Consider the following 57,671-nt stretch of genomic DNA (forward strand, 5'->3'; position numbering starts at 1 on the left):
TCACTGGCTTATCAGGGCGCTATGAACTTTGTCATTTACATCAGGAATAACGAGCAGAATCCTAAGAAAGTTCTTTACACCAAACGTCACTCAGATTATCCTCAGGGCATGTTCCTGATGGCAAAGGATATGCCATGTGTGGAAGAGGCGGATATGCTAAAGAACCTTGATGTGGCTACCAACTTTAAGAATCTGTTTGCCCGTGATGAGAGAAATATTGGCAAAAACCTTAGTGTAATTGACGAGGATAAGTGTAAGAGAGTTATGGATCGCCTTACTAAGATGGGCCTTGTTGGAACCGGTAAGATTGGTGAAGATACTGCAAGGAAAAAACCTATCATAGATGATTCATATATCGATGAGAACTTCAGCCGTGAGTTCTTTGAGGATATGATCAACGCCCAGAATTTCTGTATGATGTTTGAGCGCAATGATGATTTCCTGAATCTTGTTGGCTACGAAGAACAGGTCAAGAAGGCAAAAGTTGACCAGAAGAATGTCAATGAGATCTATAAGAAGACCCGTAAGGGTGAGAAGAAGGCCGATATTCAGATAGGAATCTACCAGCAGGAAATTAGTGAAATAAACGATGCCGTAGAAAGGCTGAAATTAGTCAGAGCAGACGCAGAAAAGAAAGGTGACCAGGCAACAGTTGAGAAGATAAATGCCCAGATCGTTAAAATGTCAGACAAAACTTCTGACTCTTTTGGACAGTTCCTTAAATGGGATGATGAGAAGGAAAGTAAAAAGGCGCAGGCAGGTACTCTCAAGAACCATTACTCCATTAAGTACGCCGATCTTTTGACAGACAGCAAGGTTAAAACTTTGAAGAAGCTCAGCGAGATATTCTCTAACAAGAACAACAGATATGTCATCTCAACCTATGTTGATTACTTCCAGTCATATCTTCTTAAGAATGGTATAAAGGTTGACGGATCCTTTGCTAATTGTGAGATATATGATGACATTCTGACTAACCGCGCAATTTACAATGAAGAGGACGTTAAGACTGATCGTTCCATCAGCGTAAAAGAGGCTTTGGAGGTCGGAGAGGATGCTACTCAATTCCTGGATGAGAACCTGAAAAAGACATATGAATTAAGACTTGAGAATATCAAAAAGGGAACTTATCAGAAGGATTACAAGAGCCGCGTAGAAAAGGAAAAGCAACTGGCAAAAGAAGAAAAGAAAGCAAAAGAAGCTGAGGCTAAGGCGATGGAAGCCGAGAAAAAAGCAGCAAAGAAAAAGGGTAAAAAATAAGTAATAAAAACTTCCGGTGGAACCTGTTGGGAACCACCGGAAGTTATTTTTTGTTGGGAAATGATATTATCAACGTCTCTTTTCCGGATACTTTTCGTAGAAGGAGTTCTTATCTTTATACATGGCTTCGTCGGCATATCTCATGGCAAGACGGAGATTTCCACTGCTTTCGTCGTGATAGTAGCCTATGGCGAAATACATCCATTCCGGATCGCTGGCTCTTTTCCTGGTCTCCTCGATCTTTTCTTCGAAGCGCTTCTTGCTGTCGAAGGAGATGATAACGAACTCGTCGCCACCGGCTCGGTAGATCTTGTCGCCTGCAAAGATCTCTTTTAACAGGGCAGCAGAGTAAACAAGGAGCTTATCACCCTGATCGTGTCCGCCGTTATCGTTGATGGTCTTAAGCCCGTTCAGATCGAAGAAACCAACGTTGAAGGGTTTTGGATTAAACTCAAGCTTAAGGGAAAGTTCATCTACATTTACGTTCATGCAGTTACGGTTATAGACGCCGGTGAGCATGTCCACGTTGCTGAGGTACTCAAGCCTTTGGAGGAAGAGATGGTTTGCAACTTCTGAGGATAGGAAGTAGGCAACAAGCTCAATGGTTTCCTTCACGCGGATAAGGTGATCTGTGTCAAAGTTCGTGATATACAGATATCCGATTATCTCGCCCTGATGAATGAAGGGTACCAGAACCAGGGCAGTTACGTTGTTTTCACGAAGTGTAGCAACCCATTCGGGAGCTTTGGATTCGATGAACTGCATATCAGCTTCGTCTTTTATGATTATGCTGTTGGTCTCTTTTACAAGCTTTTCCCAGCTTTCAACAATCTCATATGGGAAATGAGAAAAGATCTCTTTGATGTCAAGAACGTCGTTTTCTACGGAGCCGCTGATCACTTCAAAACTTCTGAAGTCTTTGTCTATAGTGACTATGCTGGCAGCAAAGCTTTGGGTGTATTCCCGAAGGTCTGCAGTAACGGCTTCCATGCTTTCTTCAAATGCGTTTTCATTTCTAAGTTCAAGGCAGGACTTAATGACAAAGCTTGCAATGTCAGGGGAGACAGAAGCAAACTTTCCTGAGTCCATTTCCTTGTTCAGGGTGTACATAAACTGACAGTAGGCTATGTTTGGATCATCAGTTTCTCCAGCTACGGGAAGGAGAATATCCTGGGTCCAGAAGCCGTACATCCTGGTGGTATCAACGTAGGTGTTTATATATTCCTTTTTCCATGCCGCTCTGAAGCACACATCCTCAAAGTTTGGTTCCTTTGGGAGATGAGCTGTGTAGAGCTGTCCTTCAATGGCCTCTTGAAACCTGTCGTAATCAGGCTTCTCGCCTTCTGCGCTAGCTGCAAACAGATTGTAATAATTACTTTTGAAAATCTCATTTATGGCGTAGAAACGAATCTCGCCGCAGTTTCCGTCAGGCTTTTTTTCAACCGACAGGACACTGCAGGCAATTGGAGACAGTTCAGCGCTTTGTTTTAATAATTCGTAGGTCAGTTTAGCCATATTTTTTCCACCTGTTATTATATATGCCCCAAAAAGAACGACATCACGATAATATTTGTACTATTATATATTATCACATCAGAGCCGTTAAATCTTGAATTGATGCCCATTTTAATTATGAAAATCTTATTAAAACTCTGCTTTCGATAACCTGCCTGGTGCGTTATAATAAACATCATAAGGAGGAGCGTGTATGGATATCTCAATTTCTATTATCTGGCTGGTTGTCACAGTTATCCTGTCTGTAATTGAAATTTTCACCATGGGCCTTGTTACCATCTGGTTCGCTGCCGGTGCTGCAGTAGCTTTTTTGCTGTCACTGTTTGATGCACCGATCGTGGTTCAGGTTGTGGCTTTTCTTGTGGTTTCCATAGTTGTACTGGTCCTTGTAAGGCCCATTGCAGCTAAACATTTCAATAACAGACTAAAGAAGACCAATATTGACGCATATATTGGCAGGAAACTGATAGCTAAGACTGAAATAGACAATCTTCATGGAACCGGAAAGGTAGATATGGACGGATCCACATGGCTGGCAGTTTCCAGCATGGACAACGTAGTTATCCCTGCAGGAAGTGAAGTCAAAGTTGTTGAAGTTAGAGGCGCAAAGCTTATTGTTGAAAGGGAGGACATTTAAATGGCAGGCATCATAGTAGCAGTATTCATCGTTTTACTTATCATTCTTTTGGCAACAAATATCAAGATCGTACCACAGGCACATTCCTATGTAGTTGAGGAACTTGGTGCATATAAGGAGACCTGGGATGTTGGTCTTCACTTTAAGATTCCTTTTATTGACAGAGTAGCAAGACAGGTGGACCTTAAGGAGCAGTACTGTGACTTCCCACCTCAGCCTGTTATCACACAGGATAACGTAACAATGCAGATTGACTCCATCGTATTCTTCAGAATTTCTGATCCAAAGGCTTATGCATACGGAGTAAGAAATCCTATCGGAGCTATTGAAAACCTTACAGCTACAACACTTCGTAACGTCATCGGTTCACTTACACTGGATGAGACCCTTACATCCAGAGATCAGATCAACGCACAGATGCAGGATGCACTGGATATTGCAACTGATCCATGGGGTATCAAGATCACCAGAGTAGAGCTTAAGAACATCAATCCTCCTGAGCAGATCCGTGATGCCATGGAGAAGCAGATGAAGGCTGAGCGTGAAAAGAGAGAGAAGATTCTTTTCGCAGAAGGTGAGAAGCAGAGCCAGATCACAGTTGCAGAAGGTGAGAAGCAGTCCAAGATCCTTCAGGCTGAGGCTGACAAGGCAGCAACGATCCTTAGAGCTGAAGCTGAGAGAGAGAAGAGGATCCGCGAGGCTGAAGGTCAGGCTGAAGCTATCAAGAGTATCCAGAAGGCTAATGCTGAGGGTATTACAATGCTTAAGGAAGCCGGAGCTGATGAGTCAGTTCTTACCCTTAAGAGCTTAGAGGCCTTTGAGAAGGCATCAAACGGACAGGCTACCAAGATTATCGTTCCTTCAAACATTCAGGGAATTGCAGGCCTGGCTGAATCTATCAAAGAGATCGTGAAATAATGAGTCTGGATTTTGCAGTTTTTTCTGATATACATGGAAACCATACGGCGCTTCAGGCGTGCATCGACTACGCTGTGGGAAAGGGCATTACGAACTTTGTTCTTTTGGGGGACTACGTTACGGACTGCCCTAACCCTCAAAAGACAATGGAGCTTATCTACGTTCTGAAGCAGTACTTTAATACCTATATTATCCGTGGTAACAGGGAAGAATATCTTTTGAATTATAGGAAGTCCGGGGCAGGGAACTGGAAAAAGGGCTCTGCCAGCGGAACTCTTCTCTATACCTATGAGAACCTGACGGAGAAGGATTTTGCTTTCTTTGAATCCCTTCCCAATTACGGGATCTACAAGGAAAAGGGATTTCCCGGGTTCGAGTATTGCCATGGATCGCCTACCGATACCAATGAGCTTCTTTTTAAGGAAAAGAGAAATACCAAGAGGGTACTTTCTCACCTGAAGACGGGGGTTCTTCTGCACGGCCACACCCATATACAGGGGACCTACGTTTACAGAGGTAAAAAGGCCGTTAATCCAGGATCTGTAGGGATCCCATGGTACAACGAGGGCAAGGCTCAGTTCTGTATCCTTCATGGGGATGGCAGGAACTGGGAAGAGGAGTACATTCAGCTGGACTACAACAGAAAAGAAATACTCCGTGAATTCAAGCACTCGGATGTATGTACCATGGCTCCTGCCTGGGCAGCTGTCACCATGCATACCATAAGGACCGGAGTGGATCTTAACCAGACGGTGCTTCTTAGAGCTATGAGACTTTGTGAGCAGGAGAGAGGCTATGTAAGATGGCCTGACATTCCTGAGAAATACTGGGCTATAGCCCTGAAGGAGAATAACATAGATCTTCACGGGAAAGAAATCCCTAAAGAAGAAAGTGAATAATGGACAACGCAAAGCCCTGCGGGAACTGATCCTTGGACCTTTTCCTGCAGGGCTTCGCTAATTATGAAGTTAGATTGTCGTATCTATCGTAGGAGTGCTTGCTGCGTCTGTTGCAGCTGTGTCATCCGTCTTTTTCTGTTCTTTTGCCTTGGCCAGGATCTCTGACTTGGTGTACACACCGGAATTCTTAATATTACTGATGTGGCTATCCAAAAAGTCTGTTTTCCTGGTTGTAGACTTCTTAGAAGTGCCGGTGACATTTCCGGTTGTAGTACTGCTTGAAGTATCTGCAGCAGTAGTAGTGGAACCTGTTTCCTGATAAGCCTTTAAAGCTGCGCTATTACCTACTTTTTTAACGTAGGACTTCATTAATGTACCGTAAGCACCGCTCTTGATCTGGTTGTAATCACCATAAAGGCTGCTCATGCTGCTGTTGAGATCGAATTTACCATTCAGGCTGCTGAATAAATCTACGCTCACCTTATCACCTCCTTGATAGGTTGTCTGCATAAAATGCAAACGCCGAAACGTCCATGTAACGGCTTTCGAAATTCATACTTTCCTAGGGTCATTATGATATATATGCTCAGGATATTCAATTTACTGAGTATTAAAAAATTATTAAATAATAATATACTTGAATGCGGCGGAAAAAGGTGATAATATATGTTCTTGGAGGTTAGCACTCAACTATCAAGAGTGCTAACAAGTCAAAAAAGTTTATTCAAGATATTACATAAAGGAGGCATTTGTAATGAAGTTAGTACCACTTGCAGACAGAGTTGTATTAAAGCAGCTTGAGGCAGAAGAGACTACCAAATCAGGAATCGTTCTTCCAGGAGCTGAGAAGGAGAAGCCACAGCAGGCTGAGGTTATCGCTGTAGGACCCGGCGGAGTAGTAGATGGCAAGGAAGTTAAGATGGAAGTTAAGAAGGGTGACAATGTCATCTATTCAAAGTATTCAGGAACAGAGGTTAAGCTTGATGATGTAACTTACATCATTGTTAAGCAGAGCGACATTCTTGCAATCATAAAATGAGTGATATAGCAGACAGAAGTCACACCATTACGTGCTTGCACAAGTAATGGTGTGACCTCGGGATGCGAACATACATGAGGAAGTAGGCATATGTGCCGGATTCCGAATGTATGTAGGATTGCGAGAGTGAAGCGGAGCAATCCGTATATCACTCTAAACACTATAAATGAATCGGAGGAAATTAAAATGGCAAAGACAATTAAGTACGGCGCTGACGCCCGCACAGCTATGGTAGAAGGCGTTAATAAGCTTGCTGATACAGTAAGAGTAACACTTGGACCTAAAGGAAGAAACGTAGTTCTTGATAAGAGCTATGGCGCTCCTACAATCACAAACGACGGTGTTACAATCGCAAAGGAGATCGAGCTTGAGGATTCTTACGAGAACATGGGAGCTCAGCTTGTTAAGGAAGTTGCTACAAAGACTAACGATGTAGCAGGTGATGGAACAACTACAGCTACAGTTCTTGCACAGGCTATGATCAATGAGGGTGTTAAGAACCTGGCTGCAGGCGCTAACCCAATCGTACTCAGAAAAGGTATGAAGAAGGCTACAGATAAGGCTGTTGAGTCAATCGGCAAGATGGCTACAAAGGTTAAGGGCAAGGAGCAGATCATGAGAGTTGCTGCCGTATCATCAGGTGATGATGAGGTTGGTCAGATGATCGCTGATGCTATGGAGAAGGTTTCTAACGATGGTGTTATCACAATCGAAGAGTCCAAGACAATGCAGACAGAGCTTGACCTTGTAGAAGGAATGCAGTTCGACAGAGGTTACATCTCAGCATACATGGCAACAGATATGGATAAGATGGAGGCTGCTTTAGAGGATCCATTCATCCTTATTACAGATAAGAAGATCTCTAACATCCAGGATATCCTTCCTCTTCTTGAGCAGATCGTTAAGACAGGTTCTAAGCTCCTTATCATCGCTGAGGATGTTGACGGTGAGGCTCTTACAACTCTTATCGTTAACAAGCTCCGTGGAACCTTCAACGTAGTAGCTGTTAAGGCTCCTGGTTACGGTGACAGAAGAAAGGCTATGCTTGAGGATATCGCTATCCTTACAGGTGGTAAGGTTATTTCTTCAGATCTTGGCCTTGAGCTTAAGGATACAACAATGGATGACCTTGGAAGAGCTAAGAGCGTAAAGGTTGAGAAGGAAAAGACAACTATTGTTGATGGCCTTGGAAACAAGAAAGAGATCCAGGCAAGAGTTGCTCAGATCAAGAAGCAGATTGAGGATACAACATCAGATTTCGATAGAGAGAAGCTTCAGGAGAGACTTGCTAAGCTTGCTGGCGGTGTTGCAGTTATCAGAGTTGGTGCTGCTACAGAGACAGAGATGAAGGAAGCTAAGTACAGAATGGAAGACGCTCTCAACGCTACAAGAGCAGCAGTTGAAGAGGGTATCATCTTCGGTGGTGGATCAGCTTACATCCACGCAGCTAAGGAAGTTGAGAAGCTTGCTGGAACACTTGAGGGAGATGAGAAGACAGGAGCTAACGTAGTTCTTAAGGCTCTTGAGGCACCTCTTTTCCACATCGCAGCTAACGCTGGTCTTGACGGATCTGTTATCGTTAACAAGGTTAAAGAGAGCAAGGCAGGCGTAGGCTTCAACGCATACACAGAGCAGTATGTAGACATGGTTAAGGACGGAATCATCGATCCTGCCAAGGTTACAAGATCAGCTCTTCAGAACGCTACATCAGTAGCTTCAAGCTTCCTTACAACTGAGGCAGCTGTAGCTACAATCAAGGAGCCAGTTCCTCCTATGCCAGCAGGCGGCGCAGGAATGGGCGGAATGATGTAAGCGATAACGAGCCAAGCGTCCGAGCAAAATAATAAGCAAAGCCACGTGAGTGGTTTCAAAAACAAAGAGACAGTCCTTTCAAGCTTGCTTGAAAAGGGCTGTTTCTTTGCTTTTTGAAATAGTCGCTGTATAAGCGAAAACGAATTTATAATTTGTTTATAAATTCAGTACGCCAACGTGATAAAATCTTCGTATAAACAGTATGAATAAAAAGAAAACCTTAATGGGGGGAAAAGTTATGAGAATACTTGGAAACATTTTATGGATCATCTTTGGAGGCTTTTTAAGTGCCCTTGGCTTTTGGATCGCCGGATTAATATGGTGCATCACCGTAATTGGAATTCCTGTCGGCTTACAGTGCTTTAAGCTTTCCTCTATTTCGCTCAATCCCTTCGGAAAAGAAATAGAAGACGAGGGTGGAGCCGGTTCCTTCCTGCTGAACCTTATCTGGATCATCTTCTTTGGATGGGAGCTTGCCCTTGGAAATGCAATTATGGGAATTATCCTTTGCATTACGATCATTGGAATACCTTTTGGAAAGCAGTTCTTTAAGATCGCTCAGGTAGCTCTTTTCCCATTCGGAAAGAAAGTTGTAAGAAAACACGTATTATAAAGCAGAACCTGTCAGTATAAAAAAGTGAAAAAACAGAATATCTGAGTGTAAAGACCCATAAGGGGCCTGAATAATATACTTCCTTTAGATCAATCGTTTACAGCAAACGAAACATTTAAAGGAGGTATTTTTTTATGAGAAAAAGTTTTCTGGCGATGACAATGGTGGCAACACTGAGCCTTGGCCTTTTTACAGGCTGTGGATCAGCACCACAGGAGGGGGCAAGTACAGAGGCGCAGGAACAGACTGCAGCTGTAGTTGTTGAAAAGGCAGAGGAGCCTGTAGCAACAGCAGCTAAGCCTGCTAACGAAAAACTCGTAGTTGGCTTTGCGCAGATCGGACAGGAATCAGGATGGCGTGACGGAGAGACCAATGATATTCAGTGGTACGCAGCACAGCATACAGACACCATCGACCTGGTATTTGCAGATGCTCAGCAGAAGCAGGAGAACCAGATCAAGGCAATCCGTAACTTCATCGACATGGGTGTTGATGTAATCGCATTCCCACCTGTAGTTGAGACCGGATGGGAAGCAGTTCTTACAGAGTGTAAGGAAGCAGGAATCCCTGTAATCCTGGTTGACAGAGGAGTTGATCAGTCATGTGCAGACCTTTATGCTACACAGATCTCTTCAGACATGGTTTGGGAAGGACAGCAGGCAGCTGATATCGTTGGGGATCTTCTTGGTGGAAAAGGTAAGGTTGTAGAGCTTGAGGGTACAGTTGGTGCATCTGCAGCAAATGGAAGAAAAGAAGGCTTTGACGGCGAGCTTAAATCAAAGTACCCCGATATTGAGATCGTTGCTTCTCAGACCGGTGACTTCACAAGAGCTCTTGGTAAGGAAGTAATGGAGTCCTTCCTTAAGTCCTATGATGACATTGATGCTGTTTTTGCACACAACGACGACATGGCTCTTGGCGCAATTGAGGCTATCAAAGAAGCAGGCAAGAAGCCTGGCGTTGATATCAAGGTTGTTGGCTGCGACGGCGTAAAGGGTGCTTTCGAAGCAATGGTTGCTGGTGAGATGAACGGAACAGTTGAGTGCAATCCTTGTCTTGCAGGACAGATCTTCGATGCAGCAGCGAAGCTTAAGGCTGGCGAGAGCGTTGATAAGTGGATCGTTTCAAATGATGGTGTATTCACTCAAAAGGACGCTGAAGCAGAGCTTCCAAACAGAACATACTGATAAATAAATCAAAACATCTCGGGCGGGGCTTTTGGTTATGGCCCTGCCCGTTTCAGGAGAAGCTATGGGGAAAAGAGATATTCTGTACATGACAGATATTTGCAAGACCTTTCCGGGTGTCAAAGCCCTGGATCATGTGAGGTTTGGGCTTAGGGAAGGCGAGATCCACTCTCTTTTAGGAGAAAACGGCGCCGGTAAATCTACACTTATAAAGGTTCTTACGGGGGTGGAACAGAAAGACTTTGGGACCATCATGATGGATGGAAAAGAGATATCGCCCCAAAGTCCCATTGATGCACAAAATTCCGGTATAAGTACTGTTTATCAGGAGGTTAACCTTTGTCCTGATCTTTCCGTTGCCGAGAATGTTTTTATTGGCCGTGAGCCAAAAAAAGGAAGACACATTGACTGGAAGAAAGTAAATGAGAGAACCAGAGAAATACTAAAGGACTTTGACCTTGATATAAACGTGGAGGAGAGGCTTGATAATTATCCGGTGGCAATCCAGCAGATGATAGCCATAGCAAGGGCAGTGGATGTAAATGCCAAGGTATTGATACTTGATGAACCAACCTCAAGTCTTTCTGCCCAGGAGGTTAAAAAGCTCTTTGACATAATGAGGATGCTTAGAGACAGAGGCCTGGGAATTGTTTTCGTAACCCACTTTCTGGATCAGGTCTATGAGGTTTCCGACAGGATAACTGTACTTAGGAACGGAACCTTTGTAGGTACCTATGATGCAGATAAGCTTCCTATGCTGGAACTGGTGGGAAAAATGATCGGTAAGGATTATGACTCTTTGGAGGCAATTCCCAAGCTTACCAATACCGGAAAAGAATATAAGGAACTCCTTCGGATAGAAGATGGTACAACTGGGGAGATCTCAGGAATAAATGTCAGTATAGGCGAGGGTGAGGTTACAGGCTTTTCCGGACTTTTAGGTTCCGGAAGAAGCGAGCTTGCAAGGCTCATCTTTGGCGCAGATAAGAAAACTAAAGGAAAGACCTTTATAAAGGGCAAGGAAAAGGATATAAGAAATCCTCTTGATGCCATCAAGAATGATATAGCCTTTTGCCCTGAGGACAGAAAGAAGGAAGGAATCGTAGGAGATCTGACCATCAGGGAGAATATAACCATCGCTCTTCAGTCCAAGAGAGGACTTCTTCATAAGATTTCAAGAAAAGAGGCTGATGAGATTACAGAAAAGCTCATCAAAGATTTGGCTATAAAGACTCCGTCAGCAGATCAGAAGATAAAAAATCTGTCTGGAGGAAATCAGCAAAAGGTGCTTTTGGCCAGGTGGCTTGCCACTGATCCTGACCTGCTTATTCTTGATGAGCCTACAAGAGGTATAGATATTGGTGCCAAGGCAGAGATCCAGAAGATAGTGGTAGATCTGGCCAGCAAGGGGATGAGCTGTATATTCATATCCTCTGAGCTTGAGGAAATGGAAAGATGCTGCAGTAAGATGTTTGTCCTTAATGACAAAAAGATAGTGGGACAGCTTTCCGGAGAGGAGATAAGTCAGAGCGCCATAATGAAGCAGATTGCGGGGGAAGAATGAGTATGAAAAAATTAACGCAAAAAATGGAGTTTAAGCCCTTTGTGGTCTTGTTAGTGATCATATTCCTCTGCGGTATTATATCCGGTGGAGATTTCTTTAAGATCACTATAGTGGACGGACATTTCTATGGGCGTCTTATTGATATTCTAAGGAACGGAAGTCGCTATGCTATTTTGGCAGTTGGTATGACCATGGCCCTTGGAACCGGAGGAACAGACATTTCTGTAGGTTCCATCATGGCTATTTCCGGAGCTATTGCCTGCTCTATAGTTGATGAAAGAATACTTCAGGCACTTGGAGGAAATGTATTCCTGGCAGTTCTTCTTGCGCTTCTTGCCGGAGCAGTATGCGGAGCCTGGAATGGCTTCATGGTGGCAAAGCTCAAGGTTCAGCCTATGGTTGCCACAATGATCCTTCTTACGGCAGGCAGAGGAATAGCTCAGCTCATAGCAGATGGAAAGATCGTTACCATCACAAATGATGCCTATTACAGCATAAGCGGAGGATATTTCCTGGGACTTCCCGTGCCTGCATTTATCGCTCTTATTGTGATAGTTCTTTTCCTGATCCTTACAAGAAGTACGGCCTTTGGAATGCAGGTTGAGGCCATCGGTGTAAATCAGGCTTCTGCAAGACTTGCAGGAATAAAGGTGGAAAGAAATCTCTGGATTATCTACATTCTGTGTGGAATAACAGCTGCTCTTGCAGGTATCATCGAAAGCGCAGGAATAAAGGGAGCGGATTGTAACAACTGCGGACTTATGATAGAGCTTGATGGAATCTTAGCTGTAGCGATCGGCGGAACAGCTCTTTCAGGTGGAAGATTTTCCATTATCTCCAGCGTCATCGGAGCACTTATTGTTCAGACTATATCAACAACAATCTATGCCTTCGGAGTTGCTCCTGAGCTTACAAGAGTAGCAAAGGCAGTGATAGTAATAATTGTTTGTCTTATTCAGTCCAAGCCTTTTATGGACAGGGTAAAGAGCCTTATGCCAAAGACAGCAAAGGTAGAAACACAGGAGGTACATGCATGATCACTAAAACAAAAAGTCTAAAGGTTGAGAATATATCAATGATAATTGCCTGTGCCCTGTTTGTACTTATGTTTGTGGCAGGCAGTGCAATGTATGATCACTTTGGAAGTGTATCAACTTTCCTTAACCTGTTTAATGACAACGCCTATCTGATAGTTGTAGCAGTGGGAATTACCTTCGTTCTGCTTACAGGTGGGATAGATATTTCGGTATCTTCAGTGGTAGCGTTTACCTGCGTATTTTCTGCATTTCTTTTACAGAGGGGGTGTCCGGCTTTTATAGTCATACCGGTAGTTCTTTTAGTGGGGCTTCTTAATGGTTTCCTTATCGGATATTGTGTTCAGGTTTTTCACATACAGCCCTTCATAATAACTCTGGCTTCACAGTTCCTTTTAAGGGGCATGTGTGCGGTGGTAAGTACAGTTTCCATACCTATCGAGAATGACTTTTATAAGGCTGCAGCTTTAAGTAAACTCAGCTTTAAAGTGGGAAGGGCAAATGCCAAGTTTTATTTATATGTTTTCCTTGCGCTGATAGTAGTTTTTATTGCGTACTATGTCTTGAAATACACAAGGTTTGGCAGAACAGTCTATGCAATTGGAAGTAATGAATTAAGCGCAGGTTACATGGGACTTGATGTCAAACGTGTGAAGATTGGGGTGTATATGATATCGGGCTTTTGCGCAGCCCTTGGTGGTGTCATATTTAGTTTTTACACGCTGGCAGGTTACTCACTTCAGAACATGGGAATGGAGCTGGATGCCATATCGTCAGCGGTTATTGGAGGAACTCTTCTTACGGGAGGAGTTGGTAATGTATGGGGATCTGTTATAGGAGTCCTGATTCAGGGCGTTATCCAGACCATCGTAACTTATCAGAATCTGAATGCTTGGTGGACCAGAGTTACCATAGCAGCACTTTTATGTCTGTTTATTGTTCTTCAAAGGATAATATCTATAAGAGCCGACAGACAAAAGGGCAAAGGCTGATAGAATTATAGGGAGAAAACAGGATTGCTGTGCCATTTTTTAAGATGGTATGGCAGTCCTATTGTTGTTTATATGAAGATTTCCGGCTTTTCCGGCATAATGCGCCGGATGAATTTAAAAAGCAAGCTGATCTGGACCTATTGTCTGATCACCACGATTCCTCTGCTTCTCCTTGCGTCCTTCATGGTCGGAAGGATGACGAAGGAGGCCCAGAGGGACACGGTTTCTTATGCCATTCAGTCATCAAGCCAGGTGGGAGATGCCATGGATGTTTACGTGGATATCTTCAGGGAGCTGATGGATTATCTTATTCTTTCCATGGAAAGTGAAGCCTCCCTTCCTAGTGCCAGAGAGTTGATGATAAGGCGCCATGAGAGCATTATCAGCACCTATCCAGAGATTGTAGGAATAGCGGTTGCAGATGAGGATGACACCTTTATCGGAACAGGAATGAACAGGATTTCCAGGGACTATCTGGGTGACGAGGAATGGTTTTTGAAAGCCCCTGAAAGGGGAAAAGGAATATCAATCCTTAACTCTTCTGAGGGAAAGATTGTCATCACAAATGAGGCCTACAGTGCGGATCAGCTCTTTTCCATAATGGGCACAGGCATGATAAACGGTAAAAAGACTGTAATCCTCATGGATATCAAGAAGGATGTTCTGAAATCCCTGATTGAGTCTGTATCTGTGTCCCCCGACAGCTTCGTGTTTATCCTTGATCAGAATGGCGACATAGTATACACTCCTGTAAACCCAGTAGTCTACTGGCTTGATGAAAAGAGCCTTTCCATAGGAGACGGGCAGCAGGACAATATCAGCATAGACGGAAATAACTATCTTATCAGTGTAAGTGAGGGAAAGCTGACCAACTGGAAATTCATAAGTGTCACCTCTCTTAAGGAGCAGGAGCAGAATGTTCTAAGGATGTATGTCATATCCTTTGTGAGTGCGATTCTGGCACTTATCCTGGTGGTACTTATTTCCATGGCACTGGCGGAATCCTTTAATAAGCCCATTAAGCAGCTAAAAGATAAGATGCAGCTGGTTGAGCAGGGAGATCTTTCCGTAAGGGCTAATCTGGAATATGAGAACGAGATCGGAACTCTTGGAAAGAATTTCGACCACATGCTGGATTACATGAACACTCTGGTGGAGGACATTCAGACTGAAAAGCAAAGAACCCTTCAGGCGAGACTTAAGAGCCTTCAGGAGCAGATAAAGCCACATTTTCTTTATAACACATTAGATACGATCAACTGGATGGCAAGAGAGCATGGGGCTACAGATGTAGTCAGGATGGTAGAGGCCCTCACCAATATGTTCAGGCTGGGACTGTCTCAGGGCAAGGACTTCATCACAGTTAAGGAAGAGATTGAGCATGTAAAGAACTACCTCTACATACAAAGTGTCAGGTATGAAGATAAGCTCACCTATGTGATAGATGCAAGTGAGGATTGTCTGAAGATTGTTATCCCCAAGCTGATACTTCAGCCCTTGGTTGAAAATGCTATCTATCACGGCATAAAGCTTAAAAAGGGCGGCGGAGAGATCCGGATAAGCGCCAAAAAGGAAAACGGACAGCTGATTCTTTCGGTATATGACACCGGAGCTGGCATGTCCAGGGAGGAACTAAATAGTCTTCGTCAAAGCATAGAGGATATCAAGAACGGCAAATCGGGAAGCTTTGGAATGACCTATGTTATTGAGAGATTAAAGCTCTATGCAAATGAAGGCTTTGACATTGAAGTCGAGAGCTATGAAGGTGCCTATACTCAGGTTATTGTTCGGCTTTTGATAAAGGAGGATTGAAATGTATAGCGTACTTATCGCTGATGATGAGGCAATTATACGAAAAGGTCTTAAGAGTTTTGTTGAGAAGGTGGAAGGCTTTCAGGTGGCAGGAATGGCTGAGGATGGGCAGGAAGCTCTTTCTCTTGCTGAGGATATTATCCCTGATATCTGCTTTGTTGATATAAATATGCCTTTTGTAAACGGGCTGGATTTCATTGAGAGGCTCAATCTCATCTGCCCCGGTTGCATCTGCATTGTGGTTACAGGCTATGATGACTTTGCTTACATACAAAGGGCTCTTCGCCTACACGTTAAGGATTATCTTTTAAAACCTGTAAACGAGGAGGAGTTCTACCTTCTTATGGAGAAGCTAAGGGACATCCTTGTTTCAAAGGAAAAGTCCAACATGATAAAGAACTGGATGGATAATTCCGGGGAGCTTTTGGATGATCTTGCAGGGGACGGACCATCATATTCTGAAAAGGTCAGATCCGCAAGAGAATATGTAAAAGAGAATTTTTCAGATCCGGAGCTTTCACTGGCTCAGACAGCAGATCATATCCATGTTTCCGTTCCTTACCTTAGCAAGATATTTAAGGAGGAGACAGGAGACTCTTTTCAGAGCTATCTTCAAAGGCTAAGACTAAGTAAAGCCATGGCAATGCTTAAGGATGAAGACAATCTTATTGTTGAGATAGCATCAAGCTGCGGATATTCATCACAGCACTATTTTAGCACTGCCTTTAAAAAAGAGCTGGGAATGTCACCGGCGGATTACAGAAAGAGCGTATTGGGGAAGGAAACAGTATGAGTTTTTTTAAGAAATGCATGACCCTGATGCTGGTCTTAGGTCTTTTGCTAACTTCCCTGTCAGGCTGCGGCTCTGCAAGGGATACTCAGATCACAAGGCTTATTGGAGTGTCTCTTGCCAATCTTACCGACGAGTGGAGAATAGTCCTTAAGAACGAGCTGGAGCAGGAGGAAAAGAAATATCCAGGTCTTAAGCTTGTATTCACCGATGCCGGTGGAAGTGTGGAAAAGCAAAAGAACGATATGAAGGAGCTTATTAGCTATGGCGCCCAGCTTCTTATCGTGTCCCCTGTGGATGTGGAGGAACTGATGCCTGAGGTGGAGGGGCTTTACTATGACGGTATGCCCATTCTTCTTTTGGACAGGGCTATTAAGGGCTTTGACTATACCTGCTTTTTCGGAACTGATGACAGGCTTCTCGTAAAGCAGGAACTGGAGGCAGTAGCTGCTCTTACAGGCGGGAGTCAGGATAAGAAGGTAACGGTCCTTAATGTTCTTATGAACAATTACACCGGAAGGCAAAGGTCAGGGCTTCTTAGAGAGGCAGCAGGTGATAACCTTCAGATAAGGCAGATCATGATCCAGAATGGTACCCGGGATGAGACAGAGGATATTCTTATGGAGAACCGGGAACTGCTGGAAAAGGCTGATCTTATACTTACCCAGAATTATTACATGGCCTATGGAGCCTCCCTGGCACTAAAAAGACTAGGTATTAGTGGAGTAAAAATCCTTGGAGTTGACGGCTTTCCCGGAGAAGGTGGAGGCCTTGAGATGGTTAAAAAGGGCCTCATTGATGCCACAATTATTTGCCCTACAGGAGGAGAGCAGGCTCTAAGCTATGCCATGAGATACTTAAATGGCAGCAGGGATGGAGCAAAACAGATCATCACCAGAAATACTCTTATTACAAGGGATAACGTGGATGATTATTATCCTGAGAAAAAGAAGGCGCTTAAAAGAAATATAAAGGCTGTAGGATATGTTCAGATTGATGAGAACACAGGCTTTAGGCGAGCAAACACAAATTCCTTTTCAGATGCCTGCAGGGAATATAAAATAGAACTGGAAATCAAGGAGTGCTCAACCATTCAGGAGCAGTTGGATGCATTTTGCGGTTTTGTTGAGGCCGGAAAGGATGCCATAATCGTCTCACCTATTTTGGAGGATGGATGGGATGAAGCTCTTGAAATGGCCAGGGCAGCAGATATACCTGTTATCCTCTCAGACAGAGAGGTCAGCTGCAGTGAAGATATGTATACCTCTTTTGTTGGCTCCGACTTTGTGGAGGAAGGTGCCAGATGCATGAGATGGGTAGAGGAGAACATGGACTATCTGGAGGAGGTAAGGATCCTTGAGGTGGAAGGCACCAAGGGAGCTTCCCCTGCCATAGACAGAGGAAACGGCTTCAGGAGCCTTATGGCTGGGAAAGATAAGTACAGGATAATCGATACCTTAAACGGAAACTTCACCAGCGTAGAGGGATACGAGGCTATGACCGATTATCTTTCCCGAAAGGATGCGGATTTTGATGTGGTGTTCTGCCATAACGATGATATGATGATCGGAGTGGTAGAGGCCCTTAAAGAAAAGGGCTATGCTCCGGGAGAGGATATAAAGATACTTTCCATAGACGGTACAAAGGATGCACTTGATAGGATAAAGAACGGAGAGGCTAATTTCGTAGCCGAGTGTACACCTCTTTTGGGACCAAATGTTATGAGGACCCTGTGGCAGCTTGGAGATGGCCAGGAGGTTCCCTTGAGAGTTATCTCTTCAGAGGAGACCTTTGATGAAAACACGCCGGATACGGCATTTAGAAACAGGCAATACTAATACTTACATAAAGGAGAAGACAACATGACATTACTTGAACAGTACCAGGAGATCAACAAGAAGCTGGGGTATCTGGCACACGCCACATCCCTTATGCATTGGGACATGGAGACTACAGCCCCTGACGGAGCTATGGAGAAGCTTTCAGAGGCAATTACATATTTTTCTACTGAGTCCTTCAAGCTCTCTACCAGCGATGAAGCTTACGAGCTGGTCAGCAAGCTCTCTGAACCTGAAGAGTTTGAGAAGCTTGACGATGTGATGAAGTTTGACATCAGCCGTACAAAGAGAGATCTGGATAAGCTCAGAAGGGTTCCGGCGGACTTTTTTGAGGAGTACGTAAAGACCACCACCAAGGCAAGTATTACATGGCCTAAGGCTAAGCAAAATAATGACTTTTCCATGTATGAAAAGGACCTTGAGGCAGTCATTGATGCAGTTAAGAAATACCAGGGTTATACCAATCCTGACAAGAAGGTTTATGACGCTCTTATCGACCAGTACGAGGAAGGCATGACTCAGGAGACTATAGACAGGGTATTTGGTGAGCTGAGAAAAGAGCTGGTTCCACTTGTTGAGAAGGTTACAGCACGTCCACAGCCTGATCACAGCAAGTTCACCTTCTTTGTACCTGCACATGTTCAGAAGAAGGTCTGTGAATTCCTCATTGAGTACATGGGAATGGATATGAACAGGATCGCCCTTGGTGAGACTGAGCATCCATTCACCACAAACATGAACCTCTACGACGTGAGAGTTACTAACCATTACAAAGAGAATGCCTTCATTGAGCCCATATTCAGTGCTATCCACGAGGGTGGTCATGCTATCTTCGAGCAGAACGTTGATCACAAGTACGATGGAACAGCCGGCTCCAGGATAGGCTACATGGGACTTCATGAGAGCCAGTCCAGATTCTACGAGAACATCCTTGGAAGAAATATCAACTTCTGGAAGCCCATCTGGCCTAAGATGATTGAGTTTATCCCTGAGCTTAAGGATGTTACTTTAGAGGAATTCGTAGCAGAGATCAACTCCGTTCAGAGAAGCTTTATCAGAACAGAAGCAGATGAGCTCACCTACTGCTTACATGTTATCTTAAGATATGAGATAGAGCGCGAGATCTTTGATGGAAAAGTTCAGGTAAAAGATCTTCCGGCAGTATGGAATAAGAAGATGGAAGAACTCCTTGGAATCACACCACCTGATGATGCCCATGGCGTCCTTCAGGATATGCACTGGTCAGACGGAAGCTTTGGCTACTTCCCATCATACCTTCTTGGAAGCATCTACGATGGAATGTTCCTCGAAGCTATCGAGAAGGACCTTGGCAGCATAGACGACATCCTTGCAGCAGGAGACATCAAGAAGATCACAAAGTGGCTTAAGGAAAACATCCACCAGTACGGTTCAACCCGTATCTCAAGCGAAGTGCTCGAGAAAGTCTGCGGAAAAGAACTCTCCGCACAGCCACTTATCAAGTACTTTAAAGCAAAGTACGATAAATAATTAGCTTCTTAAAAAGCGTTAGTGGAAATTGATCCATTAACGCTTTTTATGGGCGTATAATTTGCGCGAAACCCTTTTCTATTGCGCAGTTTTATAGTATGGTTATTTTGGTAGAGTTTACGGTTTGGAGGATTTTTAGTTGGATCTTGAAAAGCAGAGAAAAGCCCCGATTTATGAGGCTTTAGAGAGGTTCAGGAAGCAGAGGGTTGTACCCTTTGATGTTCCCGGACATAAAAGAGGAAGAGGAAATGCAGAACTGGTAAGGTTTCTGGGAGACAGGTGCGTTGGAATTGATGTTAATTCCATGAAGCCTCTGGATAACCTTTGCCATCCGGTTTCAGTTATAAAGGAAGCAGAGGAGCTGATGGCAGATGCCTTCGGAGCTGCTCATGCCTTTATGATGGTAAATGGAACCACCAGCGCAGTACAGGCTATGGTTCTTTCCCAGGTGAAGGCCGGAGAGAAGATCATCATGCCAAGGAATGTTCATAAGAGTGCTATCAACGCTCTTATCCTTTGCGGAGCAGTTCCTGTATATATTGACCCAAAGGTTGATGTGAATCTTGGAATCCCTTTGGGAATGGAGATAAAAGATGTTGAAAAGGCAGTAAGGGAAAACCCTGATGCCAAGGCAATACTTATTAACAATCCGTCTTATTACGGAATCTGTTCAGACTTAAAGAGTATAGTAGATCTGGCTCATAGAAGTGGCATGAAGGCTTTAGTTGATGAAGCACATGGTACCCATCTTTACTTTGGGCCAAACCTTCCCTTAAATGCCATGGCAGCCGGAGCTGATATGGCGGCTATCAGTATGCATAAATCAGGAGGAAGTCTTACCCAGAGTTCCATCCTCCTTTGCGGACCAGATGCGAACGTTGGTTATATAAGCAGAGTGGTGAACCTTACTCAGACAACCTCTGCCAGCTACCTTCTTCTTGGAAGCCTTGATATATCAAGAAGGAACCTGGCTCTTAACGGAAGGGACAGCTTTGAGAAGGTTACTCACATGGCCCAGTACGCCAGGGAAGAGATAAATGAGATAGGTGGATATTATGCCTACGGTAATGAGCTGAAAAACGGCGGAAGTATCTTTGACTTTGATGAGACCAAACTGGTTGTTAATACAAGGAAAATCGGCCTTACAGGAATTGAAGTATATGACCTTTTAAGGGATGAGTACGACATTCAGATGGAGTTTGGAGACTTAAGTAACGTTATGGCCTATATCTCCATTGGTGACAGGCTCCCTGACATTGAAAGACTTGCCGGAGCGTTAGCTGATATCAGAAGGCTGTATAGTAAGCCTGAGCAAAAGTTCTTTTCCGCGGAATACGTAACTCCAGTAGTTAAGGCAACTCCCCAGGAGGCCTTCTATGCGGAAAAAGAGCCTGTTCCGTTAAAAGAGGCAGTTGGAAGAATAAGCGCAGAGTCAGTTATGTGCTATCCTCCGGGAATACCTATCATTTCCCCTGGAGAGATGATCACAGAAGAGATTTTGGACTACATACAGACAGCAATGGAGAAGGGCTGCTCCATGCAGGGCCCGGAGAGTGAGGATATTTCCGAACTCTTAGTACTAAAGTAAAGGAGATGACATCTGATGGCAGAGATGGATTATTGGTTCAGCGATATGCATACCGGAAATGTAAAGATAAGCATCAGGCTGGCTAAACAGCTCTTTTCCGGAACCAGCGAATTTCAAAGGATAGATGTGTTTGATTCACCGGAGTTCGGCAAATTTCTTGCTTCCGATGGTAACATCATCTTCTCCGAGAAGGATGAGTTCACCTACGATGAGATGATCGTCCACGTACCCATGGCAGTTCATCCAAAGGTCCAGAGAGTACTGGTTCTTGGTGGCGGCGACGGAGGTGTTGCAAGAGAGCTGACCCACTATGATGAGATAAAGGTAATCGACGTGGTTGAGCCGGACTCAATGTTTGTGGATGTGTGCAAGCAGTATTTTCCTGATAACGCCATAGGACTTGAGGACGACAGGGTGCATATCTTTTACCAGGACGGACTTAAGTACCTGCGGAAGTGCGAGGATATGTACGACCTTATCATAAATGATGCTACAGAGCCTTTGGGGCATGAAGCAGGTCTTTTCACAAAAGAGTTCTATGGAAGCTGCTACAAGGCCCTTCACGACGACGGCATAATGGTTTACCAGCACGGAAGTCCCTTCTATGATGAGGACGAGGAGAGCTGCAGAGCCATGCACAGGAAGGCTTTCAGGGTATTTCCTGTAAACCGTGTCTACCAGGCACACATTCCTACCTGCCCGGCAGGTTACTGGCTCTTTGGATTTGCCAGCAAGAAGTATCACCCTCTTAAGGATTTCAATCCTGATAGATGGGATGAGAGAGGAATAAAGACCTGGTACTATACAACACATCTTCACAAGGGAGCTTTCATGCTACCCAAATACGTTGAAGATCTACTTCAGGAAGAGGAGGACATGTCTAGATAACACGGTCATAAGTAAGAAACCACTGCGAGAGTGCGAAGCACGGAGCAATCTGTGTTATCTGGTTAAAGAAAGGAGAATAGAAATGAGTAAACTTTTAGTTATAGGTTGTGGCGGAGTTGCCCAGGTTGCAATACAGAAGTGCGCCCAGAACAGCAAGGTATTTACAGAGATGTGCCTGGCCAGCAGAACAGTCAGCAAGTGCGATGCATTAAAAGAAAAACTGGAGAAGCAGGGAACACCTGTAAAGATCACCACAGCTACCGTTAATGCAGATGACGTTAATGATCTTGTTAAGCTTATAAAGGAGTATCAGCCTGATGCAGTGTTGAACGTTGCCCTGCCTTATCAGGATCTTACTATTATGGATGCCTGCCTTGAGTGCAAGGTGGACTACATTGATACAGCAAATTACGAGCCTGAGGACACAGATGAGCCTGTATGGCGCGCTGCTTATGAAAAGAGGTGTAAGGAGAAGGGCTTTACTGCTTACTTCGACTACAGCTATCAGTGGGCTTATATGGATAAGTTCAAGGATGCAGGAATCACAGGTCTTCTTGGAACAGGCTTTGACCCAGGCGTAACCAGCGTGTTTACAGCTTATGCCAAGAAGCACTATTTCGATGAGATCGAGACAGTAGATATTCTTGACTGCAACGGCGGCGATCACGGTTATGCATTTGCAACAAACTTTAACCCTGAGATAAACCTTCGCGAAGTTTCTGCAAACGGAAGTTACTGGGAGAACGGTCACTGGGTTGAGACAAAGCCCATGGAGATCAAGAGAGAATATAACTTCCCTGAAGTTGGACAGAAGGATATGTATCTTTTGCACCACGAGGAGATTGAGGCCCTTGGAAGAAACTTTCCTGAGATCAAGAGAATCCGTTTCTTCATGACCTTTGGCCAGTCATACCTGGATCACATGAGATGCCTTGAGGATGTGGGAATGCTCTCCACAACACCTATTAAGTTTGAGGGAAAAGATATTGTTCCTATCCAGTTCTTAAAGGCACTTCTTCCTGATCCTGCATCCCTTGGTCCAAGAACAGTTGGAAAGACCAATATAGGATGCATTATCCGTGGTAAGAAGGACGGAAAAGATAAGGTGATCTACATCTACAACGTCTGCGACCACCAGGAGTGCTACAAGGAGCTTGGAAGCCAGGCTATCAGCTATACAACAGGCGTTCCTGCCATGATCGGAACAGCACTTGTTCTTGAGGGCAAGTGGAAGAAGCCAGGTGTGTACACAACTGATGAGTTTGATCCCGATCCATACATGGATATGCTGGGTGAATACGGACTTCCATGGGTAGTTGATGAGAACCCAGTAGAGGTAGAATAATAAATCCTGGTGAGGTGATTATGAACATAAAAGAAATTCCTTCCCCTGCCTACGTCATTGTGGAGAAGAAACTCAGGGAGAATCTGCAGATACTTAAGGATATAGAGGAGAAGTCCGGGGCCAAGATACTTCTTGCCCAGAAGGCTTACTCCGCATATCAGACTTATCCAATAGTTGCGGAGTATCTGACCGGAGCTACAGCTTCAGGTCTTTATGAAGCTAGACTTGCCCATGAGGAGTTTAAGTTCAGGGAAAAAGAGTGCGAGAACCACGTCTACGAGCCTGCCTTTAAGGATGACGAGATGGAGGAGCTGTGCAATATCTGCGACCACATCGTCTTTAATTCCATGGCCCAGCTTGAGAAGCACAGGAGCGTCTGGGAGAAGGCAGTACAGGAAAAGAGACTTTCCGTGGGACTACGTATAAATCCCGAATACAGCTCTGAGGATACTGTGGAGATCTATGATCCCTGTTCTTCAGGATCCAGGCTTGGAATAAGAAATGCCCTTATGCCAGAGACGCTTCCTGAGGGAGTTGAGGGACTTCATTTCCATAACCTTTGTGAGCAGGGATTTGAACCTCTTGAGGAGACTTTCCTTAAGGTGGAGAGAGATTTCTTTAGATTCTTCCCACAGCCAAGGATAGCCGAGGACTATGACGGCTATGTATATAAGGCTCTGGGCTATGATGAGGAAGAGTTTGATGACACTTCTGAATCCATAGATGATCTGGAAGCCCTGGATGGAGGCAAAAGCTTCCAGGACATTCCATCTGGAGTTGATGAGGAATATACTTCAACCCAGGAGGGTAACAGGATCAAGTGGATCAACCTTGGAGGTGGACATCATATCACCAGAGAGGATTACGACAGAGAAGGACTTATAAGGCTTGTCAGCTACATAAGGGACAAGTACGGAATAGATGTTTATCTTGAGCCGGGAGAGGCTATAGCCTTAGAAGCAGGTTACCTTGTAACCACTGTTATGGATGTGGTAGATACTGATAGAATGCCTGTACTTATCCTTGATACCTCAGCTGCCTGTCACATGCCGGACGTACTGGAGATGCCCTACAGGCCACCTCTTATGAGTTCGGAGCAACCCGGAGAGATGAACTACACCTATCGTCTTTCCTCCCGCACCTGCCTTGCAGGAGATATCATCGGTGATTACAGTTTTGAAGAAGAAAAGAAGGTGGGAGACAGGCTGTACTTTGAGGATATGGCAATCTACAGCTTTGTAAAGAACAACACCTTTAATGGAATGCCACTTCCTGACCTTGCCCTTCTAAAGGAGGACGGTCAGGTAGAAGTGCTAAGGCACTTTGGATACGAGGATTTTAAGACAAGATTGTAATAGGACCTGTTGACCCATATACGTTTTGCGAATGTACATGAGGGAAAAGAACTATGAATAATATCACAGATAACACACCCAGACAGGACGGCTACTTCATGCCTGCCGAGTTTTCAAAGCATGACGGAACCATCATGATCTATCCCACAAGACCGGGAAGCTGGGGGAAAGACAGAACAGAGGCTCTTGAGGCCTTTGGAAAGATCTTTCTGGAGATCCTTCGAAGGGAGAATCTATATCTTTTAGCTGACAGGGAACACTGGGAAGAAGCCAGGAAGTTTGTGGATGGTATCATTGAAGACTACATCGATGCCAGAGGCTATTCAAAGGAACAGCACGTGGTGGCTAAGGACGGCGATGAGATCCAGGGACTTGAAGATCTTGATCAGGAGGGCTTTGAGGACCGTTGCCTTGTGCTGCCTATAGATTCTGATGACGCCTGGGCAAGAGATGTGGGACCTACGTTCCTTATACAGGATGGTCAGGACATCAGAGCCGTTAACTGGAGCTTTAATGCCTGGGGCGGAGAGGTGGACGGCCTATATGCTTCCTGGGATAAGGATGACAAAGTAGCCAAGGCTTTCTGTGACATGTGCGAGATTGACTATTATGATGCTGCTCCTTTTGTCCTTGAAGGCGGAAGTATCCACTGTGACGGTGAAGGAACTGTCATGGTTACTGAGAGCTGCCTTCTTAGCATGGGAAGAAATCCGGAGCTGACCAGGGAACAGATAGAAGAAAACCTCAAGGAATATCTTGGAGTAGAGAAGGTCTTATGGCTTCCCTATGGAATCTACAACGATGAGACCAATGAGCACGTAGACAATGTATGTGCTTTTATAAAGCCCGGCGAGGTTGTCCTTGCCTGGACTGATAATAAAGAGGACCCTCAGTACGAGATGTCCCTTAAGGATCTTGAGTATCTTGAGAGTGTTACAGATGCAAAGGGCAGGAAGCTCAAAGTGCACAGGCTCAATATTCCCAAGTACCCTGTTCTGGTAAATGAAGAGGACCTTAAGAACTTTGAGTTTGAAGAGGGTGAGGATGTCCGTGAAGTGGGAGAGCGCCTTGCTGCCAGCTACGTGAATTGTTACTTCATAAACGGGGCTGTACTGGTGCCACAGTTTGGCGGCAAAAACGAGGATAGTGACAAGGCGGCTTTGGATACACTTAAAGCTCTTTTGCCGGACAGAGAGATAATCGGTATTGATGCAAGAGCCATACTTCTTGGTGGTGGAAATATCCACTGCATCACCCAGCAGGTTCCGGAGAACTAATATATCGAGGATTTGAATATGTCTAACAAAGTGAAAGTTGCCTGCGTCCAGTTTGCATGCGGCGAAGTGGCCCCATCAGATGAGGAGCAGGTTAAAAGAAATATAGAAAAGGCGGGAGAACTTACCAGAGAGGCAGCAGCCAATGGGGCTAAGATAGTTCTTTTGTCTGAGCTCTTTGAGAGAAAGTACTTCTGCCAGGAGAGGCGCTATGAGTACTATGAGATGGCAACTCACATCTTAGAGAACCCGGCGGTAAAGTTTTTTCAGGAGCTTTGCGCGGAGCTACAGCTTGTTATGCCCGTCAGTATTTACGAGAAGGATGGGAATGAGCTTTATAACTCTGTGGTGATGATAGATGCTGACGGGAAGCTTTTAGGAGTGTATAGGAAGACTCATATCCCGGATGATCACTATTATCAGGAGAAGTTCTATTTTATTCCAGGAAATACAGGCTTTAAGGTCTTTGATACTGCTTACGGTAAAGTGGGAATTGGTATCTGCTGGGATCAGTGGTTCCCGGAAACAGCAAGATGTCTTACACTTGGAGGCGCAGATATTATTCTTTATCCTACAGCTATTGGCTCTGAGCCCATTCTTAATGTGGACAGCTCAGGCCACTGGATGAGGACTATGCAGGGACATTCTGCAGCCAACATTATTCCTGTGGCAGCAGCAAACCGTATTGGAACTGAAGTGGTTACTCCTTCCGAGGAGAACGGTGGTCAGTCCTCAAGCCTTTGCTTTTACGGCACAAGTTTTCTTACAGATGAGACCGGAGAGTGCATCGCGAAGGCCTCCAGAGACAAAGAGGAGATCATCTATGCAGAGTATGATTTCCACGAGAATCTCAAAAATCGCCTTTCCTGGGGACTTTTCAGGGACAGAAGGCCGGAGTGCTACGGCGCAATAGCCGGAAGATAAATAGTTAATAGAAAGTAGGAATTACAATTGGAATATAAGGATTACATGGTAAGAGCAACAGCAGGAAATGCACAGATAAGGGCCTTTGCTGCTACAACAAAAGACCTTTCGGAGTATGCAAGGAAGGCGCACGGTCTTTCACCTATCGCGGCAGCAGCCCTTGGAAGGCTTATGACAGGTGCTGTTATGATGGGCACAATGATGGATAATGAGGATGACCTTATTACTGTCAAGATGGACGGCGACGGACCACTTAAGGGAGTGCTGGCAACAGCGGATAACCAGGGACATGTAAAGGGCTATGTAAGTAACCCTTACGTCATCATGGAACCCAATGCTTCCGGACACCTTAACGTAGGCGGTGGAATCGGAGAGGGAACTCTTACTGTTATCAGAGACATGGGACTTAAAGAGCCTTACGTGGGTCAGGTTCCTCTTTATTCAGGAGAGGTGGCGGAGGATCTTACCTACTACTTCACCAAGTCAGAGCAGACACCATCTTCAGTAGGCCTGGGTGTTTTGGTTGAGAGGGAGAATCTTTCAGTAATAGCAGCTGGGGGCTTTATTATCCAGCTTATGCCTTTTGCAGATGAAGTTACCATCTCTCATCTTGAGGAGAACCTTCAGAAGTTCACCTCAGTTACTGATATTTTAAAGGCAGGAAAGACTCCGGAAGAACTCCTTAACATTGTTCTTGATGGATTTGATGTGGAGATCACAGATAAACTTGACCTGGATTTCTACTGTAACTGCGACAAGGACAGAGTAGAGCGTGCCCTGATGCTTATCGGTAAGAAAGAGATCCAGGACATGATCGACGAAGGAAAAGAAATTGAGATAAAATGCCACTTCTGCAACAAGGCCTACACATTTTCAGTGGATGAGCTTAAGGCAATTAAGGAGAAAGCAAAGTAAAAGATACGAAGACTTTATTCTTGAAGATGTACAGTTGGAAGGTTCCACTCGAAGTGCATGGCGAGGAAGCGCAGCAGTACGATGGTGACAAATCCTGCCACGGTGCTCAGAACATCGTTTCCTGTATACTTCCATAGGAACACGGTAACGATACTTCCTGCGATGCAGGCAATTGCATAAACGTGTTTGATAAGGACGGCGGGTATCTTATCTGCGAAGACATCGCGGATGATTCCGCCGCCTATTCCTGTCAGGATTCCTACAAATGCAATAAGGAACAGGTTATCTCCGTAACCTGCGTCAATTCCTGCAAAGATACCGTCTACGGTAAAGGCTGCAAGGCCCAGGGTGTCAAGCCAGAAAAGAAGCCTGTCATAGATGGGAGTGATTCCCTTGGGGATAGGCCTTTTAAAGTACATGATCAGAAATGCGATATTGGCTGTTATCAGGGTGATAATGGTATAGGATGGGGTCACAAACATAACAGGAGGAGTCCTGTCAATGATAAGGTCACGGATAAGTCCGCCACCTGTGGCTGTTACAAGGGCCAAAAGGTTTATTCCGAATATATCCATATCCTTCCTGGCAGCAACAACTGCTCCTGATATTGCAAAGGCTATAAGACCTACATTTTCTATTAAAGACATAATGGTTGAATTCATATTAATTACCTGATTCTTCTTATTTTTCGAACATTCTGAATGATAATCCTTTTTCTCCTGCTTGTAAACCGTAGGAGCGATGTACTCGTTACCATTCACGGTTTGGGGAAGCGATGCCCACAGGGAAGGGGAGAGTCTGGGAAAGCTTCCCGCAACAAAAAAACCAAAATCTTCCCGGACCGGCTCGCTGGAATTCATGGTCGTAAGTCTTAGCACCTTCCATCCTACGGACCGACGGCTCATTGGCTTTTGAAGCTGCTTGTTTTCATTTCCGAGTCCTCCAAATAGCAAACGCCAGTTTCTTAGCTTTCCAATGCAGTTTTTAACTCGCATGCGAGAGATGTCCGAAGCAGGGCTGTTCATATACGTATAATAAAATGGTCATGGCTCGCAAGGCGAGCACAAAGAGGGTTATGGAGCCATCTCTTCAAAGCGCGCTCGTCACCTGTAAGAGATTATAGTTTTCCAGCGCGCCTTGAGAGAGTAGCTCCATAACCCTCTTGGGTGCAATGCACCCCCATGACCATTTGAGGCATGCATCATTATAAAGCCCTGCAAGCGAGCATGCGTAATATTATAAAAACTGCAGGAATGTTAAAGAAACGTTTCGTTTGCGTACGGTGAGGAAATGGAAATAACAGCTGAGAAAACTCAGGAGCCGTCCTGGGGTCCGTGGGCAGGCTGGAAGGTGCTAATGCTTATGGAACATGAATTCTTCAGCTTGCTGCTACGCTCAGATTTTGTGTTTTTAGTTGTTGCTCGCGGCTTTCCCAGACTCTCCCCTTCCCTGTGGGCATCGCTTCCCCAAACCGTGAATGGTAACATGTACTCACGTCTGTACCTTAAAACCGAATCCTTTTTATCAAAATTTAATAAAGAGCTGCGCGCTTATGCAACGAAAAATTGTATAATTAATTCATGATATTATGAGGAAGTTGTCACATAATACAGAATATGTTTTTGAGATAAGGAGGCTTCCATGGAAATCAGAGAAAGAAAGGGTAAACTGATCCAAAAGCTCATATTTGCTGCAGTTGCTGCTATTGTAGCAGTTGCCACAGCTCTTACAATCATGAGTGGTATTGAAATTAGTAAAACCTATAACAACTTGGTTCAGGAAGAGCTGAAAGTTGCGGTTAAGCAGATTGGCAGCGAGATGGAGAATGTCTGGGATGGCGACTGGTCCATGGTGGATGGCCGTGTATATAAGGGCGAAGAAGACATCATGGCAGAGTATGAGGAAATCATGGATCAGCTCAAAGCTGGGACCGGAATCGAGTACTCTATTTTCTATGGTACTGAGAGAGTAGTTACCACATTGAAGGACAGCAGTGGAAATAAAGCTATTGGCTATAACATATCAGATACGGTTAAATCTCATGTTATTGGAAGCAAACAGGAATACTTTTTAAAGGCTATTCCTGCAGGTACTTCTGAAAACTATTATTGTTACTATGCACCTCTGTTCAACAGCGATGGAACTGCTGTAGGAATGGTATTTGCAGGAAGAGAGAGTGATTCCGTAAAGACCAAGATCATGCAGATCATAATTCAGATGGTGATCATTTCCCTTATCATTACAATAGCTACATCAACGGTTGGTATTGTTGTTGCAAACAAGTCCTCCGGAAAGATGAGAGCAATCGCTGATGAACTGGGACTTCTTTCTCAGGGTCAGCTGAACCTCAATATTGATGAGACCTCCATTGACAGAAATGATGAGATCGGACTTCTTGCAGATGGTGCCAGGACCCTTTCAGAAAAGCTTGGCGAAGTTATCAGAACAACCATGGATATGTCCAGTGAGCTGAAGCGCTCTGGAGCGGAGCTTTCCGACTCAGCTTCCCAGGCATCCAACGCATCAAGCCAGGTAAGCGAGGCAGTAGATGAGATTTCAAAGGGTGCTGTAAGCCAGGCTGAGAGCGTTGAGACTGCAGCAGGAAATACACAGGCTATCGGAAAAGATATTGATGAAGTATCTGACAACGTTGAGGAACTCAATGCTTACGCAAGTGAGATGAAGACCTCCTGTGAGGCTGCTATGGAAGCTCTTGAAAAGCTTATTTCCCAGAGTACAGAGGTACAGGCTTCCGTTCAGGAAATCGGTCAGACCATAGATTCTACAAACGAATCAGCAAAAGAGATCTCCAAGTTCTCACAGGCTATCACAGAGATCGCATCCCAGACCAACCTCCTTTCTCTCAATGCTTCCATCGAGGCTGCAAGAGCAGGAGATGCAGGAAAGGGATTTGCAGTTGTTGCTACTGAGATCGGACAGTTGGCTGTACAGAGTAGTAATTCCGCTGAGGAGATCAAGAAGATCGTTGAAAAGCTTGTGGCTGATTCCGAGGCTTCAGTAGAAGTAATGCAGAAGCTCAATGCCAATTTTGCTCAGCAGTCAGAGCAGTTGGATGACACCAAGTCCAACATGCAGAGCATGGCAGATAACGTTGTCAACGTATCCAATTCAACTGACTCTATTGCAGGTCATATTGAACAGCTGACAAATGCAAAGGATAAGCTGGTTGAGATCATTTCCGATCTGTCAGCTATTTCCGAAGAAAATGCAGCATCTTCCGAGGAAACAAACGCCTCCATGCAGGAACTTAACGCAACCTTTGCAATTATTACAGAGTCTGCTGGAAAGCTTCAGGAACTGGCTGGAGACATGCAGGAAACTATCAGCTATTTCAAGCCATAAGTACCATAAAAATTTCTTTTCCCCCGGCCCTGAAAATCCCATGGTTGGGGGATTTTTTGTGCTTTTCCAGAATTGACATTTATTTAACGCACCCGTATAATGTAATTGTGTTTTACTTAACAAACTTATAACTTTTTGGAGATTGTTATGGCGGATAAAGAAATATCTCAGGCGGTCATTTCAAGATTGCCTCGTTACTTTAGATACCTGGGGGACCTTAAGGAAAAGGGTGTTGAGAGGATCTCATCCCAGGAACTATCAGACATCATGAAGGTCACAGCTTCCCAGATAAGACAGGACTTCAATAATTTCGGTGGCTTTGGACAGCAGGGTTACGGCTACAATGTAAACTATCTCTATGACGAGATCAGTAAGATCCTTGGAATCGACAGACAGCACTCTCTGGTCATCATCGGCGCAGGCCACCTTGGAAAGGCCATTGCCGGTTATACCAACTTCACCAGAAGAGGTTTTGTGTTCAAGGGAGCTTTCGATTGCAATCCTGACCTTTACGGAACCATGATAAGGGACGTGGAGGTAAGACCCATCGATGAGGTGGAGGAGTTTGTAAGGGCTAATGATATTGAAATCGCTGTTCTTACCATTCCTAAGGATCAGGCTGTGCCTATGGCACATAAGCTTGCACAGTGTGGAATCAAGGCTATATGGAACTTTGCCCACGTTGATCTGGATGTTCCTAACAATATTCAGGTAGAAAATGTACATTTATCTGACAGTTTGATGAAATTATCGTATAATATAAGCAGGTACGAAAAAACTATTAGACCGTAGTGAGAGAAACTGATGGCTAGAGATGATAGAGTGTACAGCTCCGCACTGGAGGGGAAGAGTATCCCTATCCTGACGCTGGACAATAAGTGGCATCAGCTGTTTACCCAGACAGAGATGACCCCTGAGATTGAAAAGCTGGCGGATGAACTGAATGCTTTAGTTGAGCGTGACGGCAAGATCCGCATGGAGACCAAGAGGATCAAGAAGCTTAAAAAGACGCTTCTTTCCGAGATCGTGCCCCTTAGGGATCAGGCCAACAAGGCAGGCAATTCACCTGCAATAGAAAAAGAAATATCTGAAAGAACCAGGCTCATCAATGAGTGTAACGATAAGCTCAAAGGATATGATGACGAGCTTTTGGATCTCTCCAGGGAAATATATGAGGTGGACTACAATCTTATGATTGAGACCATGAAGGCCTGCTACGAGACCCTTCATGAAAATACTGAATACATCAAGGGCCTGGATGAGTGGATCTCCAAAGTGAGAGTGGAGCTTAAGAAGAACGTCATAAGGCTCCAGGAAGCTGAAATGGAGAACTATAATCTCTATTCCTACATGCATCAGATATTTGGTCCCGAGGTCATCGATATCTTTGATATCAAATATGATCCGAACAGAAGACATCCAGTCAGAAGGCCGCTTTCCGGGGACGAGAGCGAGTATACGGATTGAATTAAAGGCTGCCCGGTGGCAGCCTTACTTAGTTGGGGAGGATAAATAATTGAAATACGCCCTTTCAAGCCAGGAAATGAAGATAATGGACCGAAATACCTCGGAGGTTTTTGGCGTTGATACGGCTATTCTCATGGAGAGGGCTTCCCTTGAGGTTGTAAGCCGGATTGAGGATTGGAAAAAAGCGCGAAACGCCGTAAGACCCTACAGGGTTCTGATCCTTGCCGGGGTTGGCAATAACGGCGGAGATGGAGTCTGCATCGGCAGAATACTAAAGACCAGGGGATATCTTGTTACCCAGTGCATTATTGGGGATATGACCAAGACCACGGACCTTCTTCTTAAACAGCTGAGGATAGCTGAGAAGTACGGTATTGTAACTGAGACCTTTTTGGGGCTTCAGGAGCGAAAAAACGGATTTGATTTTGATATCATAGTTGATGCGCTATTTGGCATCGGGCTTTCCAGGCCTCTTGTGGGAGATGCTCTGGAGGCAGTTAAATATACCGAGAAATGCAAAGAGGAAATGGGAAAAGATATTTTTCTGATCTCGGTGGATATGCCCTCAGGCGTAAGCGCTGATACCGGCCAGGTTTTTGAAGCTGCTGTCAAGGCAGATATGACCGTAACCTTTAATCAGGTGAAGCTTGGCCAGATCCTTTATCCGGGCTGTGAGTACTGCGGAGAGCTGGTGGTAGCTGATGCCGGCATCACTAAGGAGAGTTTTCTTGGAAAAGAGCCTTTGGCGGTATTTCATGATGGAGAGCCCTTAGCTCTTTTGCCTGAAAGAAGGAAGGATTCCAACAAGGGAACTAATGGGAAGGTCCTTATTGTAGCTGGTTCCAAGGACATAAGCGGAGCCTGCCTCCTTGCTGCATCTGCAGCACTTAAGGCAGGAGCAGGAATGGTCAGGATCTTTACTGCGGCGGAAAATGCCGAGGCGGTGAAGACTCTTTTACCGGAAGCTATGTTGGAAACCTACGAGGACTTTGAACCCGTAATGGATAAGCTAAGGCTTTTGATGGAATGGTCCACCCAGGCGGTCATTGGTCCCGGCATTGGTACAGCTGCCAAGGGAAAAGAACTTTTGACCGTGATGCTGGAATATTATGACAAGAGCCTTGTGACGGATGCGGATGCTCTTAATATCCTGGCTGAAGATAAAGAGCTGATGCGCCTTGCAGAGAATTTTGCAACCGGGAAAAAGAATCTTATCTTAACTCCTCATATGGGCGAGTTTTCAAGGCTTATGGGAAAGCCCATTAAAGAGTGCAAGGAACATCTTTTGGAGTATCCAAGGGAACTTGCAGGGAAGATCCACGGAACTGTCCTTTGTAAGGACGCCCGGAGCATAGTTGCTGACAGCAACGAAAAAAAGATTTATATTAATGTTAGTGGAAATGATGGTATGGCAACTGCCGGATCGGGAGATGTGCTCTCAGGAATACTTGGGGCTCTTTGCCTTCCCGGACTGTCTGGATTTGATATTGCAGCAGCCGGAGCCTATATCCACGGAAGAGCAGGGGATAAGGCCGCTGAGACAGCTGGAAGATATTCCATGGTTGCCACAGACATAGTAGCAGCCCTGCCTGAAATACTAACTTGAGGTTGGATTATTGAAATGGAAGAATTGACGCAGCAGCATCCAAGAGTTTATGCAAAGATTGACCTTAAGGCCATCGAGCATAATCTGGAGGCTATGAGAGATAATATACCTGCCGGAACTAAGATCATGGCAGTTATCAAGACAGACGGCTACGGCCACGGAGCAGTAGAGATCGCTAAGGATCTGGAGACAAAGGATTACATCTGGGGCTACGCAACAGCCACAGCTGAAGAGGCCTTTGAACTTAGAGATGCAGGGATGAAAAAGCCCATACTGATCCTGGGCTATACCTTCCCATACGCTTACGAGCGCATGTTAAAGGAGGGCATCAGACCTTCAGTTTTCAGACCGGACATGGCATCAGAGCTATCCGATCTGGGAAAAGAGCTTTTGGACAAGGGGGACATTTCAGAGGTGCCACCTGTACATCTGGCAGTGGATACAGGAATGTCCAGAATAGGAATAACCCCCGATGATGATGGCATTTCTTTTGTCAAAGAAGTACTGGCCCTGGAGGGCATAAAGGTTGAGGGGGTATTCACACACTTTGCAAGGGCTGATGAAGAGGACCTTACCAATGTAAGAGAGAGGGAAGATGTATTTAAAGGCTTCCTGAACAGAATTGAATCAGAGCTTGGCTATAAGATCCCTATCAAGCACTGTGCTAATTCAGCCAGCATTATTGCTGTTCCTGAGTCCTCCATGGATATGGTAAGGGCCGGGGTTACAATGTATGGCATGTGGCCTTCTGATGAGGTGCCAAAGGATATCATAAGCCTTAAGCCTGCTATGGAGCTGATCAGCCATATAGTAATGGTGAAGGAGGTTCCCAAGGGGACGCCTGTAAGCTATGGCGGAACCTATGTGACAACTAAGGAAACCAGGATTGCCACGATTCCGGTTGGATACGGCGATGGATATCCAAGGAGTCTTTCAAATAAAGGTTATGTACTGATCAACGGTCATCATGCCCCCATTATCGGAAGGGTTTGCATGGACCAGTTTATGGTTGATGTTTCGACTGTTCCCTATGTTATGGAGGGAGACGAGGTTGTGCTTCTTGGAAGAGACAAGACAACCGGAGAGGAGATCACTGCAGAATTTTTAGGAGATCTGTCCGGAAGATTTAACTACGAGCTTACCTGTGACATCAACAAGAGAGTGCCAAGGGTGTTTGTTTAATGATAAAGATCATATTCGCAGATTATGACGATATGAATAATGAGATGCTGGTAAAGCAGCTTTGCATGCTGAAGGAACGGTATAAATGTAAGCTGCTTCTTTTTGATGGACCTCTTGAGGGTGAAGAGGGCATGAAAGCCAGCTGGTGTTCCGAGCACAGACCCGGAATGTTTGAGGATTTCTGCTTTTCCTATGGTGGGAAAAATATGATGGATACAATGCTGGCTTATATTACGGATGCAGATGTTGATCCTACGGAGGTTATGTTTATTTCTGACAAAGAAGCGGAGCTTGCCAACGCAAAGGAAATGGGTATGGAAACCAGAGCCCCTAAGGCAATGGCTGCAGCCTATTTTAAGGCGGTGGAGAAGCTCAAGAAGCAGGCTGGAGGAATTATCCCACCTGATAAAAACTGATCTTGAAAGGAGCGTTGTTAGCATGACAGCAAAGTTTTTTGGCAAGAGTTCCTCTAAAAACCCAATGCTTGAAAGGCTTTTTTTTAAGCTGCTTCCTGTACAGTTACTTATCTTTGCGATGAACTTCGTCAACACAATAGTGGATGGAATTATAGCAGGCCGATACATCAGCGAGAGAACCGTTGGTGTTATTGGTCTGTTTTTTGCTGTTATAGGCATTATTTCAGCTATCTGCTCTGTGGTCATGGGTGGCGGAGCTGTTCTAAGTGGCAGGTTCATAGGGACAGGAGAGCTGGAAAAGACAAGAGGTATCTTTTCTCTTTGTATTTCACTGGCAGTTATAATCGGTCTCATCTTATCAGGAATCTGTTTCTTTTTCCCTGAAGAAATAGCTCTGTTCTGTGGAGCGGATGAGGGACTTAAGGAAAGTCTCATGAATTATTCCCGTGGATATGCCATGGGCATTGTCCCCATGTTTGTGGCGCAGCAGCTGGGAAGCTTCCTTCAGCTGGAAACCCAGAGTAAGAGAAATTACATGGGTGTCGGCGCTATGATCGTATCTAATATTCTGATGGACATCCTCTTTGTTACTATCCTTAAGCTTGATGTTTTTGGCCTGGCCATAGCAACAAGTACCTGTAACTGGATCTATTTCCTGGTTCTGGTTCCCTACTATTTTTCAGGAAAGGCTCAGATGAAATTCAGCTTTTCAAATATATATTGGGCAAAGACTTTGGAACTTATAAAGATTGGAAGTCCCGGAGCACTTTTGCAGGTCTGTCTTGCTATGAGAGATCTTACACTTAACAGAATAGTCCTTAGTGTCGGCGGAGAGGCTGGTCTTTCCTCAAGAGCATCTATGGGGATGATCACAGGTCTTTTTGTGGCTATTGCCGTTGGCGGCGGAACAGTAATAAGGATGCTGGCTAGTGTCTATGTGGGAGAGGAAGACAGGGATTCAATAAAAGAACTGATCAGGCTTGCACTTACCAGGCTTATGGCCATGATGATCTTTGGTATGGTGCTATTATTCTTGCTTTCCGGTGCAATGGCTTCAATCTTTTTCAAGGACAAGACCTCAGAGGTTTACATCATTACCAAGCAGCAGTTCATGATCTATACGCTGGCTATGCCTTTTATACTCCTGGTACAGATTCAGACCAACTACCTTCAGGCCTCAGGTCACAATATAGCTGTACATATCAGCTCGATCATGGATGGCTATGTTAGCGTTGTGGTTCCCGCTATTATACTGGCTCCTTTGATGGGGGTTCTTGGTGTATGGTGGGCTACTCCAATAGGAATCCTGATAACATCTATGGTTTACGTGGTCTACGCCATCGTTTGGACGAAGCATGTTCCCAGAAATGTGGATGAGTGGCTTTTATTCAAACCGGGTTTTGGAGTGGAAGATAAGGACAGACTGGCCATCGTAATAAATAGCATGGATGATGTTATTGGATGTTCCGAGACAATCCAGAAATTTGTTTCCGACCACGGCTACGACAAAAAGACAGCGTATTTTTCAGCATTGGCCCTGGAAGAGATGGCAGGAAATGTTGTCAGTCATGGATTTATAGTAGATAAAAAAGAGCATGATATGGATGTCCGCGTAATCTGCAAGAAAGAGGGCGTTATGCTCCGTATCAAGGACGACTGTGTACCCTTTGATCCGGTTGAAAGAACAGATCTTCTTAATCCTGAGGATCCTACCAAAAACATTGGTATACGTACCATAGGAAAGATCGCAACAGACATGAGTTATCAGAACATGCTTGGCCTCAACGTCCTCACCATCGAGATCGACCAAAAAGCTGGTTAAGGGAGCCATGGGAAAGCCATGGGGCGGTTCTGTTGGCAGGTGGCAGCCCTTGCGGACTCCGGGTCCACCAAGACATACATTCGAAAATACTTGTTTGCGAGTATCTTATCCGAAGCGCTTCTTGGCCTCGGCGTACTGGGAGTTAATCTCCTGGAGAGCAGCTGTGTCGCCGTCCATGTTGTCAGGATGGTAGAGCTTTACAAGGGACTTATACTTCTTGTCTACACTTTCACGGGAAGTGCAGCCTGCAAAGAAATCAAAGGTGCCGGATGTTCCGGCGCCTTTTTTTGTGGTCTCGTCGTAGTCACGCTGATGACGGCGGTCTCTGGGCTCATCGTAGTCGTCTTCGTAATCTTCCTCGACGTCCTCGTCCTCTTCGAAGTCGTCCTCATCTTCGTAGAAATCGTCTTCATCTTCGTAATAATCTTCTTCGTCTTCGTAGAAATCTTCCTCATCTACATCGTTTTCGAAGAAATCTTCATCTGTGAAGCCATGGTGTTTGCGGAAGTGGCGGCGATCTTCGTACTCTTCCTGATCATCTTCGTAATAATCATCCTGTTCTTCGTCGTAGTCTTCCTCATCCCCATAAAAGTCCTCAGCCTTGGCGCGTTTTCCGTGGCGAAGTTCTTCCCTCATTTCTTTATCGCGATTCTTAAGGAACTTGTCATAGCTCTTTTCATAATGCCTTCTGCCTGCTTCGGGGAAGAGTCTGAAATAGCGGCCTTGGGCCTGCTTAAGGAAGGTTGCCCCTGTGATGGCACGGATAAGGTAGAGGGCAGCATCTACAACAACGCTTATAAACAGGATATTTCCAAAGGATGCAAATACGGAAAAAACAAGAAGGATGCTCACTACAGGAAGGAACATCAGGATTGTAAGTATAAGAAGAAAGATGTAAGGAGTGCTTCCGTGATAGGAGTATACATTTGAAGTCCACCAGGTCTTAAGTTCACCGAACATATTTGAAACTACCAGTCTGTCGCGAAGGAGCATATTGCCAGCTTCCTGCTGGACTTTTGCATCGTCTACGAAGTCCCCTGGGATGTTTATATCAGGGATGGAAGGCATCGCAGGATTTCCGGACATTTCCTGACCTGTCATGCCAGGCTGTCCAATCTCCGGAGCGCCTCCCCGGATAATTCCTGACTTTCCAGTGCAGAGCACAAATATGTTCACCAGAAAAAGAAGCACAAAAACAATGCATGTGATGGGAAGAACCACATACAACAGTTTCAGGAACTTAAGGAAGCTCTTTCCGAACCAGGTAAGAAGCGAAAAGAACGCCTTAAGAGCATATATAAGTGCGCTGGTAACGGCGTTTACGATCATAGTAAGAAGAGATACCATATTTTAAATTCTCCAATCAAACACTCCTTCAATTATAAGGAAAATGCAGTACCTTCTCAAGCGCAACATTAAAGCCCTGATATACAGCAAAATGTGCTGCCTATCAGGGCTCATTATCTTAGATGCTGTCAATCTGACGAAGTTCATCCTCTGTAAAGGTGGTGTTTTCAATGGCTTTGATATTGTCCAGGATCTGTGCAGGTCTTGATGCACCCACAAGAACAGAAGTTACGTAGTCGTCCTTTAATACCCAGGCAAGAGCCATTTCAGCAAGGGTCTGCCCACGGCCCTTGGCAATTTCGTTGAGGGCACGAACTCGGGAAATATTCTCGTCAACAGTGCTCTCCTTAAGGAAACGGCCGTCTGTGCGGATCCTGCTGTCCTCAGGGATTCCTTCCAGGTATCTGTCGGTGAGCATTCCCTGGGCGAGAGGGGAGAAGCAGATGATTCCCTTCTTTAGCTCTTTTGCCTTCTGCTTGAGACCGTTCTTCTCAATAGTCCTGTCGAAAATGCTGTATCTGTTCTGGTTGATGATAAAGGGGACCTTCAGCTCATCAAGGATCTTTGTGGCCTTCTCCAGTGTGGGACCATCATAGTTTGAAAGACCAACGTAAAGGGCTTTTCCGCTATGGACGATCTGGGAGAGAGCACCCATGGTCTCCTCAAGGGGAGTCTCAGGATCCATTCTGTGATGGTAGAAGATGTCCACATAATCAAGGCGCATTCTCTGGAGAGACTGATCAAGGCTGGAGATAAGGTATTTTCTGCTTCCCCAGTTGCCGTAAGGCCCGGGCCACATGTCGTAGCCTGCCTTGGTGGAGATTATAAGCTCATCCCTGTAGGCGGAGAAGTTTTCTTTTATGATCTTGCCAAAGTTGATCTCTGCGCTTCCCGGAGCTGGTCCGTAGTTGTTTGCCAGGTCAAAATGGGTAATTCCATTATCAAAAGCTGTCTGGCACATCTGGACCATATTCTCGTAGTTTCCTGTGTCACCAAAGTTGTGCCAAAGACCCAGGGAAACAGCAGGAAGTTTAAGCCCTGAATTACCACAGCGGTTATATATCATATTGTCATATCTTTTTGTGTCCGGATTATACATGGAGTTCTCCTTTCAAATTAGTCACATAATTGCATTATAACAGACTTTTGCAAGAGTTCCTTGCAAAAAATGTCGCGCCTCTTCTCAAAATGTGATATAGTGTAATTTGACTTATTATGCAGTACTTATGTACATATCACTTTTTCAGGAGGGAATATTATGGACGAAGGCTTGCCTTCTGTCAGTATTTTGGCTTTTTTTGTCATTCTCATAATCGACGTGTTCATCAATGGCTTTGTTATGGCCTTAGAGCATGTCAGCAAGGAGGAGATTGAGAAGAAAAGCATCGAGAAAAAAGACAGCATAAGCATTAAGTTACTTGCACTTATGGAAAGTCGCAGCCGCCTTAACGAGGCTATGCACATCCTGACCATTGTGACAAATATGGTCATTGGTGGACTGATAGCTACCAGTATTGCAGGCTACATCAATAAATGGTTTGGCTTTGCAAACGGAAGTGTTTTTCACCTTTTACTGATACTGGTGACAGGCGCTATTGTCATGATATTTATCATGAGTTTTGGAATCCTTATTCCAAGAAGACTTGCCCTTGGCAATCCGGAGAAGTGGGTTTATGCCTGCTACTATCCGGTTAGTTTTATGGCAGTAGTTCTTTTGCCTGTGGCTGCAATCTCCAAGGCTCTGGCCTGGGGAGTACTATCGGCTTTTGGTATAAGAGGAGATGACAAGATCCTGGATGTAACCGAGGAAGAGATAAAGTCCATGGTTTCTGAAGGCCAGGAACAGGGCATTCTTCAGGAGTCCGAGGCGGATATGATCTCCAATATCTTTGAGTTTTCCGACAAGGAAGCCCAGGATATCATGACCAACCGAAATGCAATGGTTGCCATTGATGCCAATGTGAGCCTGAAAGAAGCTGTGAACTTCATGATGGACACCAATAACTCCAGATTCCCTGTGTATCTTGAGGATATTGACCACATAATTGGTATCATGCATATCAGAGATGCCATGAAAAAGCTCTCTGAGGAGACGGATGAGGAGCTTCCAATCAGGAAGATTAAGGGACTTCTTCGTCAGCCCAAGTTCGTTCCCGAGACCAGGAACATCGATTCCCTGTTCCACAGCATGCAGTCTTCCAAGACCCAGATGGTCATTGTCATTGACGAGTATGGCCAGACAGCGGGACTTGTTACCATGGAGGACATCCTTGAGGAAATCGTCGGAAACATCATGGATGAGTATGACGAGGATGAGAACTTCATCAAGCCCACAAGGAATGCAGGTGAGTTTACGGTGGATGGCAAGACACCTCTTGAAGTACTTGAGAAGAGGTTCAAGATCTCTTTTGAAAAGAGTGAGTTTGAGACCCTCAACGGATTCCTGATATCCAAGCTTGACAGGATTCCGGAAAATGATGAGGATTTCCAGATAGCAGTTGATGGCTATAATTTCAAGATCCTTTCTGTTCAGAATCATATGGTGGAGAGTGTACTTCTGACAAAGCTCCCACAGGAGACTGAAGAAAAAGAGGATGAGAATTTAGAAATAGCAAAATAAATTAAGCAATAAGTAATATGAAAGGAAGTTTTTATGTCAGGACATTCAAAATTTGCAAACATCAAGCACAAGAAAGAAAAGAATGATGCAGCAAAGGGTAAGATCTTTACTATCATCGGAAGAGAAATCGCTGTTGCAGTTAAGGAGGGTGGCCCGGATCCAGCCAACAACTTCAAGCTTGCACAGGTAATCGCTAAGGCAAAGGCTAACAACATGCCTAACGATACTATTGATCGTGGTATCAAGAAGGCTTCAGGTGCCGAGGGCAACGTTGATTACAAGAACATTACTTACGAAGGATATGGCCCTGGCGGAACAGCTATCATTGTTGAGGCACTTACAGATAACCAGAACAGAACAGCTTCAAACGTTAAGGCTGCTTTTTCAAAGGGTAACGGTAACGTTGGAACTCCTGGTTGCGTATCATACATGTTCGACAACAAGGGACAGATCCTTATCGACAAGGAAGAGTGCAGCATGTCAGCTGATGATCTTATGATGCTGGTTCTTGATGCAGGCGCTGATGACTTCAACGAGGAAGAGGACAGCTATGAGATCCTTACAACACCTGATAATTTCCAGGCAGTTGTTGAGGCTCTTAACAAGGAGAACGTAACTACTGCATCTGCTGAGGTTACAATGATCCCTCAGAACTATGTTGCAGTAACAGATCCTGAGAATGTTAAGTATCTCCAGAGAATCTTAGATCTTCTTGATGAGGATGACGACGTTCAGGCAGTTTATCATAACTGGGAGGAGCCTGAAGAGTAATCCTTTTAGGCTAAAGGACTTGAGGGAAAGTCCATTTCTAAAGGCCGGGTAATCCCGGTAAATAATTAAAAACATTTGGGGGTCCTGAAAAATGAAACTTAGGCGTTCTTGGCCAGCAATATTCATCTGGTTTGTATTCGTGTTATTCGATATTGTAATGGTGGCAAGCTGTAGTTATTTTTCGGGACTCTTTCCATCTGATAATCTGCTTGTCTACTCCTGTGTGTTTACTGCACTGAGCATTCTGGCTATGTCAGTTCTGACCTTTGCGCTGGGGCGCCTCAGTGATCATCTGATGGTTCACGACTTTGTTGACAAAGCAGCATTTAAAGTGTTTTATGCCTTAGCTGCTGTTCTCATCATAGTGGGAGGGGGGTACTACAGGCTTGAACTTTTAGCACATTCTGCCGGAGAGATAGTAGGAAAGTACAGTCTTTATGAAAATGCCATGGTGGGGGGAAAGAACCTTACACCTGAGTATGATCTGTTATCAATCGTCTATTCAGGGATACTGAAGTTTATCCTTATTTTTACAGGTAACATCATTTCCGTTGCCTTCTTTTTCCAGATTGCATGCTTTACCATATTTATGATCTGTGGCTTTTTCACAGTAAAAATGCTGCTTGGAAGGACAGCAGCCCTTGTATTTACAGCCTATGTGGCATTTGTTCCGATATTTACCACAGCCTTTACCGGCCTTGAGCTGTCTACAGATTACCTGTTCATGGCCATGTTTGGTATTGAGCTTTTGTTCGTGGCTCTTTTCCTAAAGGGAGCTTATCTTAGTAAGTTTAGATCAGGGGCTTGGGTTATCTTGTTTTTGATAGTGGGTATCGTTGTAGGCTTTATGGCCTACGTGGATGCAGGAACTATCATTATGATCCTGCCATTTTTAGTGGCACCGATTTTCTTTTACGGGAAGTGGCCTACTGATGATCTTATGGAACTGTTTATCATTATTCTGGGGGCGCTTTTAGCGTTTTTTGGAATGATCGCTCAGGAAGCCGGATTTGCCGTTGTAAGTGACAGACTTGCCAATTGGGCATCCTATTACTTCCATAATCTGAACATTGTGAGTATGTTCTGGACCTACACTGACCATAAGCTCCTTTATCTGATCACTGTGGTTGCCATGTCAGGTGTCCTGGTGGGATTTTGGAAGAACAGGAAGGTGGAAAAGATATCTCCCTGGCTCCTTTCAATGCTCTTCATGTTTGCAACAGTTCCATTTATGGGGGCAACCAGAATGAACACCCAGGCCTTTGTGACAGTGTATTACGCACTGATCCTTGGCTGCGTTGCATCGCTGATCACACTTCCAGCCTATGAAACCGGTGATGTTGATACGGAGGTAAAAGAGCTTTCGGATGAGGCTAATGCAGCTGCTGAAGAAACAGCAGATGAGCCAAAGGCTGAGGGTATCAGCGCAGTTGTGGAGCCGGAGACAGAGGCTGCAAAGACTTCAGGTGTGGCATCTTCAGAAGCAGAGTTTGAAGGCGAAGAAGCAGCAGAATCAGTTGATGCTGAGATTACTACAAACCATGCGGAGTCAGAAACTGAGAGCGTCCAGACAGATGATAAGCCAGAAAAGGCACCACGCTACGTCCCTGAGGGCATGGTTCTTCCTGAGGACGACGAGGACGTTGACCTTACACCTCACATGAAGATGCCTGAGTTCAAGGGAAGTCTTGGCCCAGATGGCAAGCCTGAAAAGATCAAGCTAAATCGCCCTGAAACCGCTGCAATCCTGGGCGGAGCAGCAGTTGCTGCAGCCGAAGCAGCTAAGATCGCTGAAGACATCGAACCTGCAGAGCCTGAAAGCCCAGAGGAAATCGTTCCTGCTGAACCCGAGACTGTTGAAGATCTCACATCCGCCGATGAAGGCCAGGAGTATAGTATAACCAAGGATGATTCTCCAAAAGCACCTCAAGAGCACAGATTCGTAGACCGTAAGGATGACTTTGATATCGCTCTCAAGCCAGGTGATGACTTCGACATCTGATAATAATACTTAACACGAAAAGGACCTCAACTACATGAGATTAGAAGACTTAACAGCGTATGAAATAATTGAAAAGCGTCCCATAGATGACCTTAATTCCGTCAGCTACCTGATGAAGCATAAGAGGACAGGGGCGAGGATAGCTCTTTTATCCAATGATGACGACAATAAGGTGTTCGCCATTGGCTTTAGGACTCCACCAAAGAACTCCACAGGAGTTGCCCATATCATTGAGCATACAGTGCTGTGTGGCTCTAAGGAGTTCCCGGTAAAGGACCCTTTTGTTGAACTTGTAAAGGGTTCCCTTAACACATTTTTGAATGCAATGACTTATCCCGATAAGACCGTGTATCCTGTGGCAAGCTGCAATGATGCTGACTTCCAGAACCTGATGCACGTTTATCTGGATGCAGTTTTTTACCCCAATATATATAAGACAGACAAGATCTTCCGCCAGGAGGGCTGGCACTATGAGATGGAAGATGAGAATAGCGAGCTGACCATCAACGGCGTTGTATACAACGAGATGAAGGGTGCCTTCTCATCTGCAGACGATATGCTCTCAAGGGAGATCCAGAACTCTCTTTATCCTGATATTACCTACGGAATTGAGTCCGGCGGAGATCCTGACGTGATCCCTGAGCTCACCTATGAGGAGTACCTGGATTTCCACAGGAAGTATTATCATCCATCAAACAGCTATATTTACCTCTATGGAAACATGGATATGGCTGAAAAGCTGGACTACATCGACAAGAACTACCTGTCAGCTTTTGAAAAGATAGAAGTTGACTCTGCTGTAGGATTCCAGAAGGCCTTTGAGGAGCCAAAAGAGATCAGAAAGACCTATCCGGTTCTTCCTGATGAGGAGCTTTCAAAGAACACCTACCTTTCCTATAACTGCAGCGTAGGCTCAACACTGGATTCCAAGGTTTACATTGCCTTTGACATCCTTGACTACGCCCTTTGTTCAGCTCCAGGAGCTCCTATCAAGAAGGCGCTGATCGACAAGGGTATCGGGCAGGATGTTTACAGCGAATATGACAATGGCATTCAGCAGCCTGTTTTCTCAATTGTTGCCAAGAATGCAGATGCATCCCAGAAGGATGAATTCGTAAACACCATCAGGGAAGTCTTGAAAGAGCAGATCGAGAAGGGAATTGATAAGAAATCTCTTTTGGCCGGCCTTTCCTATGATGAGTTCAAATACCGCGAGGCAGATTTTGGAAGATATCCTAAGGGCCTTTTATATGGACTTCAGGTTCTTGACAGCTGGCTCTACGACGACTTAAAGCCCTGGATAAATGTGGAGGCAAATGCTACCTTTGCTGAGCTTAAAAAGGAGGCGGAAGGCAACTACTTTGAGGAATTGGCAAAGAAGTACCTTCTTGATAATACCCACAGGACAGTAGTTGTATTGGAACCTGAGCAGGGACTTACAGAGAAAAAGGACGAGGCTCTTAAAAAGAAGCTTCAGGAGTACAAGGAGTCTCTGACCTCTGAAGAGATCAAAAAGATAGTTCAGGATACGAAGGAACTTAAGGAGTATCAGGACACCCCGGATGCCCCGGAAGACCTTGCTAAGATCCCGCTTCTTAAGCTTTCAGATATGCGTAAGGAGTCAGAGAAGTTCATCTACGAGCTTCGTGATGTGGAAGGAAATAAGGTTCTTTTCCACGATATCTTTACCAACGGAATCGCCTACATCAACTTTGTCTTCGATATGTCAACTGTGGATGCAGCTCTTTTGCCATATACATCCTCGCTTAAAAAGGTCCTTGGCATGCTGAACACAGAGCACTATGAATACGGCGACCTGTACAATGAGATCAACATCAGAACCGGCGGTATTAGCGGATCTATCAGCACTTACACCGATTCCGGTGATGCCAAGAAGTTCCAGACCAAGTTTGAGATCAGCGTCAAGGTTCTTCACGAGAACCTGCATTACGCCTTCGACCTGGTAAAAGAGATACTGACATCAACAAAGTTTGATGACGTTAAGAGACTTAAGGAGATCTTTGGAGAGCAGTATGCAAGGCTTTCTACAGACCTGGCTTCAGCTGGTCACCAGAGCGCAGCCATAAGAGCAATGTCCTACGTTTCTCCTTCAGCTGTGGTTTCTGATAATGTCAGCGGAATAGGCTATTTCAGACACCTTGAGGGCGTCAACAAGGCTCTTGAATCACAGGATGGAGCAAAAGAGCTTATAGAGAAATTAAAGTACTTAAGCAGACTCATCTTCAGACCTGAGAATCTTCTTGTGGATGTCACAGGAACTGAGAAGGAATATCAGGGAATTGAGGATCAGGTAAAAGAATTTGTGAAGACTCTTTACACTGAGGATGTGGAAAAGGGCCACCTTGAGCCAAAGCCTGTCAAGAAGAACGAAGCCTTCAAGACTGCCGGACAGGTTCAGTATGTATGCCGTGCCGGAAACTTTGCAAATAGTGGCCTTTCCTACCACGGAGCCCTCAGAGTATTAAAGGTAATGATGGGCTACGACTATCTGTGGAAGAACATAAGGATACTGGGCGGAGCTTATGGCTGTATGAGCAGCTTTGCAAAGAACGGCGATTCGGCTTTTGTGACCTACAGAGATCCTAACCTTACAAACAGTATTGATGTATTCGAGAAGGCATCTGAGTATCTGAAGGATTTTGATGCAGATGACAGAACCATTCTTCAGTACATCATCGGAGCTATCTCAGATCTGGATACCCCAAAGACTCCTTCTTCAAAGGGAAGCTATGGCCTTACAGCATATCTTTGCAATGCAAAGATGGAAAAGATCCAGAAGAACAGGGATGAGCTTTTGGGCACAACGAAGCAGACGATCAGAGATCTGGCAAAGTATGTGGATGCGTTTATGTCTGACGGATGCCTTTGTGTTATCGGCTCTTCAGAAAAGATTGAGGAAGCAAAAGATTCTTTTGATAAGATAGAACAGCTCCTTGGGAGATAATAAATTCTAGTGGGGGAATTGGTATGAAAAAGAGACAGTTTGGGATAATACTTGCATCAGCTGTAATGACAGCATCAGTTGTTCTTTCAGGTTGTGGAGCCAGCGGAGCCACAAAGGATTCCTACATGGCTACAGAGAGCGCTATGGAAGCTCCTAGCTACGGAGTGTATGAAGAAGCTGCTTCCATGGACATGGCAGACAATAAGATGGCAGGTAGTGAAGCCGGGAAAGTGGTGGATACTTCTAACAGGAAGCTTATTACCACAGTTAACCTATCTGCTGAGACTGACGACCTGGATTCCACTGTAAACGAGGTTGAAAGAAAGGTTAAGGAGCTTGGAGGCTACATCGAGTCCAGCAATGTATATAACGGTTCAGGAAGTTACCGCTCCTCAAGAAGTGCCAGCCTTACAGCCAGGATTCCGGCAACCAGGCTTGATGAGTTTGTTGAGTCTATTGAAGGCTCCAACAACATTGTCAGCAAGTCAGTTAATGTAGATGATGTGACCCTTAGCTATGTCGACATCGAGAGCAGGAAGAACTCCCTCAAGACTGAGGAAAAGAGACTGTTAGAGATCCTTGAAAAGGCTGAGACAGTTGAAGACATCATCACCATTGAGGATAAGCTGGCAAATGTGAGATATGAGCTTGAGAGCATTGAATCGCAGTTACGTAGCTACGACAACCGTGTTGATTACAGCACTGTTTACCTTGATATTGATGAGGTTGCAATCTTTACTCCTGTAGAGAAGGAAGGCGCCTTTGCAAGGATGGGTAAGGGCTTTATGCAGAGTCTTAAGGATGTAGCTGAAGGACTTGTGGAGTTCTGTGTATGGTTAGTAACTCATATTCCACAGATCATCGTCCTTATAATTGTTGTTTTGATCTTCATCCTTATTGGCAGAGCTCTCATCACAGGAGGCAACAAGAGAAGAGCTAAGAAGGCGGCTAAGATGCAGGCTAAGTACGCTGCAGGCCCTCAGCCTCAGAACATGGCAAATGCTGCAAACATGCAAACACCACAGGCTGCAGCTCCAAATGTTGGAACACACGTTGACGTAAGCACACCGGAAGATAAAGGAAATAATGGAAATCAACAATAACATGGATAATTTCAGAACAGGCTTTGTAACCCTTATAGGAAGGCCAAATGTTGGCAAGTCCACCCTGATGAATCATCTTATCGGGCAGAAGATTGCCATCACCAGCAATAAGCCCCAGACCACCAGAAACAGGATCATGACGGTTTACACCGACGATGTATCTCAGATGATCTTTCTGGATACTCCGGGACTTCATGACACCAAGAATAAGCTTGGTGAATACATGACCAAGGTGGCTAAGAGCACCATTTCAGAGGTGGATGTGGTCATGTGGCTGGTGGAGCCAAGCACCTATATAGGTGAGATGGAAAAGTCCATCATTGAGGAGCTTAAATCCTGCAAAAAGCCTGTGATCCTTGTTATCAATAAAATAGATACAGTCTCTGAGGACAGCCTTTCCAAGTTTGAAGAGGCATACCTGAAAGAGATGGATTTCGCCAAGGTGGTCAAGGTGGCTGCCCTTAAAGGTATCAATATAGAAGAAGCCAAGGACGCCATAAGGCAGTTCCTTCCTGTGGGTCCTCCCTACTATGACGAGGACACCATCACTGATCAGCCTGAGAGGCAGATCGTTGCTGAGATCATCAGAGAGAAGGCCCTTCGCCTTTTACAGGATGAGGTACCCCATGGAATAGCTGTTACAGTTGAGACCATGAGAATGAGAGAAGCTGTAGCACCTAAGCCTAAGAAAAAGAGGCATCAGCATCCGCCAAAGAAGAGTTCTCTGGAAAAACAGCTTCAGGAAGCACAGCTTTCACAGGACATGGATGAAGATATGGAAGATGGCCCGGTTGTCTTTTCACTGGACGGGCAACAGGCAGATGACCAGGGATATGACCCCGAGGGAATTATGGATATAGAAGCTACCGTCATCTGCGAGAGGGATTCCCACAAGGGCATAGTCATCGGAAAGGGTGGCGCCATGCTTAAGCGCATTGGATCCTCAGCCAGAAAGGATATTGAGGAACTGGTGGGATGCCAGGTTAATCTGCAGCTTTTTGTAAAGGTCAGAAGAGACTGGCGTGATGACAAGCAGCAGCTTAAGAACTTCGGTTATAACGACAGACAATTCAAGGATTAAAACCGCATGGAAGATATTATCACCGTCAGAGGTATGGTGTTAAAACATAGCCCCAGTGGAGATTACGACTGGGTTGCGACTATACTGACAAGGGAGAGAGGCAAGATAACAGCCTTTGCCAGAAGTGCCAGAAAGCCTGTAGCAAAGCTTTCGGGAACGGTGGAACCCTTTTGTTTTGGCACCTATAAGCTCTTTGCCGGGAAGAACTCCTACAATATAGTAGAAGCAGATATCGACAATTACTTTGAGGGATTCAGAGGGGATCTGGAGGGTGCCTGTTACGGCACCTTTTTCCTTGAACTGGCAGGCTTTTATACAAGGGAAAACAACGAGGATGTGGAGCTTTTGAACCTCCTTTATCTTTCACTTAAAGCTCTTTTGAAGGAAAGTATCCCCAACAAGCTGGTACGATGTATATTTGAGCTTAGAGCTCTTTTAATCGAGGGTGAATACCCCGGAGCTCCAAAGGACTTAAAGCTTTCTGAGTCCTGCCTGTATGCCATGGAGTTCATTTCCCAGACTCCACTGGAGCGCCTGTACACCTTCAATGTGACTGAAGAAGTCCTTGATGAACTGTGCAGGGTAGTGCGCCTTTTCAGGAAAAGATATATCGACAGGCCTATGAAAAGCCTTGAGATGCTTGGAACATTCGATGACGCCCTGTGATATGGGCGCTATTGAAAAAGAAATATGATTTGGATATAATTACTTTGTTTGTGAGGTGATAAGGTGGGTAATTACAGTAGGAAAATACTGATGATGACCTTCGCCGGGGCAACAGCTGTACTGACCCTGACCGGTTGTGGGGATGCAAAGACCCAGGCCACTTCCGTTACTATTGATAAGGAAGGCAAGGTCGCCAATGAAATATATGAGAACTTCGATCAGGAGTACTATGATCTTCAGGGACTTGAGGACATGGCTGCCAGCGAGATATCAGAGTACAATGTGGAGTATGATGCCCCAAAGGTTGCGCTGGATAAGGTTGAACTTTTGGAGAATGATACCCTGGCAAAGCTGTCAATGACCTATGACAGTGCTTCGGATTACTCTCATTTTAATCAGGTGATCCTTTTCTACGGAACGGTTGATGAGGCACTGGACAGGGGATATGAGGTGTCCGGGAACCTTGTGGATGCTGACGGAAACAAGATCGATCCGGAAGTTCTTAAGGAGAGCGGTGAAAAGCACATCATAATCACCACAGAGAAGATAAACGTAAATGCTCCGTTTAATATAGAATACATGTCTAATGGAGCAGCACTTAAAGGAAAAAAGGAAGCGGATTTGTCTGAAGTTACCACTGATACAGCAACACTGCTTCTTTCAAAATAAGATTTATAGAGAGGATTTAAAATGGAAAAATCAGCAAAGACAATGGACAAGATTGTAGCTCTGGCTAAGGGAAGAGGATTTATCTATCCCGGATCTGAGATCTATGGAGGCCTTGCCAATACCTGGGATTACGGTAACCTGGGAGTAGAGTTCAAGAACAATGTTAAGAAGGCATGGTGGCAGAAGTTCGTACAGGAGAGCCCATACAACGTAGGTGTAGACTGTGCGATCCTTATGAACCCACAGACATGGGTTGCTTCCGGACATCTTGGTGGATTTTCTGATCCTCTTATGGACTGTAAGGAGTGCCACGAGAGATTCAGAGCTGACAAGATCATTGAGGACTTTGCTGCTGAGAATAATATTACTCTTGAGTCTTCTGTAGACGGATGGTCACATGAGGAGATGGAGAAGTTCATTAACGACCACAATGTTCCATGTCCTTCCTGTGGAAAGCATGATTTCACAAGCATCAGAGAGTTCAATCTGATGTTCAAGACCTTCCAGGGTGTTACAGAGGATGCAAAGGACACTGTATACCTTCGTCCTGAGACAGCTCAGGGTATCTTTGTAAACTTCAAGAACGTTCAGCGTTCTTCACGTAAGAAGGTTCCATTTGGTATCTGCCAGGTAGGAAAGAGCTTCAGAAATGAGATCACTCCTGGTAACTTCACCTTCCGTACAAGAGAGTTTGAGCAGATGGAGCTTGAGTTCTTCTGCAAGCCAGGAACACAGACTGAATGGTTTGAGTACTGGAGAAAATTCTGCTACGAGTGGCTTCTTTCTCTTGGGATCAAGAAGGAGAACCTTCGTCTTCGTGACCATGATCCTGAGGAGCTTTCATTCTACTCAGATCATACAACTGATATCGAGTATGCTTTCCCATTCACAGAGTGGGGCGAGCTTTGGGGCATTGCTTCAAGAACAGATTATGACCTTACACGTCATCAGGAGACATCCGGACAGTCTATGGATTACTTCGATGACGAGACAAATGAGAAGTACATTCCTTACGTTGTTGAGCCTTCACTTGGTGCAGACCGTGTAGCTCTTGCATTCCTTTGCGAGGCATATGATGAGGAGAACCTTGGAACAGAGGAAAAGCCTGATATGAGAACTGTTCTTCGTTTCCATCCTGCTATTGCACCTGTTAAGATCGGTATTCTTCCACTTTCAAAGAAACTCAACGAAGGTGCAGAGAAGATCTACGCTCAGCTGTCAAAGAAGTACAACTGTGAGTTTGATGACAGAGGAAACATCGGGAAGAGATATCGTCGTCAGGATGAGATCGGAACTCCTTTCTGCGTAACCTATGACTTTGATTCAGAGACAGACGGAAAGGTAACTGTAAGATTCAGAGACAGCATGGAGCAGGAGCGTATTGCTATCGACGAGCTTGAGGCATTCTTCTCAGATAAGTTCGACTTTTAATTTAGTTTTTGGAGGATTATTTAGATGAAACAATTTACAGCTGATGAGCTGCGTAAGGCATGGAAGCAGTTCTATATAGATCGTGGACACGTTGATTGCGGAGCTGTTTCTTTAGTGTCTGATGGTTCAACCGGCGTTATGTTTAATGTTGCAGGTATGCAGCCTCTGATGCCTTATCTTCTTGGTAAGAAGCATCCTATGGGAACAAGACTCTGCAACGTACAGGGCTGCGTTCGTACTAACGATATTGATTCTGTTGGTGATAAGAGCCACGGAACCTTCTTCGAGATGATGGGAAGCTGGTCACTTGGTGACTACTTCAAGAAGGAGAGATGTCAGTGGAGCTTTGAGCTTCTGACACAGCTTTTTGGATTTGATGCTGATCATCTGGCAGCAACTGTGTTTGCCGGTGACGAGAATGCACCAAGAGATGAGGAAGGCGCTAAATACCGTATTGAGTCAGGTTTTAAGCCTGAGAACATATATTATCTTCCTGCAGAGGATAACTGGTGGGGACTTGAATATGGTCCCTGTGGTCCAGACAGTGAGATGTTCTATGTGAAGGATGATGTTCCTCCTTGCGGACCTGACTGTAAGCCGGGATGCCACTGTGGAAAGTATACAGAGATCGGTAACGATGTTTTCATGCAGTATGAGAAGCACCACGATGGCCACCTTACTCCTCTTGCACAGAAGAACGTTGATACAGGTTGGGGACTTGAGCGTATCCTTGCTTTCCTTAACGGCGTAGATGATGTTTATAAGATCGATCTTCACGCACCTGTTATTGCATATATTGCAAAAGAGTCAGGCATTGCCTATGAGGCAGATGAGAAGTCCACAAGGTCCATGAGAATCCTTGCGGATCACACAAGAACAGCAGTAATGCTCATCGGAGATGAGGCTAAGCTTCTTCCTTCAAATACAGGAGCTGGCTATATCCTTAGAAGACTTATCCGTCGTGCTGTAAGACATGCAAGAGCTCTTTCTCTCAACAAGGCACAGATCCTTGGAGTTGCAACTATCTACCTTGATGAGTACTCAGAGAGCTATGCAAATCTTGTTAAGAACCGTGAGTTTGTTCTTACAGAGCTTGGAAGAGAGATCGATCGTTTCGAGTCTACTCTTGAGAACGGTATGAAGGAATTCAAGAAGATCCTTGATAAGACTTCATCCGAGGGCAAAAAAGAAATCGCAGGAAGCGATGCATTCTTCCTTTATGATACCTTTGGATTCCCTGTAGAGCTTACACTTGAGCTTGCAGAGGAAGAGGGCTTTACAGTAGATGAGAAGGGCTTTGCTACTTCTATGGAAGAGCAGAAGCAGAAGGCAAGAGATAACCAGAACTTCTCTGCAAACCTTTCAACAGGCGCTGGTGTATTCGATAGCCTTGACGAGTCAGTAACAACTGAGTTTGTTGGATATACTTCTATCCAGTGCGATGGCCAGGTAGTTGCCATGGCTGATGAGAATGCTCTTGTTCAGGAGCTTTCAAAGGGAAGCAAGGGAACTATCATTACAGATAAGACTCCTTTCTATGGCACAATGGGTGGTCAGGTAGGAGATATCGGTGTTATTACCGGACAGGACGGTGCTAAGTTTGAAGTACTTGAGGCTATCCATGTAGCAGGCGGAAGAACTGCTCATGTAGGTCAGGTTGTAGAGGGTACCTTCAAGGTTGGAAGCAAGGCTGAGCTTTCAGTAGATGCTGAGAACCGTGCAAAGACCTGTCGCAACCACTCAGCTACTCACCTTCTTCAGAAGGCGCTTCGTGAGGTGCTTGGTGATCATGTTGAGCAGGCTGGTTCTTACCAGGATCCTGATAAGACAAGATTTGACTTCAGCCATCATCAGGCTATGACAAAAGAGGAGCTTCAGAAGGTTGAAGATCTTGTTAACGAGAAGATTGCTGAGGCACTTCCTGTAGTCACAGAAGAGATGACAATGGAAGAGGCTAAGAAGACCGGTGCTATGGCTCTCTTCGGAGAGAAGTACGGCGACAGAGTCCGCGTAGTAAAGATGGGAGACTTCTCAATCGAGCTTTGTGGTGGTACACACGTTGCCAACACAAGCCATGTGGGAATCTTTAAGATTGTTTCTGAGAGTGGTGTAGCTGCCGGAGTTCGCCGTATTGAAGCTCTGACAGGATCAAACGCAAGAAACTATTATAAGAACGTTGAGGCTAACCTTGATGAGGCTGCCAAGATGCTTAAGACCAATGCATCTGATGTAACTGATCACATCAAGAAGCTTCAGGAAGAGCTCAAGGCCCTTAGAAGCGAGAATGAGTCACTTAAGAGCAAGGAAGCTAAGGCTGCTCTTGGTGATGTAACTGATCAGGTTAAGGAAGTTAACGGAGTTAAGCTCCTTGCTGTTGCCCTTAAGGGTGTTGATATGAACGGACTTCGTGACCTTGGTGACCAGATGAAGGCTAAGATCGGAGAGGGCGTAGTTGTCCTGATCTCTGAAGCTGACGGAAAGGTTAATCTTGTAACCATGGCTACTGATGGTGCTATGGGCAAGGGTGCACATGCCGGAAATCTTGTAAAGGCAATCGCTCCTAAGGTTGGCGGAGGCGGCGGTGGTCGTCCTAACATGGCTCAGGCCGGTGGAAAGAACCCTGCAGGCATTCCTGATGCCCTTGCTGAGGCAGAAAAAGTCCTTGGTGAGCAGATTAAATAAAAAATAGTAAAAAACACTTGACGCATATGAAACTTTATGCAATAATGTTACATGTTATGTGAGCCTGTAGGCTCAAAACATGACAAATAACCCAATCAGTCATGTACTTGAAGGGACTGAAGGGAGGGTAAGAGTAGAGATGTCAACTGTAGTAGTAAAAGAAAACGAGACTTTGGATAGCGCACTGCGTCGTTTTAAGAGAAGTTGCGCAAAGGCTGGTATCCAGCAGGAAATCCGTAAGAGAGAGCACTACGAGAAGCCTAGCGTAAGACGCAAGAAGAAGTCTGAGGCAGCAAGAAAGCGCAAATATAACTAAATCAATTAGAAAGTCCCTGGTGTTTTCACCGGGGACTTTTTATGTGTACCAAAAATCTTTTTGCTGTGTTAAAATGTTTCTTGTTACGTTCAAGTTTAGAAGGATTATTATATGCGGATCGCAGTTGTAATTGTCATAGTTTTTTTGCTTGTAGCTGCAATTGCCTTTGTGATTTACCATGATACCCACAACTTTGTTGTTCGTGAATATGTGATGGAATCTTCGAAGGTAAAGAGAGATCTGACGTTTGTGCTATTAACGGATCTCCATGGCTATGTATTTGGAAATAACAATGACAGACTGATCAATCAGATAGAAGAGATAAACCCTGACTATATCCTAAGCTGCGGAGATATGCTTACCGCCAGGATGATAGATAACAAGGTACATATCGAGCCTGGAACTCATGTGCTTACCAGTCTGGCTTCCAGATATCCTTTGTTTATCTCCAATGGCAATCATGAGGAGAAGATAAAGGGCTTTACCAGGGAGTTTGGAAATCTCTTTGACAGATATAAAAGCGGACTTGTAAGAGGAGGCGTTCATTATCTGGAAAATGAGTCCTTTGATATTCCTGAGGAGAACATAAGGATCTCAGGGCTTGAGCTTCCTTTGGATTTTTTCCAGAAGGTTGTGAAAAAGAAGATGGATCCCGAGGACATCAGTAGCAGGATTGGGGATGTCAATTCCAGGGAGGCAGAAAAGTTTCAGATCCTTCTTGCCCATAATCCTATTTATTTTAAAGAGTATGCTGCCTGGGGTGCAGATCTTACTGTTTCGGGACATGTGCACGGAGGCATCATAAGGCTTCCTCTTTTGGGAGGAGTTATATCACCGGCATTAGCTCTTTTCCCAAGATATGACGGCGGAATATTCAGGAAAGATGACAGAGCTATGGTTCTTTCCAGAGGACTGGGAACCCATACCATTAACGTGAGGTTCAACAATCCCGGAGAGGTTTCTGTTATAAAGGTTAGGAGAAAGTAATATGTCACTTGAAGTGAAGCTGCAGGTGTTTGAAGGCCCGTTGGATCTTCTTATGCACCTGATAGATAAGAACCAGATTGATATATACGATATTCCCATTGTTACTATTACCGAGCAGTACATGGAATACATCAATGCCATGCAGAAGGAAGACATGGACGTTACCAGTGAATTCCTTGTTATGGCTGCTACACTCATAGATATCAAATGCAAGATGCTTCTTCCTAAGGAAGTTAATGAGGAGGGAGAGGAAGAAGATCCAAGAGCAGAGCTGGTTGAAAAGCTTTTGGAATATAAGATGTACAAGTACATGGCCTATGAGCTGAAGGACAGACAGCTTGACGCTGACCTTCAGTGGTTCAGGCAAAGGAATCTCCCCAAGGAAGTTGCTGAATATGAGATGCCTGTAGACTTTTCTGATCTTATTGGTGACACCACTCTGGGCAGACTTAACGAGATATTTCAGGACCTTCTTAAGAGACAGGAGGACAAGGTTGACCCTATCCGAAGCAAGTTTGGCAATATCGAGAAGGAAGAAGTGGACATGGATTATAAGACCAGCTTTATTAAGGCCTATATCCGTGAACACAAGAGATTCAGTTTCAGGCAGCTTTTGGAAAAGCAGCATTCAAAGACTGAGATAATTGTCACCTTCCTTGTCATCCTAGAAGAGATGAAGCTGGGGGAGATCGAGATAGAGCAGGACGATACATTCGCAGATATTATTATTACATCAAGAAAGGCAAGCTGATATGACTAAAGAAGAGGGAGCAGCGATTGTTGAGGCAATCCTTTTTACTATGGGGGACTCAGTGGATCTTACCAGTCTCGCCAAAGCTATGGATACAGATGTTAAGCAGGTAAAAGAGTTTGTAAAATACCTGAAGGAGAAGTACGAAAAAAGCGACAGCGGAATAGGGATCATTGAGCTTGATAAGGCAGTTCAGCTCTGCACCAGAAAGGAAATGTATGAGTATCTGGTCAAGATAGCCAAGGCACCCAAGAAGGCTGTGCTTACGGACTCCCTTCTGGAGACCCTTTCTATAATTGCTTATAAACAGCCTATCACAAGGCTTGAAGTTGAGAAGATAAGAGGTGTAAATTCCGACCATGCAGTCAACAGACTTGTGGAGTTTGGACTGGTTCAGGAGCTGGGAAGACTGGATGCTCCGGGAAGACCTCTTTTATTCGGAACTACGGAGGAATTCCTTCGAAGCTTCGGCGTAAGGAGCCTTGAGGAACTTCCTGCCATCGGAACTGTTCAGGTGGAGGAATTTAAGGCTCAGGCAGAGCAGGAAATTCAATTAAAACTGGATATTTAAAAAAGTGTGGAGAGTGCGTTATTTTTTTAGCATTCTCCCTTTTCTTTGCCGTCTTTTATGGTATACTATACTGTGACTAAAGTTGCACTATTTATGCATAAAAATATATTCACGGAGGTAAAGAAATGAGTAGTTCTTCACAAGC

Annotated in this window: 49 protein-coding genes (2 of these 49 cut by a window edge); 44 read left to right on the forward strand and 5 right to left on the reverse strand. The window is 44.9% G+C overall.

The features are described from left to right. Nucleotides 1-1,260, forward strand: partial view of a hypothetical protein gene (locus tag BO18_RS13455; RefSeq protein ID WP_034446782.1) — the 3' end only. It extends 4,974 nt beyond the left edge of the window; the window shows 1,260 of its 6,234 coding nt (coding positions 4,975-6,234); the start codon falls outside the window, past its left edge; its stop codon occupies nt 1,258-1,260. A 69-nt stretch (nt 1,261-1,329) separates the two neighbouring features. Here the strand turns inward: BO18_RS13455 and BO18_RS13460 are convergent, their stop codons facing one another. Further along, entirely contained in the window at nt 1,330-2,775 is a 1,446-nt protein-coding gene (locus BO18_RS13460) for a sensor domain-containing diguanylate cyclase (RefSeq protein ID WP_034446783.1), read from the reverse strand. Nucleotides 2,776-2,968: 193 nt separating this feature from the next. Here BO18_RS13460 and BO18_RS13465 point away from each other — a divergent pair, with 193 nt between their 5' ends. The 3 genes from BO18_RS13465 to BO18_RS13475 are packed head-to-tail and all read left to right on the forward strand — an operon-like array spanning nt 2,969 to nt 5,229. After that, on the forward strand, nt 2,969-3,412 hold the full coding sequence (locus tag BO18_RS13465) for an NfeD family protein (protein ID WP_034446785.1): 444 nt from the start codon (nt 2,969-2,971) through the stop codon (nt 3,410-3,412). Beyond that, nucleotides 3,413-4,330, forward strand: a complete 918-nt coding sequence (locus BO18_RS13470; protein ID WP_034446787.1) for an SPFH domain-containing protein — start codon at nt 3,413-3,415, stop codon at nt 4,328-4,330. It abuts the gene before it with no gap. After that, on the forward strand, nt 4,330-5,229 hold the full coding sequence (locus tag BO18_RS13475) for a metallophosphoesterase family protein (protein ID WP_051688721.1): 900 nt from the start codon (nt 4,330-4,332) through the stop codon (nt 5,227-5,229). Before BO18_RS13470 ends, BO18_RS13475 begins: the two co-directional genes overlap by 1 nt. 69 nt (nt 5,230-5,298) lie before the next feature. Here the strand turns inward: BO18_RS13475 and BO18_RS13480 are convergent, their stop codons facing one another. Then, complete coding sequence (locus BO18_RS13480) at nt 5,299-5,709, reverse strand: hypothetical protein (RefSeq protein ID WP_034446788.1); 411 nt, start codon at nt 5,707-5,709, stop codon at nt 5,299-5,301. Nucleotides 5,710-5,983: 274 nt separating this feature from the next. Here BO18_RS13480 and BO18_RS13485 point away from each other — a divergent pair, with 274 nt between their 5' ends. The 18 genes from BO18_RS13485 to hslO all read left to right on the forward strand — a co-directional run bounded on the left by BO18_RS13485 (nt 5,984) and on the right by hslO (nt 27,708). Next, entirely contained in the window at nt 5,984-6,268 is a 285-nt protein-coding gene (locus BO18_RS13485) for a co-chaperone GroES (protein WP_034446789.1), read from the forward strand. Between the two features lie 186 nt (nt 6,269-6,454). Then, nucleotides 6,455-8,080: a chaperonin GroEL gene (groL, locus tag BO18_RS13490; RefSeq protein ID WP_034446791.1), complete on the forward strand. Its 1,626-nt coding sequence runs from the start codon at nt 6,455-6,457 to the stop codon at nt 8,078-8,080. A 238-nt stretch (nt 8,081-8,318) separates the two neighbouring features. After that, the gene (locus BO18_RS13495; protein WP_034446793.1) at nt 8,319-8,693 is read left to right on the forward strand and encodes a YccF domain-containing protein; all 375 of its coding nucleotides are present in this window, start codon (nt 8,319-8,321) and stop codon (nt 8,691-8,693) included. Nucleotides 8,694-8,827: 134 nt separating this feature from the next. Continuing rightward, nucleotides 8,828-9,880: an ABC transporter substrate-binding protein gene (locus tag BO18_RS13500; RefSeq protein ID WP_034446795.1), complete on the forward strand. Its 1,053-nt coding sequence runs from the start codon at nt 8,828-8,830 to the stop codon at nt 9,878-9,880. A gap of 64 nt (nt 9,881-9,944) precedes the next feature. Further along, complete coding sequence (locus BO18_RS13505) at nt 9,945-11,444, forward strand: sugar ABC transporter ATP-binding protein (protein WP_034446797.1); 1,500 nt, start codon at nt 9,945-9,947, stop codon at nt 11,442-11,444. A 2-nt stretch (nt 11,445-11,446) separates the two neighbouring features. Beyond that, nucleotides 11,447-12,481 carry an ABC transporter permease gene (locus BO18_RS13510; protein WP_066738244.1) on the forward strand — a complete coding sequence of 345 codons (1,035 nt, stop codon included), beginning with the start codon at nt 11,447-11,449 and terminating at the stop codon, nt 12,479-12,481. After that, nucleotides 12,478-13,470 carry an ABC transporter permease subunit gene (locus BO18_RS13515; protein WP_034446799.1) on the forward strand — a complete coding sequence of 331 codons (993 nt, stop codon included), beginning with the start codon at nt 12,478-12,480 and terminating at the stop codon, nt 13,468-13,470. Before BO18_RS13510 ends, BO18_RS13515 begins: the two co-directional genes overlap by 4 nt. A gap of 108 nt (nt 13,471-13,578) precedes the next feature. After that, entirely contained in the window at nt 13,579-15,282 is a 1,704-nt protein-coding gene (locus tag BO18_RS13520; protein WP_185752430.1) for a sensor histidine kinase, read from the forward strand. Nucleotide 15,283: 1 nt separating this feature from the next. Then, nucleotides 15,284-16,075: a response regulator transcription factor gene (locus BO18_RS13525; RefSeq protein WP_034446802.1), complete on the forward strand. Its 792-nt coding sequence runs from the start codon at nt 15,284-15,286 to the stop codon at nt 16,073-16,075. Then, the gene (locus BO18_RS32785; protein WP_051688722.1) at nt 16,072-17,910 is read left to right on the forward strand and encodes a substrate-binding domain-containing protein; all 1,839 of its coding nucleotides are present in this window, start codon (nt 16,072-16,074) and stop codon (nt 17,908-17,910) included. The genes BO18_RS13525 and BO18_RS32785 overlap by 4 nt, the downstream gene beginning before the upstream one ends. A gap of 24 nt (nt 17,911-17,934) precedes the next feature. Continuing rightward, nucleotides 17,935-19,419 carry a carboxypeptidase M32 gene (locus BO18_RS13535; RefSeq protein WP_034446803.1) on the forward strand — a complete coding sequence of 495 codons (1,485 nt, stop codon included), beginning with the start codon at nt 17,935-17,937 and terminating at the stop codon, nt 19,417-19,419. 139 nt (nt 19,420-19,558) lie between these two features. Next, nucleotides 19,559-21,007, forward strand: coding sequence for an aminotransferase class I/II-fold pyridoxal phosphate-dependent enzyme (locus BO18_RS13540; protein WP_034446804.1), 1,449 nt, complete (start codon nt 19,559-19,561; stop codon nt 21,005-21,007). 24 nt (nt 21,008-21,031) lie between these two features. Then, nucleotides 21,032-21,895, forward strand: coding sequence for a polyamine aminopropyltransferase (speE, locus tag BO18_RS13545; protein WP_034447361.1), 864 nt, complete (start codon nt 21,032-21,034; stop codon nt 21,893-21,895). 82 nt (nt 21,896-21,977) lie between these two features. Further along, nucleotides 21,978-23,240 (forward strand): saccharopine dehydrogenase family protein, encoded by a 1,263-nt coding sequence (locus tag BO18_RS13550; RefSeq protein ID WP_034446806.1) that lies wholly within the window; start codon nt 21,978-21,980, stop codon nt 23,238-23,240. A 20-nt stretch (nt 23,241-23,260) separates the two neighbouring features. Then, nucleotides 23,261-24,595 (forward strand): carboxynorspermidine decarboxylase, encoded by a 1,335-nt coding sequence (locus BO18_RS35635; RefSeq protein WP_034446808.1) that lies wholly within the window; start codon nt 23,261-23,263, stop codon nt 24,593-24,595. A gap of 53 nt (nt 24,596-24,648) precedes the next feature. Further along, the gene (gene aguA, locus BO18_RS13560; RefSeq protein WP_034446811.1) at nt 24,649-25,872 is read left to right on the forward strand and encodes an agmatine deiminase; all 1,224 of its coding nucleotides are present in this window, start codon (nt 24,649-24,651) and stop codon (nt 25,870-25,872) included. An 18-nt stretch (nt 25,873-25,890) separates the two neighbouring features. Beyond that, nucleotides 25,891-26,793, forward strand: a complete 903-nt coding sequence (gene aguB, locus BO18_RS13565) for an N-carbamoylputrescine amidase (protein WP_081861024.1) — start codon at nt 25,891-25,893, stop codon at nt 26,791-26,793. A 45-nt stretch (nt 26,794-26,838) separates the two neighbouring features. Beyond that, entirely contained in the window at nt 26,839-27,708 is an 870-nt protein-coding gene (gene hslO, locus BO18_RS13570; RefSeq protein WP_034447363.1) for an Hsp33 family molecular chaperone HslO, read from the forward strand. A gap of 14 nt (nt 27,709-27,722) precedes the next feature. Here the strand turns inward: hslO and BO18_RS13575 are convergent, their stop codons facing one another. Next, nucleotides 27,723-28,703, reverse strand: coding sequence for a trimeric intracellular cation channel family protein (locus BO18_RS13575; protein WP_242856561.1), 981 nt, complete (start codon nt 28,701-28,703; stop codon nt 27,723-27,725). A gap of 646 nt (nt 28,704-29,349) precedes the next feature. On the opposite strand from BO18_RS13575, the gene BO18_RS13585 reads away from it, so the two are divergent. The 7 genes from BO18_RS13585 (at nt 29,350) to BO18_RS13615 (ending at nt 37,564) form a co-directional block, all read left to right on the forward strand. Beyond that, nucleotides 29,350-31,071 (forward strand): methyl-accepting chemotaxis protein, encoded by a 1,722-nt coding sequence (locus BO18_RS13585; RefSeq protein ID WP_034446814.1) that lies wholly within the window; start codon nt 29,350-29,352, stop codon nt 31,069-31,071. A 147-nt stretch (nt 31,072-31,218) separates the two neighbouring features. Then, nucleotides 31,219-31,863, forward strand: coding sequence for a redox-sensing transcriptional repressor Rex (locus BO18_RS13590; protein ID WP_034446815.1), 645 nt, complete (start codon nt 31,219-31,221; stop codon nt 31,861-31,863). A 12-nt stretch (nt 31,864-31,875) separates the two neighbouring features. Beyond that, nucleotides 31,876-32,538, forward strand: a complete 663-nt coding sequence (locus BO18_RS13595) for a hypothetical protein (RefSeq protein ID WP_034446816.1) — start codon at nt 31,876-31,878, stop codon at nt 32,536-32,538. Nucleotides 32,539-32,587: 49 nt separating this feature from the next. Next, on the forward strand, nt 32,588-34,144 hold the full coding sequence (locus tag BO18_RS13600) for a bifunctional ADP-dependent NAD(P)H-hydrate dehydratase/NAD(P)H-hydrate epimerase (RefSeq protein ID WP_034446818.1): 1,557 nt from the start codon (nt 32,588-32,590) through the stop codon (nt 34,142-34,144). Between the two features lie 15 nt (nt 34,145-34,159). Next, nucleotides 34,160-35,326, forward strand: coding sequence for an alanine racemase (gene alr / locus BO18_RS13605; RefSeq protein WP_034446819.1), 1,167 nt, complete (start codon nt 34,160-34,162; stop codon nt 35,324-35,326). Beyond that, on the forward strand, nt 35,326-35,742 hold the full coding sequence (locus BO18_RS34895; RefSeq protein WP_034446821.1) for a hypothetical protein: 417 nt from the start codon (nt 35,326-35,328) through the stop codon (nt 35,740-35,742). The genes alr and BO18_RS34895 overlap by 1 nt, the downstream gene beginning before the upstream one ends. Before the next feature lie 22 nt (nt 35,743-35,764). Beyond that, a complete protein-coding gene (locus tag BO18_RS13615) occupies nt 35,765-37,564 on the forward strand; it encodes an MATE family efflux transporter (RefSeq protein WP_034446824.1) in 1,800 nt (599 codons plus the stop codon). Between the two features lie 105 nt (nt 37,565-37,669). Here the strand turns inward: BO18_RS13615 and BO18_RS32790 are convergent, their stop codons facing one another. Together BO18_RS32790 and BO18_RS13625 are read right to left on the reverse strand one after the other, a co-directional pair. Continuing rightward, nucleotides 37,670-38,911: a hypothetical protein gene (locus BO18_RS32790; RefSeq protein ID WP_051688723.1), complete on the reverse strand. Its 1,242-nt coding sequence runs from the start codon at nt 38,909-38,911 to the stop codon at nt 37,670-37,672. Nucleotides 38,912-39,029: 118 nt separating this feature from the next. Beyond that, nucleotides 39,030-40,010: an aldo/keto reductase gene (locus BO18_RS13625; RefSeq protein ID WP_034446826.1), complete on the reverse strand. Its 981-nt coding sequence runs from the start codon at nt 40,008-40,010 to the stop codon at nt 39,030-39,032. Between the two features lie 159 nt (nt 40,011-40,169). Between BO18_RS13625 and BO18_RS13630 the strand changes: the two genes are divergently transcribed. The 15 genes from BO18_RS13630 to BO18_RS13700 all read left to right on the forward strand — a co-directional run. Further along, on the forward strand, nt 40,170-41,531 hold the full coding sequence (locus BO18_RS13630) for a hemolysin family protein (RefSeq protein ID WP_034446828.1): 1,362 nt from the start codon (nt 40,170-40,172) through the stop codon (nt 41,529-41,531). 33 nt (nt 41,532-41,564) lie between these two features. Further along, nucleotides 41,565-42,302, forward strand: coding sequence for a YebC/PmpR family DNA-binding transcriptional regulator (locus BO18_RS13635; protein ID WP_034446829.1), 738 nt, complete (start codon nt 41,565-41,567; stop codon nt 42,300-42,302). Nucleotides 42,303-42,393: 91 nt separating this feature from the next. Beyond that, the gene (locus tag BO18_RS13640) at nt 42,394-44,304 is read left to right on the forward strand and encodes a hypothetical protein (RefSeq protein ID WP_034446830.1); all 1,911 of its coding nucleotides are present in this window, start codon (nt 42,394-42,396) and stop codon (nt 44,302-44,304) included. Between the two features lie 34 nt (nt 44,305-44,338). Beyond that, nucleotides 44,339-47,269, forward strand: a complete 2,931-nt coding sequence (locus tag BO18_RS13645; protein ID WP_034446831.1) for an insulinase family protein — start codon at nt 44,339-44,341, stop codon at nt 47,267-47,269. A 23-nt stretch (nt 47,270-47,292) separates the two neighbouring features. Further along, nucleotides 47,293-48,372: a DUF4349 domain-containing protein gene (locus tag BO18_RS13650; protein WP_051688724.1), complete on the forward strand. Its 1,080-nt coding sequence runs from the start codon at nt 47,293-47,295 to the stop codon at nt 48,370-48,372. Then, nucleotides 48,356-49,453 (forward strand): GTPase Era, encoded by a 1,098-nt coding sequence (gene era / locus BO18_RS35640; protein ID WP_066738247.1) that lies wholly within the window; start codon nt 48,356-48,358, stop codon nt 49,451-49,453. Before BO18_RS13650 ends, era begins: the two co-directional genes overlap by 17 nt. A 6-nt stretch (nt 49,454-49,459) precedes the next feature. After that, nucleotides 49,460-50,119 (forward strand): DNA repair protein RecO, encoded by a 660-nt coding sequence (recO, locus tag BO18_RS13660; RefSeq protein ID WP_034446832.1) that lies wholly within the window; start codon nt 49,460-49,462, stop codon nt 50,117-50,119. Between the two features lie 63 nt (nt 50,120-50,182). Beyond that, on the forward strand, nt 50,183-50,788 hold the full coding sequence (locus tag BO18_RS13665) for a hypothetical protein (RefSeq protein ID WP_185752431.1): 606 nt from the start codon (nt 50,183-50,185) through the stop codon (nt 50,786-50,788). A gap of 21 nt (nt 50,789-50,809) precedes the next feature. Further along, on the forward strand, nt 50,810-52,219 hold the full coding sequence (locus tag BO18_RS13670; RefSeq protein WP_034446836.1) for a glycine--tRNA ligase: 1,410 nt from the start codon (nt 50,810-50,812) through the stop codon (nt 52,217-52,219). A 24-nt stretch (nt 52,220-52,243) separates the two neighbouring features. After that, nucleotides 52,244-54,901, forward strand: a complete 2,658-nt coding sequence (gene alaS, locus BO18_RS13675; RefSeq protein WP_034446837.1) for an alanine--tRNA ligase — start codon at nt 52,244-52,246, stop codon at nt 54,899-54,901. Nucleotides 54,902-55,040: 139 nt separating this feature from the next. Next, on the forward strand, nt 55,041-55,217 hold the full coding sequence (gene rpsU, locus BO18_RS13680; protein ID WP_013280615.1) for a 30S ribosomal protein S21: 177 nt from the start codon (nt 55,041-55,043) through the stop codon (nt 55,215-55,217). Nucleotides 55,218-55,328: 111 nt separating this feature from the next. Continuing rightward, nucleotides 55,329-56,204 (forward strand): metallophosphoesterase, encoded by an 876-nt coding sequence (locus BO18_RS13685; protein ID WP_051688725.1) that lies wholly within the window; start codon nt 55,329-55,331, stop codon nt 56,202-56,204. A 1-nt stretch (nt 56,205) separates the two neighbouring features. Continuing rightward, nucleotides 56,206-56,955 carry a segregation and condensation protein A gene (locus tag BO18_RS13690; RefSeq protein WP_034446840.1) on the forward strand — a complete coding sequence of 250 codons (750 nt, stop codon included), beginning with the start codon at nt 56,206-56,208 and terminating at the stop codon, nt 56,953-56,955. A 1-nt stretch (nt 56,956) separates the two neighbouring features. After that, nucleotides 56,957-57,526, forward strand: coding sequence for an SMC-Scp complex subunit ScpB (scpB, locus tag BO18_RS13695; RefSeq protein ID WP_034446842.1), 570 nt, complete (start codon nt 56,957-56,959; stop codon nt 57,524-57,526). A gap of 125 nt (nt 57,527-57,651) precedes the next feature. Beyond that, nucleotides 57,652-57,671, forward strand: partial view of an acyl-CoA carboxylase subunit beta gene (locus BO18_RS13700; protein WP_034446844.1) — the beginning only. The gene runs 1,411 nt beyond the window's last position; only the first 20 of its 1,431 coding nucleotides appear in the window; it begins with the start codon at nt 57,652-57,654; the stop codon falls past the right edge of the window.

The organism is Butyrivibrio sp. AE2032, assembly GCF_000702965.1.

Coding starts and splice junctions, on each gene's coding strand:
- BO18_RS13460 (WP_034446783.1), bottom strand. CDS start 2,775: ATGGCTAAACTGACCTACGAATTATTAAAACAAAGCGCTGAACTGTCT.
- BO18_RS13465 (WP_034446785.1), top strand. CDS start 2,969: ATGGATATCTCAATTTCTATTATCTGGCTGGTTGTCACAGTTATCCTG.
- BO18_RS13470 (WP_034446787.1), top strand. CDS start 3,413: ATGGCAGGCATCATAGTAGCAGTATTCATCGTTTTACTTATCATTCTT.
- BO18_RS13475 (WP_051688721.1), top strand. CDS start 4,330: ATGAGTCTGGATTTTGCAGTTTTTTCTGATATACATGGAAACCATACG.
- BO18_RS13485 (WP_034446789.1), top strand. CDS start 5,984: ATGAAGTTAGTACCACTTGCAGACAGAGTTGTATTAAAGCAGCTTGAG.
- groL (WP_034446791.1), top strand. CDS start 6,455: ATGGCAAAGACAATTAAGTACGGCGCTGACGCCCGCACAGCTATGGTA.
- BO18_RS13495 (WP_034446793.1), top strand. CDS start 8,319: ATGAGAATACTTGGAAACATTTTATGGATCATCTTTGGAGGCTTTTTA.
- BO18_RS13500 (WP_034446795.1), top strand. CDS start 8,828: ATGAGAAAAAGTTTTCTGGCGATGACAATGGTGGCAACACTGAGCCTT.
- BO18_RS13505 (WP_034446797.1), top strand. CDS start 9,945: ATGGGGAAAAGAGATATTCTGTACATGACAGATATTTGCAAGACCTTT.
- BO18_RS13510 (WP_066738244.1), top strand. CDS start 11,447: ATGAAAAAATTAACGCAAAAAATGGAGTTTAAGCCCTTTGTGGTCTTG.
- BO18_RS13515 (WP_034446799.1), top strand. CDS start 12,478: ATGATCACTAAAACAAAAAGTCTAAAGGTTGAGAATATATCAATGATA.
- BO18_RS13520 (WP_185752430.1), top strand. CDS start 13,579: ATGAATTTAAAAAGCAAGCTGATCTGGACCTATTGTCTGATCACCACG.
- BO18_RS13525 (WP_034446802.1), top strand. CDS start 15,284: ATGTATAGCGTACTTATCGCTGATGATGAGGCAATTATACGAAAAGGT.
- BO18_RS32785 (WP_051688722.1), top strand. CDS start 16,072: ATGAGTTTTTTTAAGAAATGCATGACCCTGATGCTGGTCTTAGGTCTT.
- BO18_RS13535 (WP_034446803.1), top strand. CDS start 17,935: ATGACATTACTTGAACAGTACCAGGAGATCAACAAGAAGCTGGGGTAT.
- speE (WP_034447361.1), top strand. CDS start 21,032: ATGGATTATTGGTTCAGCGATATGCATACCGGAAATGTAAAGATAAGC.
- BO18_RS13550 (WP_034446806.1), top strand. CDS start 21,978: ATGAGTAAACTTTTAGTTATAGGTTGTGGCGGAGTTGCCCAGGTTGCA.
- BO18_RS35635 (WP_034446808.1), top strand. CDS start 23,261: ATGAACATAAAAGAAATTCCTTCCCCTGCCTACGTCATTGTGGAGAAG.
- aguA (WP_034446811.1), top strand. CDS start 24,649: ATGAATAATATCACAGATAACACACCCAGACAGGACGGCTACTTCATG.
- aguB (WP_081861024.1), top strand. CDS start 25,891: ATGTCTAACAAAGTGAAAGTTGCCTGCGTCCAGTTTGCATGCGGCGAA.
- hslO (WP_034447363.1), top strand. CDS start 26,839: ATGGTAAGAGCAACAGCAGGAAATGCACAGATAAGGGCCTTTGCTGCT.
- BO18_RS13575 (WP_242856561.1), bottom strand. CDS start 28,703: ATGCGAGTTAAAAACTGCATTGGAAAGCTAAGAAACTGGCGTTTGCTA.
- BO18_RS13585 (WP_034446814.1), top strand. CDS start 29,350: ATGGAAATCAGAGAAAGAAAGGGTAAACTGATCCAAAAGCTCATATTT.
- BO18_RS13590 (WP_034446815.1), top strand. CDS start 31,219: ATGGCGGATAAAGAAATATCTCAGGCGGTCATTTCAAGATTGCCTCGT.
- BO18_RS13595 (WP_034446816.1), top strand. CDS start 31,876: ATGGCTAGAGATGATAGAGTGTACAGCTCCGCACTGGAGGGGAAGAGT.
- alr (WP_034446819.1), top strand. CDS start 34,160: ATGGAAGAATTGACGCAGCAGCATCCAAGAGTTTATGCAAAGATTGAC.
- BO18_RS34895 (WP_034446821.1), top strand. CDS start 35,326: ATGATAAAGATCATATTCGCAGATTATGACGATATGAATAATGAGATG.
- BO18_RS13615 (WP_034446824.1), top strand. CDS start 35,765: ATGACAGCAAAGTTTTTTGGCAAGAGTTCCTCTAAAAACCCAATGCTT.
- BO18_RS32790 (WP_051688723.1), bottom strand. CDS start 38,911: ATGGTATCTCTTCTTACTATGATCGTAAACGCCGTTACCAGCGCACTT.
- BO18_RS13625 (WP_034446826.1), bottom strand. CDS start 40,010: ATGTATAATCCGGACACAAAAAGATATGACAATATGATATATAACCGC.
- BO18_RS13630 (WP_034446828.1), top strand. CDS start 40,170: ATGGACGAAGGCTTGCCTTCTGTCAGTATTTTGGCTTTTTTTGTCATT.
- BO18_RS13635 (WP_034446829.1), top strand. CDS start 41,565: ATGTCAGGACATTCAAAATTTGCAAACATCAAGCACAAGAAAGAAAAG.
- BO18_RS13640 (WP_034446830.1), top strand. CDS start 42,394: ATGAAACTTAGGCGTTCTTGGCCAGCAATATTCATCTGGTTTGTATTC.
- BO18_RS13645 (WP_034446831.1), top strand. CDS start 44,339: ATGAGATTAGAAGACTTAACAGCGTATGAAATAATTGAAAAGCGTCCC.
- BO18_RS13650 (WP_051688724.1), top strand. CDS start 47,293: ATGAAAAAGAGACAGTTTGGGATAATACTTGCATCAGCTGTAATGACA.
- era (WP_066738247.1), top strand. CDS start 48,356: ATGGAAATCAACAATAACATGGATAATTTCAGAACAGGCTTTGTAACC.
- recO (WP_034446832.1), top strand. CDS start 49,460: ATGGAAGATATTATCACCGTCAGAGGTATGGTGTTAAAACATAGCCCC.
- BO18_RS13670 (WP_034446836.1), top strand. CDS start 50,810: ATGGAAAAATCAGCAAAGACAATGGACAAGATTGTAGCTCTGGCTAAG.
- alaS (WP_034446837.1), top strand. CDS start 52,244: ATGAAACAATTTACAGCTGATGAGCTGCGTAAGGCATGGAAGCAGTTC.
- rpsU (WP_013280615.1), top strand. CDS start 55,041: ATGTCAACTGTAGTAGTAAAAGAAAACGAGACTTTGGATAGCGCACTG.
- BO18_RS13685 (WP_051688725.1), top strand. CDS start 55,329: ATGCGGATCGCAGTTGTAATTGTCATAGTTTTTTTGCTTGTAGCTGCA.
- BO18_RS13690 (WP_034446840.1), top strand. CDS start 56,206: ATGTCACTTGAAGTGAAGCTGCAGGTGTTTGAAGGCCCGTTGGATCTT.
- scpB (WP_034446842.1), top strand. CDS start 56,957: ATGACTAAAGAAGAGGGAGCAGCGATTGTTGAGGCAATCCTTTTTACT.